Origin of the sequence: Paracoccus yeei ATCC BAA-599 (genome assembly GCF_000622145.1) — a bacterium.
Taxonomy (GTDB): Bacteria; Pseudomonadota; Alphaproteobacteria; order Rhodobacterales; family Rhodobacteraceae; genus Paracoccus; species Paracoccus yeei.
On the sequence record NZ_JHWH01000022.1, the window covers coordinates 1 to 55,232 of the forward strand.

At 67.6% G+C, this 55,232-nt stretch carries 57 protein-coding genes; 12 read left to right on the forward strand and 45 right to left on the reverse strand.

The window, feature by feature from the left end:
• Positions 1–295: 295 nt before the first annotated feature.
• The 4 genes from BU28_RS0112890 to BU28_RS26350 all read right to left on the reverse strand — a co-directional run bounded on the left by BU28_RS0112890 (position 296) and on the right by BU28_RS26350 (position 3,778).
• Complete coding sequence (locus tag BU28_RS0112890) at positions 296–955, reverse strand: recombinase family protein (RefSeq protein ID WP_028719847.1); 660 nt, start codon at positions 953–955, stop codon at positions 296–298.
• A 1,231-nt stretch (positions 956–2,186) separates the two neighbouring features.
• On the reverse strand, positions 2,187–3,056 hold the full coding sequence (locus BU28_RS25490) for a hypothetical protein (protein WP_143809731.1): 870 nt from the start codon (positions 3,054–3,056) through the stop codon (positions 2,187–2,189).
• A 339-nt stretch (positions 3,057–3,395) separates the two neighbouring features.
• Positions 3,396–3,554, reverse strand: a complete 159-nt coding sequence (locus BU28_RS26345; RefSeq protein WP_233145023.1) for a hypothetical protein — start codon at positions 3,552–3,554, stop codon at positions 3,396–3,398.
• Positions 3,545–3,778 (reverse strand): putative periplasmic lipoprotein, encoded by a 234-nt coding sequence (locus BU28_RS26350; RefSeq protein WP_233145022.1) that lies wholly within the window; start codon positions 3,776–3,778, stop codon positions 3,545–3,547. Before BU28_RS26350 ends, BU28_RS26345 begins: the two co-directional genes overlap by 10 nt.
• Before the next feature lie 415 nt (positions 3,779–4,193).
• Here BU28_RS26350 and BU28_RS0112905 point away from each other — a divergent pair, with 415 nt between their 5' ends.
• Positions 4,194–4,544 carry a RidA family protein gene (locus BU28_RS0112905; protein ID WP_028719848.1) on the forward strand — a complete coding sequence of 117 codons (351 nt, stop codon included), beginning with the start codon at positions 4,194–4,196 and terminating at the stop codon, positions 4,542–4,544.
• On the opposite strand, the gene lpxB is transcribed toward BU28_RS0112905, so the two are convergent.
• The 9 genes from lpxB to BU28_RS0112945 all read right to left on the reverse strand — a co-directional run bounded on the left by lpxB (position 4,519) and on the right by BU28_RS0112945 (position 14,653).
• Positions 4,519–5,679 carry a lipid-A-disaccharide synthase gene (gene lpxB / locus BU28_RS0112910; protein WP_028719849.1) on the reverse strand — a complete coding sequence of 387 codons (1,161 nt, stop codon included), beginning with the start codon at positions 5,677–5,679 and terminating at the stop codon, positions 4,519–4,521. The genes BU28_RS0112905 and lpxB overlap by 26 nt on opposite strands.
• An 85-nt stretch (positions 5,680–5,764) precedes the next feature.
• Positions 5,765–6,562: an LpxI family protein gene (locus BU28_RS0112915; protein ID WP_028719850.1), complete on the reverse strand. Its 798-nt coding sequence runs from the start codon at positions 6,560–6,562 to the stop codon at positions 5,765–5,767.
• Positions 6,563–6,572: 10 nt separating this feature from the next.
• Positions 6,573–7,358, reverse strand: coding sequence for an acyl-ACP--UDP-N-acetylglucosamine O-acyltransferase (gene lpxA, locus BU28_RS0112920; RefSeq protein WP_028719851.1), 786 nt, complete (start codon positions 7,356–7,358; stop codon positions 6,573–6,575).
• Positions 7,351–7,842, reverse strand: a complete 492-nt coding sequence (fabZ, locus tag BU28_RS0112925; RefSeq protein WP_051578186.1) for a 3-hydroxyacyl-ACP dehydratase FabZ — start codon at positions 7,840–7,842, stop codon at positions 7,351–7,353. The genes lpxA and fabZ overlap by 8 nt, the downstream gene beginning before the upstream one ends.
• Positions 7,843–7,904: 62 nt before the next feature.
• Positions 7,905–10,013: a membrane protein gene (locus tag BU28_RS0112930; RefSeq protein WP_028719853.1), complete on the reverse strand. Its 2,109-nt coding sequence runs from the start codon at positions 10,011–10,013 to the stop codon at positions 7,905–7,907.
• Positions 10,010–10,849, reverse strand: a complete 840-nt coding sequence (locus BU28_RS26720) for a DUF4159 domain-containing protein (RefSeq protein ID WP_314182347.1) — start codon at positions 10,847–10,849, stop codon at positions 10,010–10,012. The genes BU28_RS0112930 and BU28_RS26720 overlap by 4 nt, the downstream gene beginning before the upstream one ends.
• The gene (locus BU28_RS22955) at positions 10,846–12,786 is read right to left on the reverse strand and encodes a BatA domain-containing protein (protein ID WP_332908364.1); all 1,941 of its coding nucleotides are present in this window, start codon (positions 12,784–12,786) and stop codon (positions 10,846–10,848) included. Before BU28_RS22955 ends, BU28_RS26720 begins: the two co-directional genes overlap by 4 nt.
• Positions 12,786–13,655, reverse strand: a complete 870-nt coding sequence (locus BU28_RS0112940) for a DUF58 domain-containing protein (protein ID WP_028719854.1) — start codon at positions 13,653–13,655, stop codon at positions 12,786–12,788. The genes BU28_RS22955 and BU28_RS0112940 overlap by 1 nt, the downstream gene beginning before the upstream one ends.
• Positions 13,652–14,653: an AAA family ATPase gene (locus BU28_RS0112945; protein WP_028719855.1), complete on the reverse strand. Its 1,002-nt coding sequence runs from the start codon at positions 14,651–14,653 to the stop codon at positions 13,652–13,654. The genes BU28_RS0112940 and BU28_RS0112945 overlap by 4 nt, the downstream gene beginning before the upstream one ends.
• Before the next feature lie 62 nt (positions 14,654–14,715).
• Between BU28_RS0112945 and BU28_RS0112950 the strand changes: the two genes are divergently transcribed.
• A complete protein-coding gene (locus BU28_RS0112950; protein ID WP_028719856.1) occupies positions 14,716–15,261 on the forward strand; it encodes a DUF1285 domain-containing protein in 546 nt (181 codons plus the stop codon).
• A 1-nt stretch (position 15,262) separates the two neighbouring features.
• Positions 15,263–16,018 carry a hydroxypyruvate isomerase family protein gene (locus tag BU28_RS0112955; RefSeq protein WP_028719857.1) on the forward strand — a complete coding sequence of 252 codons (756 nt, stop codon included), beginning with the start codon at positions 15,263–15,265 and terminating at the stop codon, positions 16,016–16,018.
• Here BU28_RS0112955 and BU28_RS0112960 read toward each other — a convergent pair.
• The 4 genes from BU28_RS0112960 to BU28_RS0112975 are packed head-to-tail and all read right to left on the reverse strand — an operon-like array spanning position 16,015 to position 20,215.
• Positions 16,015–18,354: an aldehyde dehydrogenase family protein gene (locus tag BU28_RS0112960; protein ID WP_028719858.1), complete on the reverse strand. Its 2,340-nt coding sequence runs from the start codon at positions 18,352–18,354 to the stop codon at positions 16,015–16,017. The genes BU28_RS0112955 and BU28_RS0112960 overlap by 4 nt on opposite strands.
• 1 nt (position 18,355) lies before the next feature.
• A complete protein-coding gene (gene deoC, locus BU28_RS0112965) occupies positions 18,356–19,303 on the reverse strand; it encodes a deoxyribose-phosphate aldolase (RefSeq protein ID WP_028719859.1) in 948 nt (315 codons plus the stop codon).
• A gap of 2 nt (positions 19,304–19,305) precedes the next feature.
• Positions 19,306–19,923, reverse strand: a complete 618-nt coding sequence (locus BU28_RS0112970; protein WP_028719860.1) for a DUF1523 family protein — start codon at positions 19,921–19,923, stop codon at positions 19,306–19,308.
• A 10-nt stretch (positions 19,924–19,933) separates the two neighbouring features.
• Positions 19,934–20,215 carry a hypothetical protein gene (locus BU28_RS0112975; protein ID WP_028719861.1) on the reverse strand — a complete coding sequence of 94 codons (282 nt, stop codon included), beginning with the start codon at positions 20,213–20,215 and terminating at the stop codon, positions 19,934–19,936.
• Positions 20,216–20,344: 129 nt separating this feature from the next.
• Here BU28_RS0112975 and BU28_RS0112980 point away from each other — a divergent pair, with 129 nt between their 5' ends.
• From BU28_RS0112980 to BU28_RS0112995, 4 genes are all read left to right on the forward strand, one after another.
• Positions 20,345–20,638: an FtsB family cell division protein gene (locus tag BU28_RS0112980; protein ID WP_028719862.1), complete on the forward strand. Its 294-nt coding sequence runs from the start codon at positions 20,345–20,347 to the stop codon at positions 20,636–20,638.
• Positions 20,639–20,761: 123 nt separating this feature from the next.
• On the forward strand, positions 20,762–21,793 hold the full coding sequence (gene pdhA / locus BU28_RS0112985; protein ID WP_028719863.1) for a pyruvate dehydrogenase (acetyl-transferring) E1 component subunit alpha: 1,032 nt from the start codon (positions 20,762–20,764) through the stop codon (positions 21,791–21,793).
• A gap of 15 nt (positions 21,794–21,808) precedes the next feature.
• Positions 21,809–23,179, forward strand: a complete 1,371-nt coding sequence (locus tag BU28_RS0112990) for a pyruvate dehydrogenase complex E1 component subunit beta (protein WP_028719864.1) — start codon at positions 21,809–21,811, stop codon at positions 23,177–23,179.
• 12 nt (positions 23,180–23,191) lie between these two features.
• On the forward strand, positions 23,192–24,562 hold the full coding sequence (locus BU28_RS0112995) for a pyruvate dehydrogenase complex dihydrolipoamide acetyltransferase (RefSeq protein WP_028719865.1): 1,371 nt from the start codon (positions 23,192–23,194) through the stop codon (positions 24,560–24,562).
• A gap of 123 nt (positions 24,563–24,685) precedes the next feature.
• Here the strand turns inward: BU28_RS0112995 and BU28_RS0113000 are convergent, their stop codons facing one another.
• The 4 genes from BU28_RS0113000 to BU28_RS0113015 form a co-directional block, all read right to left on the reverse strand.
• Positions 24,686–25,204 (reverse strand): type 1 glutamine amidotransferase domain-containing protein, encoded by a 519-nt coding sequence (locus tag BU28_RS0113000; protein ID WP_028719866.1) that lies wholly within the window; start codon positions 25,202–25,204, stop codon positions 24,686–24,688.
• A gap of 63 nt (positions 25,205–25,267) precedes the next feature.
• Positions 25,268–28,324 carry an efflux RND transporter permease subunit gene (locus BU28_RS0113005; RefSeq protein WP_028719867.1) on the reverse strand — a complete coding sequence of 1,019 codons (3,057 nt, stop codon included), beginning with the start codon at positions 28,322–28,324 and terminating at the stop codon, positions 25,268–25,270.
• Positions 28,321–29,469, reverse strand: coding sequence for an efflux RND transporter periplasmic adaptor subunit (locus BU28_RS0113010; RefSeq protein WP_233145021.1), 1,149 nt, complete (start codon positions 29,467–29,469; stop codon positions 28,321–28,323). The genes BU28_RS0113005 and BU28_RS0113010 overlap by 4 nt, the downstream gene beginning before the upstream one ends.
• Before the next feature lie 86 nt (positions 29,470–29,555).
• The gene (locus BU28_RS0113015; protein WP_028719869.1) at positions 29,556–30,329 is read right to left on the reverse strand and encodes a division plane positioning ATPase MipZ; all 774 of its coding nucleotides are present in this window, start codon (positions 30,327–30,329) and stop codon (positions 29,556–29,558) included.
• A 198-nt stretch (positions 30,330–30,527) separates the two neighbouring features.
• Between BU28_RS0113015 and BU28_RS26355 the strand changes: the two genes are divergently transcribed.
• The 3 genes from BU28_RS26355 to BU28_RS0113025 are packed head-to-tail and all read left to right on the forward strand — an operon-like array spanning position 30,528 to position 31,053.
• Positions 30,528–30,671, forward strand: a complete 144-nt coding sequence (locus BU28_RS26355; RefSeq protein WP_233145020.1) for a hypothetical protein — start codon at positions 30,528–30,530, stop codon at positions 30,669–30,671.
• Positions 30,668–30,832, forward strand: coding sequence for a hypothetical protein (locus tag BU28_RS22960; protein WP_233145019.1), 165 nt, complete (start codon positions 30,668–30,670; stop codon positions 30,830–30,832). Before BU28_RS26355 ends, BU28_RS22960 begins: the two co-directional genes overlap by 4 nt.
• Positions 30,829–31,053: a hypothetical protein gene (locus tag BU28_RS0113025; protein ID WP_223251964.1), complete on the forward strand. Its 225-nt coding sequence runs from the start codon at positions 30,829–30,831 to the stop codon at positions 31,051–31,053. The genes BU28_RS22960 and BU28_RS0113025 overlap by 4 nt, the downstream gene beginning before the upstream one ends.
• Before the next feature lie 118 nt (positions 31,054–31,171).
• Here BU28_RS0113025 and rpmE read toward each other — a convergent pair whose 3' ends face one another.
• The 17 genes from rpmE to BU28_RS22965 form a co-directional block, all read right to left on the reverse strand.
• The gene (gene rpmE, locus BU28_RS0113030) at positions 31,172–31,393 is read right to left on the reverse strand and encodes a 50S ribosomal protein L31 (protein ID WP_028719871.1); all 222 of its coding nucleotides are present in this window, start codon (positions 31,391–31,393) and stop codon (positions 31,172–31,174) included.
• A gap of 11 nt (positions 31,394–31,404) precedes the next feature.
• Positions 31,405–31,785, reverse strand: coding sequence for a 50S ribosomal protein L19 (gene rplS, locus BU28_RS0113035; protein ID WP_028719872.1), 381 nt, complete (start codon positions 31,783–31,785; stop codon positions 31,405–31,407).
• A complete protein-coding gene (trmD, locus tag BU28_RS0113040) occupies positions 31,782–32,657 on the reverse strand; it encodes a tRNA (guanosine(37)-N1)-methyltransferase TrmD (RefSeq protein ID WP_028719873.1) in 876 nt (291 codons plus the stop codon). The genes rplS and trmD overlap by 4 nt, the downstream gene beginning before the upstream one ends.
• Positions 32,654–32,983 (reverse strand): hypothetical protein, encoded by a 330-nt coding sequence (locus BU28_RS0113045; RefSeq protein ID WP_028719874.1) that lies wholly within the window; start codon positions 32,981–32,983, stop codon positions 32,654–32,656. Before BU28_RS0113045 ends, trmD begins: the two co-directional genes overlap by 4 nt.
• A complete protein-coding gene (gene rimM / locus BU28_RS0113050; protein WP_028719875.1) occupies positions 32,976–33,485 on the reverse strand; it encodes a ribosome maturation factor RimM in 510 nt (169 codons plus the stop codon). The genes BU28_RS0113045 and rimM overlap by 8 nt, the downstream gene beginning before the upstream one ends.
• A gap of 3 nt (positions 33,486–33,488) precedes the next feature.
• Positions 33,489–33,851, reverse strand: a complete 363-nt coding sequence (gene rpsP, locus BU28_RS0113055) for a 30S ribosomal protein S16 (RefSeq protein WP_028719876.1) — start codon at positions 33,849–33,851, stop codon at positions 33,489–33,491.
• Between the two features lie 49 nt (positions 33,852–33,900).
• Positions 33,901–34,197, reverse strand: coding sequence for a chorismate mutase (locus BU28_RS0113060; RefSeq protein WP_028719877.1), 297 nt, complete (start codon positions 34,195–34,197; stop codon positions 33,901–33,903).
• Positions 34,198–34,285: 88 nt separating this feature from the next.
• A complete protein-coding gene (locus BU28_RS0113065; protein ID WP_028719878.1) occupies positions 34,286–34,816 on the reverse strand; it encodes a GNAT family N-acetyltransferase in 531 nt (176 codons plus the stop codon).
• On the reverse strand, positions 34,817–36,313 hold the full coding sequence (gene ffh, locus BU28_RS0113070) for a signal recognition particle protein (RefSeq protein ID WP_028719879.1): 1,497 nt from the start codon (positions 36,311–36,313) through the stop codon (positions 34,817–34,819).
• A gap of 292 nt (positions 36,314–36,605) precedes the next feature.
• Positions 36,606–38,564 carry a protein meaA gene (locus BU28_RS0113075; protein ID WP_028719880.1) on the reverse strand — a complete coding sequence of 653 codons (1,959 nt, stop codon included), beginning with the start codon at positions 38,562–38,564 and terminating at the stop codon, positions 36,606–36,608.
• 179 nt (positions 38,565–38,743) lie between these two features.
• Positions 38,744–40,159 carry an FAD-binding oxidoreductase gene (locus BU28_RS0113080; RefSeq protein WP_028719881.1) on the reverse strand — a complete coding sequence of 472 codons (1,416 nt, stop codon included), beginning with the start codon at positions 40,157–40,159 and terminating at the stop codon, positions 38,744–38,746.
• An 81-nt stretch (positions 40,160–40,240) separates the two neighbouring features.
• Positions 40,241–40,732, reverse strand: a complete 492-nt coding sequence (locus tag BU28_RS0113085; protein ID WP_028719882.1) for an Lrp/AsnC family transcriptional regulator — start codon at positions 40,730–40,732, stop codon at positions 40,241–40,243.
• A gap of 171 nt (positions 40,733–40,903) precedes the next feature.
• A complete protein-coding gene (locus tag BU28_RS0113090) occupies positions 40,904–41,242 on the reverse strand; it encodes a tRNA-binding protein (protein WP_028719883.1) in 339 nt (112 codons plus the stop codon).
• A 58-nt stretch (positions 41,243–41,300) separates the two neighbouring features.
• Positions 41,301–41,795, reverse strand: coding sequence for a winged helix-turn-helix transcriptional regulator (locus BU28_RS0113095; RefSeq protein WP_028719884.1), 495 nt, complete (start codon positions 41,793–41,795; stop codon positions 41,301–41,303).
• 32 nt (positions 41,796–41,827) lie between these two features.
• Positions 41,828–42,550: a haloacid dehalogenase type II gene (locus BU28_RS0113100; RefSeq protein WP_028719885.1), complete on the reverse strand. Its 723-nt coding sequence runs from the start codon at positions 42,548–42,550 to the stop codon at positions 41,828–41,830.
• 9 nt (positions 42,551–42,559) lie between these two features.
• On the reverse strand, positions 42,560–43,912 hold the full coding sequence (locus BU28_RS0113105) for an aminotransferase class III-fold pyridoxal phosphate-dependent enzyme (RefSeq protein WP_028719886.1): 1,353 nt from the start codon (positions 43,910–43,912) through the stop codon (positions 42,560–42,562).
• A gap of 123 nt (positions 43,913–44,035) precedes the next feature.
• Entirely contained in the window at positions 44,036–45,013 is a 978-nt protein-coding gene (locus tag BU28_RS22965) for a 2-hydroxyacid dehydrogenase (protein ID WP_081791377.1), read from the reverse strand.
• Positions 45,014–45,186: 173 nt separating this feature from the next.
• Here BU28_RS22965 and BU28_RS0113115 point away from each other — a divergent pair, with 173 nt between their 5' ends.
• Complete coding sequence (locus tag BU28_RS0113115; RefSeq protein ID WP_028719887.1) at positions 45,187–46,371, forward strand: NAD(P)/FAD-dependent oxidoreductase; 1,185 nt, start codon at positions 45,187–45,189, stop codon at positions 46,369–46,371.
• A 109-nt stretch (positions 46,372–46,480) separates the two neighbouring features.
• Here the strand turns inward: BU28_RS0113115 and BU28_RS0113120 are convergent, their stop codons facing one another.
• The 3 genes from BU28_RS0113120 to BU28_RS0113130 form a co-directional block, all read right to left on the reverse strand.
• Positions 46,481–47,785: an NAD(P)/FAD-dependent oxidoreductase gene (locus BU28_RS0113120; RefSeq protein ID WP_028719888.1), complete on the reverse strand. Its 1,305-nt coding sequence runs from the start codon at positions 47,783–47,785 to the stop codon at positions 46,481–46,483.
• A gap of 98 nt (positions 47,786–47,883) precedes the next feature.
• Entirely contained in the window at positions 47,884–48,237 is a 354-nt protein-coding gene (locus BU28_RS0113125; RefSeq protein ID WP_028719889.1) for a cupin domain-containing protein, read from the reverse strand.
• Positions 48,238–48,249: 12 nt separating this feature from the next.
• Positions 48,250–48,966: an HAD-IA family hydrolase gene (locus BU28_RS0113130; RefSeq protein ID WP_028719890.1), complete on the reverse strand. Its 717-nt coding sequence runs from the start codon at positions 48,964–48,966 to the stop codon at positions 48,250–48,252.
• A 197-nt stretch (positions 48,967–49,163) separates the two neighbouring features.
• Here BU28_RS0113130 and BU28_RS0113135 point away from each other — a divergent pair, with 197 nt between their 5' ends.
• Positions 49,164–50,027 carry a LysR family transcriptional regulator gene (locus BU28_RS0113135; RefSeq protein WP_198944970.1) on the forward strand — a complete coding sequence of 288 codons (864 nt, stop codon included), beginning with the start codon at positions 49,164–49,166 and terminating at the stop codon, positions 50,025–50,027.
• A gap of 41 nt (positions 50,028–50,068) precedes the next feature.
• On the opposite strand, the gene BU28_RS0113140 is transcribed toward BU28_RS0113135, so the two are convergent.
• The 4 genes from BU28_RS0113140 to BU28_RS22975 all read right to left on the reverse strand — a co-directional run bounded on the left by BU28_RS0113140 (position 50,069) and on the right by BU28_RS22975 (position 55,193).
• Complete coding sequence (locus BU28_RS0113140) at positions 50,069–51,376, reverse strand: MFS transporter (protein ID WP_028719892.1); 1,308 nt, start codon at positions 51,374–51,376, stop codon at positions 50,069–50,071.
• Positions 51,377–51,990: 614 nt separating this feature from the next.
• Entirely contained in the window at positions 51,991–53,463 is a 1,473-nt protein-coding gene (locus BU28_RS0113150) for an NAD-dependent succinate-semialdehyde dehydrogenase (protein WP_081791378.1), read from the reverse strand.
• Positions 53,460–54,512 carry a tartrate dehydrogenase gene (locus BU28_RS0113155; protein WP_028719894.1) on the reverse strand — a complete coding sequence of 351 codons (1,053 nt, stop codon included), beginning with the start codon at positions 54,510–54,512 and terminating at the stop codon, positions 53,460–53,462. Before BU28_RS0113155 ends, BU28_RS0113150 begins: the two co-directional genes overlap by 4 nt.
• 201 nt (positions 54,513–54,713) lie before the next feature.
• Positions 54,714–55,193, reverse strand: coding sequence for a helix-turn-helix domain-containing protein (locus BU28_RS22975; protein WP_051578187.1), 480 nt, complete (start codon positions 55,191–55,193; stop codon positions 54,714–54,716).
• Between the last annotated feature and the right edge of the window lie 39 nt (positions 55,194–55,232).

A 55,232-nucleotide genomic window follows, 5' to 3' on the forward strand; every position in this document is an offset into this window, starting at 1 on the left:
GGCCCCGTGAAGCTGAAACACATGCTTCGCAAGATCGAGCCCGATCGTGGTAATCTCCGACATGACCTCTCCCCTCTGTGGATCGTCCCAGACCCACCCTGGCACAGCGAAGCCGTCGGGGGGGCGGTCACATCATCAGAGCCCGTCCAAGGTAGAAAAAGATTGTTCGGTGTCCATGCTAGCCTCGCAGTCATCACGCCGCATCAGGGCATTACACACGCGAGGAGGCAATCTAGCTTTTCAGCACCCCTGCTGCGGCTCCATAGACCCCGAGTGAGTCAACCTGCGGAGAATGCTAGCCCAGCCTCTCAAGGACCCTGGCGACCTGCGCGGGGTGCCATTCTCCGCCCCTTGCAGTCCCCACGCCGGCCTTGTTCAGCGCCTCTGCAATGGCCCTCAGGGTCGCGCCTTGGGCCCGCATGGGTTCCACGATGTCCGCAACCTGCCTTGCCCGCTCCTGGGCGTTGCGCTGGATGGCTTTGTTCCGCTCGGCTGTCTTGTCCCGGAGCCCCCCAAGCTTCGTTCCCCGCGCCTTGGTGGCCTCTAGGGCGGCCTTGGTGCGAAGCGAGATGAACTCCCGCTCCTGCTCGGCCAGGGCTGCGTAGATGTGAAGCTGGAACTTGTCCGCGTAGGGCATGGACGCGACCCGCAGGCAGACCCTCTTGTCGTCCAGCAGGGAGGCGATGAAGGAGACCTTTCGGCTTAGCCTGTCGAGCTTCGAGACGAGGAGTTCAGAGCCGGGCATGGCGCGGACCAGGGCGAGAGCTGCGGCCAGTTGGGGGCGGTCATCGTCCTTGCCGGTCTGGACGTCTCGGTGCTCGGCAATGATCTCATAGGGTTCCTCTGAGAAGCGCTCTAGGAAGATCGCAATGTCGCGCTTCTGGCCTTCCAAGCCGAGGCCGCTTTTGCCCTGCTCGGCGGTGCTGACGCGGGTGTAGACCACATATCGTTTCATGAGACAGATAAGCTCTCGCTGGTGAACAGATAGCCTTAGCCGGGGTCTGCTGGACCCGCGCCGCCTCGGGGTCGGTAGGACGGTCTATGGATAGAAATCCAGGGGTACCGAGCCAACACATTAGTCAGCATTACTGACCTATTGAAAAAGGGGCCTGTCAGTAGGGCGGTCGCATCCAAAGGGCCAACATGCCCACGAGGAACCAGATAGCGACGATGCCCCAGCCGATCATTTGCGGAAGTTCCATGCTTCTTCTCCCCTCAAAAGCCCTTTGGTTACAGCCTGATAGACCGTTTCAAAGCCCTGCATACGCCATTCCGTTTCAAATGTCAACGTTGGTTGTGGATGTTACATGGCAATGCGGCCGGCTCTTCTGCGCCGGTGCATCCCAGGCGAAGCCCAGGCCAAAGGCAGCGGATGGTCGGGCGCGGTAGCCATTCTGTGGGCGCAGGGGCGATGCGCGGGAGCCATAACCGCGCGGGGGCACGGGGGGTGCGCGGGGTTCAATCCTGTCGAGGGTGGGACCTCGGATTTTTCCACCAAATATCCGCAAGACCCCTTGATGGCGACGAGGCGCAGCCGAGGAGCTGTCAAGGGGTGGACGAAGATCCTCATAACATTGAACAGCCTAATGAGGTTCCTGGGAGGGAGGGGGTCGGTGGGAGGGACCCCTTGAGGACCCTACCTCATGACATTGAACAGCCCTACTATACCCCTGTGTGTATCTTTCAGGGATCGTAGGGGCTATGGTAGGGGGTAATTAGATCTCCCCCTCCCCACCCCATGTGAACCCTGGTAGGAGCTATGGTAAGGAGTAACAGAAGCCTTTCCATCTCCCCCGCCCGTCCAGCCGGAACAACCACTCCCAACCAGCCACCCTCTTCACAGAGGCCGTAGAGACACCAGGAGCGCCTTCCTGCCATCCTCCGCCCCAGCCCACGACAACCACCAGACGCCCGCTCAGTGGCCCTCCTAGCGCCTCTCGGGCCATTCCCAAGCCTAACCAGAGGCCCTTATGGGCTCGCATGTGATTTTCTATCGGGACCCTAACGAGAGCCGGGGTGTGTTCCGAGTGCGTAACCAGCGGCAGAACGCGGACGGGAACCTCTAGGAGGCCCGAGAGGGGCACCCCTGCGCTTTCATGGGGGGAGAGCACTGGGAACGCTGAGAAGGCCGCTACAAGCCCCTGTCAGCGCGTCTGGAGAACCGTCCTTGTGACTACGCACAAAAATCAGCATCGGCCGATTATCTCTACGACTTGCACCCCTAAGCTGTTTTTCAGAGAGCATAGATTCTTCGGGAACGCTTTCCCCACAACCAATAACACTTCAATGGAATGCTGCGTCCCATTGAAGCCGCGTTCCGCCTCCATCACCGCACGATATTTCACGCATTGAAACAGTCCGCGCGTTAGGTCTACCTCATTGGAAATCTTTGACTTGACTTCTATTGCAACATGTCGCTTGTGGGTGCGAAATAGGATATCGAGCCTGTCTCCAGACGGTAGCGGAGCCTCTATCGCCCCTAGGCCAAAGCTGTGGGGCAGTCCAACAACACCAGGGTTTGTCGCCACATACTCCTTTAGTCTGCGGTGCTCCTCGCCTTCGCCACCGCCAGCGCTGTTACCAGTTTTGGCTCGTTCTATGATACTCGCTGCACCTATCGTGACGGGGGTAAGATCGCAGCTCTTCAGCACATCGAACCAGTAAGGATACGCATAGATCTCGTGCCAATAGGCATCAAGATATGCCCGCCTTTCAGCCAGAGATAACCGTTGATACTCCTTCATTCTCTTTGCCAAGAAACCGTCAAAGCCTTCCCCAGGAAGCCGACTGCGCTGGTTTATTACGAGTGATTGAATATGAGGAATTTCACCCCAATCGGAATCCTCAGACAGTTCATTTAGCGTGACACCGACACTACCCAAAACATGATTCAGGTTTCGCGGGTTTGACATTCCAAGTTCGTCGGCCAGCGCTTCGTAGAATATAGGCTCACGGGATCGGGCCTGACGCACAAGTATTGGCAAGGCTTTCCTCGCGCGAACCTGATATAATTTATTACCGAACATATTCTCGGTTTGCATCGCTGTCTCGGCCATTTTGCATCCTCGCGTTTGGTATTCTGTAATACCGCGCCACCTCTCAACGGTGACTGACAGTTCGCATAGGAAACAGCGGGGCCGCCCGCAATGGCGCAACTGAGATTCCGCCCCGCAGTTGCTCGCATGACCCGCTCAGGAGCCTACACACAACACTTACACACAGCCCTTGCAAAACGCCAAAAATTATTCAATAAAAACAAGATATAACAACGCCGTCCGTCGAGTTCAATCCTCTCTCACAGCACCATCCCTTCCCCATTCAGCCGTCCGGCCTTATAACGCTTCATCCCGCCGGTCCGGCCAGCGGGACGCATTGCGCTCGGACGTCAGGAAAACCTAGCGTCGGCACTCCAGCTGGACTTTTACCGAATTGGGGACCAGTTCCAGCATGGCGCCCGTACCGGCATCCACCCCGGCGCCGATGATGCCGCCGACCAGGACGTTGCCCGCCATTGCTGCCCCGCCGCCGCCCGACACGCGGTTCGTCACATGCACATTGACAGGCTTGCAACCTTCCTTGCTGACCACGAGATTCGCTCGGACTTTCGCGGCAGCTTGAAGCTGCAGGGTGTGCCGTCGCAGCTTTGCCCGTTGCTCAGCTTGACCTGAGCCGCCTGGGGCGTGGATTCCACCACGAGCACGTCATTCGTGCCGCGGGTAATGGTGGCGCAGCCAGCCAATGAAAGGGCCGCCATCACGACCGAAAAACGAAAGATCATCTCAATCACCTCCTGAATGCAGCCGTTATGGCACCGGCCCCAGCCGAGGAAAACTATTTAAGATGTTGAATTAAATGAAATATTATATAAAGTTCCAGCGTTAAGGATTAATGCGCACCGCCCGTCAGGAACTTCGCCCTGCTGCCGGGCGTTTGGCCGACAACACATGGATCAGGAAAGGGCGAACCCATGAAAGGCATCGTTGCCTGGCTGCTCGGCGTGCCGATCGTCGTCATCATTCTGTTTTATCTGACGGGTATTTTCTGACCTACGATGTCCCCCATCGGAATGCGACTGCGCCCGGCGACCTGTCGCCGGGCGTTTCGCATGTCGGGCAGGCCATTGAACGCGGCGGCCGGCTTTGGCATGACGGCCCTGCCCCGGCATCCGCCGGCCAAACCCCGAAAGGATTCCCATGTCCCAGATCGAACGCATCGGCACCGGCCCCCGCATGAGCGAGGCCGTCATCCACAACGGCACCATCTATCTGGCCGGCCAGATCGCCAATCCGGGCGCTTCGGTGACGGAACAGACCCGCGGCGCCCTGGCCGAAGTCGACCGGCTGCTGGCCGAATGCGGTTCGGACAAGACGCGCATCCTGTCGACCCAGATCTGGCTGGCCGACATGTCCACCTTTGCGGAAATGAATGCCGTCTGGGACGAATGGGTGCCCCAAGGCCATACGCCGGCACGCGCGACGGGCGAATCGAAGCTGGCGACGCCCGACTACAAGGTCGAAATCATCGTGGTCGCGGCGCAGAAGTAACCGCCGCCATGACCGAACGCGCGGCGCGCAGGCCAGGGGCCTCGCCGCCGCGCCCCAGGCGCTGCATGGTCAAGGCCATCGCCGCATGCTGCGCCTGCCTCGCCTCGGGATTTTCCAGCAGATCGAACAGCGCCTGCGACAGCAGGCCGGGAAGGCAGCGGCGGCCCAGATATTCCGGCACGGCGCGGGTTTCGCTGACCAGGTTCACCAGCGTCACCGTATCGGTCTTCAGCAACAACCCGATCAGCAGGCGGCTCAGCGGCGCCACGTCATAGCCGATCACCATCGGCACGTCGTTCGCCGCAAGATCCAGGCTGACCGTGCCCGAGGCCGCCAGCGCCAGGTCGGCTGCGGCAAAGGCCGCGCGCCGCGCCTCGCCCTCGACCACCACGGGGGCCGAGGGCCAGCGCCGGGCCATGTCCCGCACCAGTTGCGAAACGCCCCTGACGGTCGGCAGAACGACCCGCACCTCGGGCACGCGGTCGCGCAGTCGAATCAGCGCCTCGTCGAACCGGGGGCCCAGCCGGCCCACCTCGCCCCGGCGCGACCCGGGCAGGCACAGCAGCAAGGGCGCATCGGGGGCGATGCCATGGGCGTCGCGAAAGGCCGCCGCCTCGGCGGGGCCGGCCACGGGTTCGACCGCGATGGGATGACCGACGAAATCGCAGCTCATCCCAGCCGCCTGCATGTAAGGTGGCTCGAAGGGCAGGATGGCCAGCACATGGTCGATGACGCGGGCCATCTTCTTCGCCCGCCCGGCCCGCCAGGCCCAGACCGAGGGCGCGACGTAATGGATCGTGCGCAGATCCGGGCACAGGGCCCGCGCCTCGGCGACGACCCGCAGGCAGAAATCGGGGCTGTCGATGGTGATCAGCGCGTCGGGCCGCGCATCGGCCACGGCCTGCGCGGTCTGCCGAATGCGGGCCTTGAGCTGGCGGTATTTCGGCAGCACCTCGACGATGCCCATGACCGACAGTTCCTCCATCGGGAACAGGCTGGCGAGCCCTTGGGCCGCCATCGCCGGGCCGCCCACGCCCAGAAACTCTGCCATTGGATCAAGGCTTTTCAGCCCCGCCATCAAGGGACCGCCCAGATTGTCACCCGAAGGCTCGCCCGCGATCAGGAAGAATTTCATGACATGGCTCCGGACGCGCGGCCCGGAGATGGGTATTTGAAAAACGGTGAGACCATAGGGTTTTCACTGTTTTCCAAATACCCGCTCACGGCCGCGACCACAGGAACAGGCCCGCCTGTTCAGCGCGGGCGATGGCGTCTTCCCGATCCAGCAGGATGACGCTGCCGGCCTGCCAGGCGATGCCGCCCAGGCCCGCCTCGGCGGCTTGGCGCACGGTGTCGGGACCGATGGTCGGCAAGTCGATGCGGCGGTCCTGACCGGGCTTCGGCGCCTTGTAGAGCACCCCGCGCGGCCCCTTCGGATCGGGCTTGAGACCGGCGTGGAGCCGCACGAAGTCCAGCATCGCCTGGGTGCCCGGCAGCGCCTCGACCGCCAGGCACAAGCCTTGCGCCACCACCGCGCCCTGCCCGATGTCAAGCGCGCCAAGGCCCTGGACGATCTCGGCGGCGCGGGCGGCATCCTTCTGGTCGCGGGGCGTCGGTTCGCCTGCCAGAACGCCGGCACCGGGAACCAGCCCAGGCAGGATCTGGTCGACCGAGGCGATGGCGATCCCGGCCTCTTCGAAGACATCAAGCACCGCGCGCAGGGCGGCATCGTCGCCCGACTGCATGCCCATCAGGATGCGCGGGACGATGGCCATGGTGCGCGGGTCGAACAGGTCGGGCTCGATCCGGGGGCGGCGGATGGCCCCGGCGAAGACCGCCCGAGTCACGCCCTGTTCGGCCAGTTCGTCCAGAAAGGGCACCAGCCGCTCCAGCCGGAACGGCTTGGCCTCGACCTGGGGGTGCAGATGGTCCAGCGCATAGACCAGCGGCCGGTCCAGCGCAGCGGCGATGGCGGGGGCAAGGCTGCCCTCGCCCGCGATCAGGGCGGTGCGGCTCATGGACGGGCTCTCATGGATGGGGCGCCAGGAAGCTGCGGTCCGAGGGACCCAGGATGAAGTCCAGCACTTCCTGCACCATCGGCCCGTTCGGCCCCTCGGCCATGTGGCGGGCCGTGTCGCGGAAGCTGCCAGAGCCCAGCTTGCCCAGCATGTCGCGCAGCGCGTGGATTTCCTCCCGCGAGGCGCCGCGGCGCTTGAGGCCCACCAGGTTCAGCCCGTCCAGATGGCCGCGCGGGCCCTGCACCAGGCCAAAGGGAATCACGTCCGCCGTCACCATGCAGACCGCGCCGATCATCGCGCCGCGCCCGATGCGCACCCATTGGTGCACGCCCGAAAGCCCGCCCACGATCACGTCATCCTCGAGGTGGCAATGCCCGGCGACCGAAGCGTTGTTGACCAGGATCACGCGGTCGCCGATCTGGCAGTCATGGGCCACATGGCTGCCCGCCATGAAAAGGCCGTCGTTCCCGATGCGGGTGACGCCGCCGCCGCCCTCGGTCCCGGGGTTCATGGTGACATATTCGCGGATGCGGTTGCGGGCGCCGATCTCCAGCCGGACCTTTTCACCGCGGAACTTCAGGTCCTGCGGCACCTCGCCGACCGAGGCAAAGGGAAACACCACCGTCTCGTCGCCGATGCTGGTGTCGCCGGAGATCACGACGTGCGATTTCAACACCACGCCGCGGCCGAGCTTCACCTCGGGACCGACGACGCAGAACGGGCCGATCTCGCAATCCTCGCCGATCACGGCGGCGGGGTCGACCACGGCCGAGGGGTGGACCCGGGGGTCAGCCATTGTCGCCACGGTTCAGCATGGCCATGACCTCGGCCTCGGCGGCAAGCTGGCCATTGACCATGGCGCGCCCCTCGAACTTCCAGATCTTGCCGCCGCCGCGCAGCGTGGTCATGTGCAGTTCCAGGACGTCGCCCGGCACCACCTTCTGGCGGAAGCGGCACTTGTCGATGGACATGAAATAGGTGCCCATGCCCTTGCCGGCCAGATCCAGGCTGACGCCGACCAGGACGGCGGCGGCCTGGGCCATGGCCTCGATGATCAGCACGCCGGGCATGACGGGTTCCTGCGGGAAATGCCCCTCGAAATGCGGCTCGTTCGAGGTGACGTTCTTGACGCCCACGCAGCTTTTCATGGGCACGATGTCGCGGACCCGATCCACCAGCAGGAAGGGATAGCGATGCGGCAGGATCCGCTTGATCGCGGCCAGATCGACTTCGGTCGGCGGGATGTAGGCGGTCTCGGCGTCGTTCTGGGCGGCGGCCATGCGGTCCCTCGTGAAATGGTTTCCATTTGCCTAGCAACGGGGCGCGGGCTTGGCAAGTTTGCCTATGCCGCCCGGCCCCTGCCCCAGCCGCGCCCCTCGGCCAGCCAACCGACCAGCGCCAGCCCCGCCACGATGCAAAGCCAGGCCCAGCCGGGCAGCAGGGGCCGATGCGTCACCCCCGACACCGAGGCGGCGCCACGCGGCGTGATGCCGATCCAGTCGCCGCCCACGCCCTGGCCATGCGCGGACCGCCCCTCGCGGACGGTGCGCAGGGTCGGAATCCCATCCGACAGGCGCAGGACGGCGCCCTGCGTCGCCTGGACCAGGGGCGCCACCACCCGGTCCGAAGCGACGGTTTCCTCGAACTCGCGGGGCGCGGCGGGGCCAAGCGCCAGGATGCGGGTGATCTCGCCCTCGGCCAGGCGGTAAAGCCCGGGGCCGGGCGCGGTCCAGCGCGCGGCGAAGCGGCCGGGGCCGGTCTGGGCCAGGGCGATCTCCTCGGTCCGGCCGTCGGGATAGGTGATGCGGACCGGCCCGACCTGCTCGGCCATGGTGCGGCGGGTGATCGTCACGCCAAGGCCGGCCGAGACATCGGCCAGCAGCGCCTCTTCCTCAAGCTCGGGTTCCTTCATCGACCAATGGGCGATGCGGCGCAGCAGTTCCAGCTGCGGCCCGCCCCCTTCGAAGCCGCGCCCCCACAGCCAGACCTGGTCCGAAGTCAGCAGCGCCACCCGGCCCTTGCCCACCCGGTTCAGGATCAGCAGCGGCTGGTCCTCGGCCCCGGTCATCACCACCTGGGCGCGCGGGTCGGGGATCACCTGGGACATGCGCAGCCAGCGGCCCCAATGGCTGTCGCTGCCCTCGGCCGGCGCGCCGGTCAGGCCCGCCGTGACCGGATGGCGCCGGCCTTCGTCGGTCAGTTGCGGCAGGAACGGCTGATCATAGACCCGCCCGGTCGGCCGGCCCGGGATGATCGCCCCCATCGGCGACAGGTTCAGGCTTTCAACCGAGGACATCTCGGGCCCGGCCGAGACCAGGATGGCGCCGCCCTCTTCGACATAGCGGCGGATGTTGTCGTAGTATTGCGGCGTCAGGATGCCCCGCACCCGGTCCCGGTCGAAGATGATCAGGTCGAAATCGCGGATCCGCTCCATGAACAGTTCCTGCGTGGGGAAGGCAATCAGCGACAGCTCGTCGACCGGCACGCCGTCCATCTTGTCCGGCGGCCGCAGGATGGTGAAGTGGATCAGGTCCACGTTCGCGTCCGACTTCAGCAGGTTGCGCCAGGTCCGCTCGCCCGCGTGCGGCTCTCCCGAGACCAGCAGCACGCGCAGCCGGTCGTGCACCCCCTGGATCTGGACGGCGGCGGCATTGTTGCGGTCGGTCAGTTCCGGCACGGCGCCCCCGGGCGCGTCGAAGCCGATCGAGACGACGTTCTGCCCCGCGTGCTCGGGCACCACCGGCAGGTCCAGCGTCACGCCGGGCGGCAGCTCCAGGCTGCGGCTGTCCGCGCCGTCCAGCTGGATGCGCAGCCGGGCGGGGCTGGCGGCGACCTCGGGCGGGACAGCGCCCTGGTCCTCGACGCGCAGGCGGATGGTGACGGGCTGGCCGATCAGGCCAAAGGCCGGGGCTTCCTCGATCACCAGGCGGCGGTCCCAGTCGGCCGGCTGGCCGGTCGGCAGGACATGGACCGGCGCGGGCGCGGTGCCGGGCATCTGCGCCGCGTCATGGGCCAGCCCGTCCGTCACCGCGACGACGCCCGCCACGCGGGTCTGGGGTTCGGCCGCCAAGGCCTTGGCCAGCGCCGCGCCCAACAGGGTGCCGTCATCGTCGTCGCCCAGCGTGACGCGGCGGATCTCGGTGTTCGGCAGGGCCTCGATCTGGCGCGAAAGCGCCTGCACCGCCTGGTCGGACTGCTCGGCCCGGCCCGGCAGCGACTGGCTGGCGCTGCGGTCGTCCAGCAGGATGACGATGTCCGAAAGCGCCTGGCGCACCCCCGATTCCAGCGCGGGCCCAGCCAGCGCAAGCGCCGCAGCCAGCCCCGCGAGCCCGCGCCAGAACCAGCCGCGCAAGCCGCGCCACAGCGACCACAGCGCCACCAGCAGTCCCAGCGCAGCCACCGACGCAACCAGCGGCCAGGGCAGCAGCGGGTCAAAGCTCAGGCCCGTCATTGGGTCACTTCCTCGGCGCGCAGCCGGTCAAGCAGGGCTGGCACATGCACCTGGTCGGATTTGTAGTTCCCGGTCAGCACATACATGATCAGGTTGACGCCGAAGCGGTTCGCCATCTCGCGGTTCTCCTCGCCCTCGAACCCCGAGCCCATGCTGAACATCGGCAGGCCGTTCTGGTCGACGGCCCAGGCCTCGGCCCAGGCATTGCCGCCGATGATGACCGGAGAGACCCCGTCGTTGAGGTTGCGGAACGGCACGCCCTCGGCCGCCTCGGCGCCGGGGGGCGGGGCCTCGGCCCAGACGTCGCGCCCGCTGTAGCGGCCCGGGAAGTCCTGCAGCAGATAGAAGCTGCGGGTCAGCACATGGTCGGCCGGGATCGGCGCCAGCGGCGGGATGTCCAGGGGCGCCGCCAGCCGCTGCAGCGCGGCCGAACCGTCGGGCCCGCCCAGGCCAGCGATATCCCCGTCGCGGGTGTCGAACAGGATCACGCCGCCCGATTTCAGGAAATGGTTCAGCCGCACATAGGCCTGCGGCGTGGGCGAGGGCTGGCTGTCCGTCACCGGCCAATACAGGAAGGTCAGCAGCGACAGGTCGTCGCGGTCCAGGTCGATGCCGATGGGCTCGCCCGGTTCGACCGTGGTGCGCTGGGTCAGCACCTGCGAGACGCCGCGCAGCCCGGCTTCGGAGGCACGGTCCACATCGGCATCGCCCGTCACGACATAGGCCAGCGCGACCTCGTCCGCGGCGCGGATCAGGCGCGGGTCCGGGTCGTCCTGCGCAAGGGCAGGCCAGGACCAGGCCAGCAAGGCCACAAGGATCGGGATCAGGCGTTTCATGCCAAAGCCTTTCCTGGGCCGCGGCCCCGCGCAAGCCAGGCGCTGCCCAGCGCATCCAGAGCCAGCAGCAGCACCGCCAGCGCGATCAGCCAGCCGCGCAGATCGACGCCGGGGGCCTGGGCCTGCGCCTCGACCATGGCGCCGGGCCAGTCGGCCGGGCCCTGGGCTGCGACCAGCGGTCCGCCCGCGTTCAGTGCGGCTACCCGTTCGCCCGCCCGGTACAGACCGGCGGGCGCGCCGGGCGCCGGGCCGCGCGCGAAATCGGCGCCCGCCACCGGCACCGGGTCCTGCGGGTCCCGCACCTGGCCGAAGCCATCCAGCACCTGCACCGGCGTCCAATAGGTGTCCGCCGAGGGATCGGGAGCGGCCGTCGCCCCCGACCCGGCACGGGCGCTTTGGACCAGGCGCTGCAGCATCTCGACGAACAGGCCCGACAGGGCGAGGTTCGACCATTCCGCGTTGGCCGTGGTGTGAAACAGCACCACCTGCCCTTCGCCCAGGGGCGCGCGCGTGACCAGGGGCGTGCCGTCGGTCAGCGCGGCCAGCGTGCGCGGGGCCAGGTCGGGCGAGGGTTCGGGCAGAAGCTGCGCACGGACCAGCGCGTCGGCCGGAATCGCAAGACCCGCGAACGGCCCTTCGGGGGCGAAGGGGGCAAGGCCGCGCGGATCGCCCCAGCTCAGCGCGCCGCCGATGTCGCGCCCGCCCGCCCGCAGCCGGACGGGCAGCAGCGGCTCCTCGGCCAGCCGGTCGGACGCGGCCATGCGCGGTCCGGCAAAGCGGATCAGCAGCCCGCCCTGGTCCACCCAGCCCTGCAGGGCCTCGGCCTCGGGCAGGCCGATCTGGTCGGCCAGCACGATCACGTCGGGCGCGGCCTGTAGCACATCCGCCGCGCCCCCTTCGATCAGGTCGGTCGAGGGGGCCAGCGCCCGGCGCAGGTAATGCATGGGCGACAGCAACTGCTGGCCCTCGCGCGCGGCGCTGTCGCCGACCAGCGCGACCTTGCGCCGGCGCAGGGAATCGTCGGCCAGCACCACCGCCCCGGCCGCGCTCTGCCCGTCGATCTGAAAGCGGGTGATGCGGTTGCGCAGTTCGGAGGGCAGGTCGATGGGCACCAGCCGCTCTCCCGCCGCCGCCGCGACCGGGGCGGCCAGCGGCTTCAGCCGCGCCAACTCACGCGGCGCCCCCTGCGGGTCGACGCCATAGGCGATGACATCGGGTGCCGCGGTTCCGGTCGTACGCAGCCGCAGCGCGGGCCGGTCCCCCGGCACCGATTGCAGGGACAGGCGGGGGCCGTCGGGCGGTGCCACGGTGACCGCGCCCCGCGCCGCCAGGGCCGACAGCAGGGCGGCGCGGCCGGGATGGTCCAGACCGTCCGACAGCCACAGCACCGACAGGCCCGACGGCGCCTGCGACAGCAGCGCGTCAAGGTCCGAGGGATAGCGCGTCTCCCATGGGGCGGGCTGGACGGCGCGCAGTTGCGCGGCCAGCTCGGATGCCGGCAGGAACGGCAGCGTGGCGCTGGCCCGGCCATCCGCGACCAGCAGCGCGGCCGGCTGGCCGTCGCGCGCGGCCCGGTCCACCGCCTGCAAGGCGCGTGTCTGGCGCTGCGGCCAGTCGGGCGCGGCGGCCCAGCCCGCGTCCAGGACGATCAGCAAAGGGCCCTGCCCCGCCGGATCGGGCGCCGGTTTCCAGACCGGGCCGGCAAAGCCCAGGATCAGCGCCGCGATCGCCAGCATGCGGATCAAGAGCAGCCACCAGGGGGTATGCCGTGCCACCGGGCGGGCATCGCGCAGGCCCAGCAGCAGCCGCGTGCCGGGAAAGCGCACCAGCCGGGGCGAGGGCGGCATCGCGCGCAGGATCAGCCACAGCACCGGCAGCGCGGCCAGCGCCGCCAGCAGCCAGGGCGTTGCGAAGCCAAGAGGACCCAGGACCAGCATCAGCCCTCCAGCACCGACCAGAGCCACAGAAGCGCCTGCGCGGGCGGCGCGGCGGTGTCATGTGTGCCGAAATGCCAGCCGGCGGTCCCGGCGGCGCGGGTCAGCGCGGCGCGCCGCTCGGCCAGTCGGGCCAGATAGGCGGCGCGCAGCCCCCCCGCATCGCGGGTGTCGTGCCTGAGCGCCCCCGAGGCCGAACGGAACAGCACCGCCCCGCCATAGGGAAAGGTCTCCTCGTCGGGGTCCAGCACCTGCAGCAGTGCGCCCCGGACGCCAAGACCGGCGGCCCGGTCCAGATAGGCCAGGATCGGCGCCGGGTCGCCCAGGAAATCGTCGATCAGCACGATGCGCTGGCCGGGGCGCAGCGCCTTGGCCGGGGGCGTGTCCTCGTCCGCGGGCAGGGGCGCGCGGGCGACCAATGCCTCGGCGATCCGGTCGGCCTGCATCCGGCCCGGGCGCGGCGGCTGGCCGGCCAGGGCCACGCGCTCGCCCCCCGCCAGCAGCCCCAAGGCCAGGGCAAGCGCCAGCAGGGCGGCGCGGTCGCGCTTGGCCGGCCGGTCGGCGCCGCCCGAGAAATCCATGCCGGCAGCGGCCGAAACCCACAACACCGCCGATTGCGCCACCTGTGCCTCGCGGTCGCGGACGAACTGGCCGTCCGAGCGCGCCGACCGGCGCCAGTCGATGCTGCGCGCGGTGTCGCCCTGGGTCGCGGGCCGGTATTGCCAGAAATCCTCGCCCGCGCCGGCGCGGCGCTGGCCATGCGCGCCGGCGGTTAGGCTGGCCGCCAGCCGTTCGGCCGACAGCATCAGCGCCGGCAGGGCGGCCGAGGCGGCCTCCGCCCCCGCGCGCAGCTGATCGGCCGAGGGGCTCACGCTGCGGCCTGCATCCGGTCGCCCAGCAGCCGGGCGATGACGCCCTCGACCGTCTCGCCCCGGGCGCGGGCGGCAAAGCTCAGCGCCATGCGATGGCGCAGGACGGGGGCGGCCATCGCCTCGACATCGTCGAGCGTCGGGGCAAAGCGGCCGTTCAGCGCGGCGCGCGCGCGGGCGACCAGCGTCAGTGCCTGCGCGGCGCGCGGACCCGGCCCCCAGACCAGCGTCTCGGCAACCCATGCGGGGGCCTCGGGCGCGCCGGGGCGGGCGGCGCGCACCAGATCGAGGATGGCGTTCAGGACCGATTCGCCCACCGGCATCCGCCGGATCAGCGCCTGCGCCTGGATCAGCCCCGCCGCGTCGAAGACGGCATGGGCCGCGCCCTGTTCCGTCCCGGTGGTCGCCAGCAGGATCGCGCGTTCCGTGTCGCGGTCGGGATAATCCACGTCGATCTGCAGCAGGAAGCGGTCAAGCTGCGCCTCGGGCAGGGGATAGGTGCCTTCCTGCTCGATGGGGTTCTGGGTCGCCAGCACATGGAACGGGCGACCGAGCGGGCGATGCTCGCCCCCGATCGTCACCTCGGCCTCCTGCATCGCCTGCAGCAGCGCGGACTGGGTGCGGGGGCTGGCGCGGTTGATCTCGTCGGCCATCAGAAGCTGGGTAAAGACCGGCCCCTGGATGAAGCGAAAGGCGCGGCTGCCGTCGGGGCGCACGTCCAGCACCTCGGACCCCAGGATGTCGGCCGGCATCAGGTCGGGGGTGAACTGCACCCGCGCGCTGTCGAGCCCCAGCACCGTCGAAAGCGTATCGACCAGCATGGTCTTGCCCAGGCCCGGCTGGCCCACCAGCAGCGCGTGCCCCCCCGACAGGATCGCCGACAGAACCTGTTCGACGACGGCATGCTGCCCGACGAAGCGCCGCTCGACGCTGGCCCTTGCATCGCCAAGCCGGTTGGTCAGCGACTGGATTTCAACGACGAGTTTATCATCCTCGGCCATGACAACGCCTCTTTTCTGATCTAGGACAGCATAGGATGGGCGGCAACGGGGCTCCACTGATAATGGTTCGCAAGACTGACAATCCTGTGAGCGATGCGGCAGGGATCGCCGCGGCGGCCGGCCGTGCCTCGAAAAAGGGCCCGCCGCCGGTGCACCTGTGGGACCCGCCGTTCTGCGGGGATCTGGACATGGAGATCCGCGCCGACGGGACCTGGTTCTATCAGGGCAGCCCCATCGGGCGGCCGGCGATGGTGCGGCTGTTCGCCTCGATCCTGAAACGCGAGGGGGACGAGTATTTCCTGGTGACGCCCGTCGAAAAGGTGCGCATCCGCGTCGTGGACGCGCCCTTCGTAGCGGTGGATGCCGAGATCGGCCCGACGATCATATTCACCACCAATGTGGGCGACCAGGTGACCGCGGGTCCCGACAACGCCATCCAGATGCGTGGCACCCCCGAGGCGCCGCGTCCCTATGTCCACGTCCGGCGCGGGCTGTGGGCGCTGATTGATCGAAAGACATTTTATCGACTGGCCGATGTGGCCGCGCCCGATTCCCATGGGCGCATGATTCTGCACTCGGGTGGGGAAACCTTTCCGCTGGAGCCCTGACATGGCGCATTTTGCCGCAAACCTGACCTATCTGTTCACCGAACTGCCGATGCAGCAGCGTTTCGCCGCTGCCCGCCGCGCCGGGTTCCAGGGGGTCGAGATCCTGTTTCCCTATGACCTGGCCGTCAAGGAACTGGTGCGGTGCGCCGAAGCCACGGGGCTGGAGTTCGTGCTGCTGAACTCGCCGCCGCCGAACTGGGCGGGGGGCCCGCGCGGCTTTGCGGCCGAGCCGGGCAACGAGGCGCGCTTTCGCAGCGACTTCGACCGCGCGATCCGCTATGCCCAGGCGCTGGACGTGCAGCACGTCCACATCATGGCCGGACGCGCCGAGGGCCCGCAGGCGCGCCGCACCATGATCGAGAACCTGAAATGGGCCGCCCGCCGCGCCCCCCGCGCCAGCCTGACGATCGAGCCGACCAACACCCAGGACATGCCCGGCTATTTCCTGAACGACTTCGACCTTGCCGCCGAGATCATCGCCGAGGTCGGCGCGCCGAACCTCGGGCTGCAATTCGACGCTTATCAGGCCCAGATGATCCATGGCGATGTGCTGGACCTTTGGCGCCGGCTGGCGCCGATCACGCGCCATGTGCAGGTTGCGGGCTTTCCCGGCCGGCACGAGCCGCGCACCGGCGACATCGACTTTGCCCGATTCTATCGGGCGCTGGACGAGGCCGGCTACGACGGCTGGATCGGCGCCGAATACACGCCCCTGACCTCGACCGAGGCCGGGCTGCGCTGGCTGCGCTCGGCCTAATAGGCGGCGCTGCCGGTGCCCGCGGGAAGCGCGCCATGGGGCAGCCAGATGGTCCTGCTTCGGGTGGCGCGGCGCAGGAATTCGCGGCCCTGCGCCTCGGGCGCGGCCCAGTCGCGCGGCTCGGGCGCCCAGACGGGGATCAGGGTTTGCGCGGCGGCGCGCTCGGTCGCGGCCAGCCCCTCGCCCTGCCCCACATGCCAGATCGCGCCGACACCGTCATGGCCGGCCAGCGTCCGGGACAGATCCTCGCGCGGGCCGGTGACGATGTTGACGACACCCCCCGGCACGTCCGAACAGGCCAGCACCTGCGCCAGCGTCAGCGCCGCCATCGGCCGGTCCTGCGAGGGCACGGCAACCACCGCATTGCCCATCGCGATGGCAGGCAGGACCAGCGACAGAAGGCCCGCCAGCGGCGCGGCATTGGGCGCGATCACGCCCATCACGCCATGCGGATCGTGCTGGACGTGGCACAGATGGCCGGGCTTGGCCGAAACCGTAGCGCCGTCGAACTTGTCGGCGAACCCGGCATAGAAAAAGCAGCGCCGGATCGCGGCCTCGGTTTCCTCGAGCGTGGCGAAGCCCGCGAATTCGGACCGCCGCAGGGCCAGGTTCTCGGCCAGGAAATACAGCACCTGCGCCCGGCCGTGCCCGCCCAGGCCCTGCCATTTGCCCAATGCGCCCTGCGCCGCCTCGACGGCGTTGCGGATGTCCTTGCGCCCGCCCAGCGGGACCAGCTCGTCCTGCGCCAGATAGCTCGCGCCGCCGTCGGGTCGCTTTTGCGCGCCGCCGATATACAGCTTCACGGTGCGGTCGATGCCCCTTTCGTCATGCGCCAGCCCATCGGGCAGGGCCGACACCGGGGCAGGCGCGGGTTCCCGGGCGGGGCGAACCGGAGGGGCGGCCAGATAGTCCAGCATCCCTTCGCGCCCGCCTTCGCGGCCATAGCCGCTGTCGCGGATGCCGCCAAAGGGCGCGGCGGCGTCAAAGACGTTGGCGCAGTTCACCCAGACCACGCCGGCCTTGATCCGCGCGGCGATGTCGGTCGCGACCGTCGCGCTTTCCGACCAGACCGAGGCGGCCAGGCCATAGCGCGTGTTGTTGGCCAGATCGACCGCCTCGTCCGGTGTCCGAAAGGTCGAAAGCGTGGCGATGGGGCCAAAAATTTCCTCGACCATGCCGGGGTTGGCGGGGGCGATGTTGCGCAGATAGCCCGGCGCGATGACGCAGCCCTGCCCCGCCGCGCCGCCGACCAGCTCCGCGCCCTCGGCCCGGGCGCGGGCCAGGATGGCAAGGATGCGGTCCCGCTGCACCGGATGGACGATGGCGCCGACATCGGTGGACTTGTCCAGCGGCGGGCCGACCCGCAGCCTGTCCATGCGGGCGCGAAGCAGCGCCTCGAACCGTTCGGCCACGCTTTCGGCGACCAGGATGCGCGAACCGGCGCAGCAGACCTGGCCCTGGTTGAACCAGACCCCGTCCACGACGCCCTCGACCGCCGCATCCAGGTCGGCGTCCTCCAGCACCACGAAGGGCGATTTGCCGCCCAGTTCCAGCGTCAGCCGCTTGCCCGAGCCGGCGACGTCTGCGGCGATGGCGCGGCCGACCTCGGTCGAGCCGGTGAAGGCGATCTTGTCCACCGCCGCCCTGACCAGCGCCTGGCCGGTGCCGCCGTCGCCGATGACGATGTTCACGACGCCGGCGGGCAGGCCGACATGGGCGCAGATCTCGGCAAAGGCCAGCGCGGTCAGGGGCGTATATTCGGCGGGCTTCAAGACCACGGTATTGCCGGCGGCCAGCGCGGGCGCGACCTTCCAGGCCAGCATCAGCAGCGGAAAGTTCCACGGGATGATCTGGCCGCAGACACCGAGCGCGCGGTGGCCGGGAAACTCGGTCTCGGCGATCTCGGCCCAGCCGGCGTGATGATAAAAATGGCGCACGACCAAGGGCAGGTCGATGTCGCGGCTTTCCCGGATCGGCTTGCCGTTGTCCAGCGTTTCCAGCACCGCCAGAAACCGCTCGCGCTTCTGGATGGTGCGGGCGATGGCATACAGGAACCGCGCCCGGTCATGGCCCGGCATGGCGCCCCAACCCCGCTGCGCCCGGCGCGCGGCGCGCACGGCCTTGGCGACGTCGCGGCCCGTTCCCTGCGTGACGCGGGCCAGTTCCTCCCCCGTCGCGGGATCGCTTGTGACGAAGGCCTCGCCCGGGCGGGTGAAGCGGCCAGCGATGAAATGGCCAAAGGTGCCGCGCTCGCGCAGCCAGTCGCGGACGGCCGAGGCATCCTCGGGGGCGGGGCCGTATTCCATGCTTTCCATGATGTCAGAGACTTTCGGCATCTTATCCTGCGGCCAGGCGATGGGACGCGGCATAGCGCCCGGTGACGTGATGGGAAATCTGGCGCTCGATATCGGCCAGAAGCGAGGATGCGCCGATGCGGAACAGATCGGGGCGCAACCAGTCGCGGCCCAGTTCCTCGGCCATCAGCACCTGCCAGTTCAACGCGTCCCTGGCCGTCCGCAACCCGCCGGCGGGCTTGAAGCCCACGGCAACGCCGGTCGCGTCGCGATAGTCGCGGATCGCGCGCAGCATGACCAGGCTGACCGGCAGCGTGGCGTTCACCGGCTCTTTCCCGGTCGAGGTCTTGATGAAATCGGCGCCCGCCTGCATGGCGACATGGCTGGCGCGGGCCACCGTGGTCAGGGACTTGAGTTCCCCGGTCGCTAGGATCGCCTTCATCAGCGCGGGCCCGCAGGCTTCGCGCATGGCGCAAAGCTCGTCGTAAAGCGCCGACCATTCGCCGCGCAGGGCAAGGCCGCGCGAAATGACGATGTCGATTTCGTCGGCGCCCATGTCCAGCGCATAACGGATCTCGGCCAGGCGCAGGTCCAGCGGCATCAGCCCGGCCGGAAAGCCGGTCGCGACCGACGCCACCGGGATGGCCGCGCCCTGCAGCGCGCGCTTTGCCGCCGCGACCATGGTGGGATAGACGCAGACCGCGCCGGTCGTCAGCCTGCCGACGCCAAGCGCCTTAAGCTGCCCCGCGTCGACGGGCTGGCGCGCCTTGGCGCAAAGCCGCGCCACGCGGTCGGGGGTGTCGTCGCCCGACAGCGTCGTCAGGTCGATGCAGCGCACCGCATTCAACAGCCAGGCCGCCTGCCAGTCGCCCTTGAGACTGCGCCGCGCGGTCAGGGTCGCGGCACGACGCTCGGCCGCCGGGGTGTTGACGGCGATCCGGGCAAAGGCCTCGGGACGGAACGGGGTGCCGGGGTTGCGTCCTTCGGCCATGCCTAGCGCCTGTTCCACCAGCGCGACAGCCGCCCCCGCGCCCTGTCCCCCGCCGCGTCGGCCGAGGCCAGCGCCGGATCGATGCTGCGTTCGCGGAACTGGTTCCACATCCGCCAGATCAGCGCCAGCAGCGCCCCCAGCACCAGCAGGATCAGCACCGCGGGCCAGTTGAAGGGCCGCACGTCGGGCCCCGCGACCGGCCGGATCGAGATCGCATTGGGATAGATCGACAGCCACGACACCCGCCAGCCGTACGAGGTGACGCTGACCCATTGCGGATCGGCCGAGGTCGACCGCAGGTCCGTCGCCCGCGCATGCAGGTTCGAACTGTCGTATTTGAAATAGGGCGGCCAGATCCAGCCAGTGTCCTCGTTGCGATAGACATAGGGCCGTCCGCTGGGGCGCACCGTGTCGATGAAGCGCACGTCGCGCTGGCCCTGGGCGTTCTGCACGGTGCCGGTGTCGGGCGAGGCATAGAAGATGCGGTTCGCGCCGATGTCGGTCAGCCGGTTGTAGGTGTTGGTGATGCGCACCGTCTGCCGCGACGGCAGGGCATAATCCAGAAACAGGAATACGGCGATGCCGAACAGCACCCCCAGGACGGTCAGGAACCAGCGCATCGGCGCCCCCTCAGTTGTAGTTCACAAGGACGATGATCGCCGCAATCGCGACCACCGGCAACACCAGCACCAGAAGCGCAAGCCGGGCGCGCAGCGTTCGGCGAAAGCCGATCATGGAACGCCGCACGAATTCGCGCCGTTCCGGGGAATCGCCCGCGCGATCCGGGTGGCGGCGGTCCCATTCCTCTTCCAGCGCCTCGCCCCGCGTGCTGCGCAGATAGGCCGTCAGCAGCGCATAGAAGATCAGCTCGATGACCAGCACCATGCCGATCAGGCGCAAAAAGGCAAACATTTCCGCGGTGCTCCCCGGTGGTTCTGGCGCATGGAAGGCCGGACGCGCGCCGCTGTCAATCGCTGCCGTCGGGGATTTTCCCGGCCCGGCGGCTGTGGCATGATCGCCCGAAACCAAGCGAGCCGCCCCATGTCCGAACGCCTTTCCATCAGCGCCCTGGTGTTTTTCGTCATCATGGCGCTGCTGGGCGCCTATTTCGCCTTTGCGGCCGTGCAGGGGCCCTCGGGGGTGCTGCGGCGCGAACAGCTGCGCGCCGACACCCGCGAACTGGTCGCCCAACGCGACAAGCTGCAGGCCGAGGTGGACCGCATGCGCAACCTGACGCGCCGGCTGTCGGACGAATACCTGGACCTGGACCTGCTGGACGAACGCGCCCGCGACGTGCTGGGCTATATCCGGCCCGACGAAATCATCGTCCGCTAGGGGCCTCGGGCGGCGCCCTGCCCAATTTCCGCGCGCCCGCAGATCGCAGGTTTACATTTCCGCGAACTCCGTCCTAGAAGTAGTTTAACGCTGAACTATTCCTGTGCCAAGGAGGGGGCCCGCATGGTCAGAAAGCCAGCAGCCAAGGAAAGCACGTCCAACGTCTCGCGCGACGAGCTTTTGAAATACTACCGCGACATGCTTCTGATCCGTCGATTCGAGGAAAAGGCCGGCCAGCTTTACGGCATGGGCCTGATCGGCGGCTTCTGCCACCTGTACATCGGCCAGGAAGCCGTGGTCGTGGGCCTGGAGGCCTGCGCCAAGGACGGCGACAAGCGCATCACCAGCTATCGCGACCATGGCCACATGCTGGCCTGCGGCATGGACGCCAAGGGCGTCATGGCCGAACTGACCGGCCGCGAGGGCGGATATTCCAAGGGCAAGGGCGGCAGCATGCACATGTTCAGCCGCGAAAAGCATTTCTACGGCGGTCACGGCATCGTCGCGGCGCAGGTGCCGCTGGGCGCGGGCCTGGCCTTCGCCGACAAGTACCTTGGCAACGACAACGTCACCTTCACCTATTTCGGCGACGGCGCGGCCAACCAGGGCCAAGTCTACGAGACCTACAACATGGCCGAGCTGTGGTCCCTGCCGGTGGTTTTCGTGATCGAGAACAACCAGTACGCCATGGGCACCTCGATGTCGCGCTCGACCAAGTCGACGACGCTTTACGGCCGGGGCGAAGCCTTCGGCATCGCGGGCGAACGGGTGGACGGCATGGACGTGCTGGCCGTCAAGGCCGCCGGCGAAAAGGCCGTGGCCCACTGCCGCGCGGGCAAGGGCCCCTATATCCTGGAAGTGATGACCTATCGCTATCGCGGGCATTCGATGTCGGACCCGGCGAAATACCGCACCCGCGAGGAAGTCCAGAAGATGCGCGACGAACGCGACGCCATCGAACACGTGCGCGACCTGCTGCTGACCGGCAGCCACGCCTCCGAGGACGACCTGAAGGCGATCGACAAGGAAATCAAGGATATCGTCAACGAATCCGCCGAGTTCGCCAAGGAAAGCCCGGAACCCGCGCTGGATCAGCTGTGGACCGACATCTATGCCGAAGACCTGCCGCAAGGCTCGGCCACCGAGAACGCCTGAGGGAGGGGAACAACAATGGCAACCGAAATCCTGATGCCCGCCCTGTCGCCGACCATGGAGGAAGGCACGCTGGCGAAATGGCTGAAGAAGGAAGGCGATGCGGTCAAGGCCGGCGACATCATCGCCGAGATCGAGACCGACAAGGCCACGATGGAGTTCGAGGCCGTGGATGAAGGCATCCTGGGCAAGATCCTGATCGGCGAAGGCAGCCAGGGGGTCAAGGTGAACACCCCCATCGCGGTTCTGGTCGAGGAAGGCGAATCCGTAAGCGACGTGCAGGCCGAGGCGCCCAAAGCCGAAGCCGCCCCCGCCGAGGCGAAGTCCGAAGCCCCCGCGCAATCCGCCGTCGAAACCGTCAAGACGCCTGAGCCCGACCGCAGCCCCGACTGGCCGGAAGGCACCAGGATGAAGTCCATGACGGTGCGGGAAGCCCTGCGCGAGGCCATGGCCGAGGAGATGGAACGCGACGACACCGTGTTCCTGATGGGCGAGGAGGTCGGCGAATACCAGGGCGCCTACAAGATCAGCCAGGGCCTTCTGGACAAGTTCGGCCCGCGCCGCGTCGTCGACACCCCGATCAGCGAGATCGGCTTTGCCGGCATCGGCACCGGCGCCGCGCTGGCCGGGCTGCGCCCCATCGTCGAGTTCATGACCTTCAACTTCGCGATGCAGGCCATCGACCACATCATCAACTCGGCCGCCAAGACGCTGTACATGTCCGGCGGCCAGATGGGCTGTCCCATCGTGTTCCGCGGCCCGAACGGCGCCGCCGCCCGCGTGGGCGCCCAGCACAGCCAGGATTACGCCGCCTGGTATGCCCAGATCCCCGGCCTCAAGGTGGTGATGCCCTATTCGGCGGCCGATGCCAAAGGCCTGCTGAAACAGGCGATCCGAGACCCGAACCCGGTGATCTTCCTGGAAAACGAGATCCTCTACGGCCGCTCGTTCGAGGTGCCGGACCTGCCGGACTTCACCATCCCCTTCGGCAAGGCGCGCATCGCGCGGACCGGCAAGGACGTGACCATCGTCAGCTTCGGCATCGGCATGGCCCATGCGCTGGAAGCCGCCGACAAGCTGGCCGAGGACGGGATCGAGGCCGAGGTGATCGACCTGCGGACCCTGCGCCCGCTGGACTATGGCACCATCCTTGAATCGGTCAAGAAGACCAACCGCTGCGTGACGGTCGAGGAAGGCTTCCCCGTGGGCGCCATCGGCAACCACCTGTCGGCCTATATCATGGAAAACGCCTTCGATTATCTCGACGCGCCGGTCATCAACTGCACCGGCAAGGACGTGCCCATGCCCTATGCCGCGAACCTGGAAAAGCTTGCGCTGGTCACCGCCGACGAGGTGGTGCAGGCCGTCAAAAAAGTCACCTACAAGTAAGGGGTTATCAAGATGCCGACAGAAATCCTGATGCCCGCCCTGTCCCCGACGATGGAGGAGGGCACGCTGGCCAAATGGCTGGTCAAGGAAGGGGACGAGGTCAAGTCCGGCGACATCCTGGCCGAGATCGAGACCGACAAGGCCACGATGGAGTTCGAGGCCGTCGACGAGGGCAGGATCGGCAAGCTGCTGGTCGCCGAGGGCTCGGCCGGGGTCAAGGTGAACACCCCCATCGCGGTCCTGCTGGAAGAGGGCGAGGACGCCTCGGCGGTGTCGTCCGCCTCCACCGCATCGTCCGATGCTTCCGCGCCCAAGCCCCAGGCCGACGCCGAACGCTCTGCCGCCGAAAAGGGCTATGGCGGTCCGATCGGCGCGCCGGTCGCGGGCGATCTGGCCACCGGCAAGGCCGGCGCCGCCCAGCCGGCCCCTGCTGCCGGCGGCCGCGTCTTTGCCTCGCCGCTGGCACGTCGCATCGCGGCGGAAAAGGGCATCGACCTGGGCGCGATCACGGGTTCCGGCCCGCACGGCCGCATCGTCAAGGCCGACGTGGAAGGCGCCAAGCCCGGCGCCGCCAAGCCCACTGCTGCCAGCGCAGCCCCGGCAGCCCCGGCCGCGCCCGCCCCGGCCAAGGCCCCCGCGGCCGCCGCCCCGACCGGCCCTTCGGCCGAAACCATCCTGAAAATGTATGCCGACCGCGAAACGACCGAGGTTGCGCTCGACGGCATGCGCCGCACCATTGCCGCGCGTCTGTCGGAAGCCAAGCAGACCATCCCGCATTTCTACCTGCGCCGGTCTGCCAAGCTCGACGAGCTGATGAAGTTCCGCGCCATGCTGAACAAGCAGCTGGAAGCGCGCGGCGTGAAGCTGTCGGTCAACGACTTCATCATCAAGGCCTGTGCGCTCGCCTTGCAAGAGGTGCCCGATGCCAATGCCGTCTGGGCCGGCGACCGCATCCTGAAGCTGAAGCCCTCTGACGTGGCCGTGGCCGTCGCGATCGAAGGCGGCCTCTTCACCCCGGTCCTCAAGGACGCGCAGCAAAAGACGCTGTCCGCCCTCTCGACCGAGATGAAGGACCTGGCCAACCGCGCCAAGACGAAAAAGCTCGCCCCCCACGAATACCAGGGCGGCAGCTTCGCGATCTCGAACCTCGGCATGTTCGGGATCGAGAATTTCGACGCGGTGATCAACCCGCCGCATGGCGCGATCCTTGCCGTCGGTGCCGGCATCCAGACGCCGGTGGTCGAGAATGGCGAGGTGGTGATCCGCAACGTCATGTCCATGACGCTTTCGGTCGATCACCGCGTGATCGACGGCGCGCTCGGGGCGCAACTCCTGCAAGCCATCGTGAACCATCTGGAAAACCCGATGGGCATGCTGGTCTGAACGGGCGGAAACCCGGACCAATCGAAAGGGGCGCCGCGGCGCCCCTTTTTGGTTTCCTTGTTGTCGAAATACCCCGCAGGGGGTCCGGGGGACGCGAAGTCCCCCGGGGCCGCGAGACGCAATTCAGCCCAGGGCCTCCTCGATGGCGCCGACAAAGGCATCCAGGTCGTCCGGGTTGCGGCTGGTGATGATGCCGCCGTCCACCACGACCTTCTCGTCGACCACCTCGGCGCCGGCGTTCTTCATGTCGGTACGGATCGAGCCATAGCTGGTCAACCGTCGGCCCTTGGCAAGCCCGGCCTCGGCCAGCAGCCAGGGGGCGTGGCAGATTGCGGCCACGGGCTTGCCGGCCGCGGCAAAGTCGCGGATCAGCGCGATGGCCTTGTCGTCCTGGCGCAGCGTATCGGGGTTGATGACGCCGCCCGGCAGGACCAGCACGTCGTAATCCCCCGCGCGCGCGTCCGCGATGGCAAGCCCGGCCTCGACCGTCTTGCCCCAGTCCTTCTTGTCCCAGGCCTTGATCGGTCCCGCCTCGGGCGCGGCGATATCGACGCGGTGGCCGGCCTCGCGCAGCTTTTCCAGGGGCACGAACAGTTCCGACTGCTCGAACCCGTCCGACGCCATGATAAGAACATCTGCCATGAGGCATCTCCGTTCAGGTGATAGGGATGGCCTACCAATGTTTCGCCCCGCGCGCGGGTTCCGCTATTCCGCCGGGTCGGACGCGGCGTTCAGGCCGATGCGGCGCGCCAGCCAGCGCCCGGCCCGCACCTGTCCCCCATGGATCAGCGAGAACAGCGAGGGCACGAACAGCAGAGACAGCAGCGTCGACAGCAAAAGCCCGCCGATCACCGCGATGGCCATGGGGGCACTGAACTCGGCCCCCTCGCCCCGCCCCAGCGCCGAGGGCACCATGCCCGCCGTCATGGCGATGGTCGTCATCACGATGGGACGCGCCCGCTTGTGGACCGCGTCCAGGATCGCGGCGCGCTTCTCGACGCCCCGGTCGATGCCGCTCAGCGCGAATTCGACCAGCATGATCGCGTTCTTGGTCACGATCCCCATCAGCATCAGGAACCCGATCACCACCGCCATGCTGATCGAATTGCCGGTCAGGAACAGCGCCAGGATCGCCCCCCCGATCGCCAGCGGCAGCGACATCAGGATCGAGACCGGAACGACAAAGCTGTGGAACAGCAGCACCAGCACCACATAGGTCAGCATCACCCCCGATATCATGGCGACGGCAAAGGCCTCGAACACCTCGGCCATGATCTCGGCGTCGCCCGAGGGCTGGATGCGGGTGCCGGGCGGCAGGTCCACCGTCTTCTGCAACTCGGCCACCTGGGCGTTCACCGGCCCCAGCAGGGCGCCGTCCACCAGGTTCGCCGACACTTTGGTCTGGTAACGCCGGTCATAGCGTTCGATCTGGGTGGCCCCGGCCGACAGGGACACGTCGGCCACCGCCTCCAGCGGGACCGGCCCGGCGGAGCTGGGCACCCGCAGGTCGCGCAGGCTCATCAGGTCGCGCCGCGCCGCATGGTTCAGGCGGACCATGATGGGGATCTGCTCGGTGCCCGTATTGAACTTGGCCAGGTTCGATTCCGTATCGCCCAGGGTCGCCACGCGCAGCGTGGTCGCAAGCGCGCTGGCCGTCACGCCCAGTTCCGCCGCCACGCCGTCGCGCGGATGGATGCGGATCTCGGGGCGCTGCAGCGCGGCCGAGGATGTGACTCCCTCCAGGCTCGGCAGGGTCTTCATCGCGGCCATCAGCCGCTCGGCGGCCTCCGTCGCCGCCGCCTCGGTCTCGCCCAGGACCGAGATTTCCAGGTCGCTCGCCCCGGCCTCGTTCTGGAAGTTGATCCGCAGGTCGGGCATCTCGGCCAGGTCGTGCTTCAGCGCATCCTCGATCTGGAAGCTCGAGCGTTCGCGGCTGTCCTTGGGGCCATAGTTCACCATGATCTTGGCGTCGGTCACGTCGCCGTCGCCGCCGTTCACGAAGACCGCCCGCACCTCGGGCTCCTGGGCGATCCGGGCCGAGACGCGGCGCGCGGCATCCTCGGTCTCGGCGATGGTGGAACCGGGCGGCGTCTCGACCGTGATCTGGCTGCGGCCCACGTCCTGGGCCGGGATGAATTCGGTCGGCAGCAGGGTCGCCGACCAGATCGAGGCGGCAAAGACCCCCAGGCCCAGGACCAGCGTCACCCCGCGATGCGCCAGGGTCCAGTCCAGCACCCGCATCAGGGCGCGCAGAAGCAGGCCGTCGCGCTCCTCCGCCGCGTGATGGCCGGTGCGGCGCAGCAGATAGGCCGCCATCATCGGCGTGACCAGCCGCGCCACCAGCAGCGAGAACAGGACCGACACCGCGACCGTCAACCCGAACTGCTTGAAATACTGCCCCGGGATCCCGCCCATGAAGCTGACCGGCGCAAAGACCGCGACGATGGAAAAGCTGATCGCGATGACGGTCAGGCCGATCTCGTTCGCGGCCTCCATGCTGGCCTCGTAGGGGGGTGTGCCCATGGTGATGTGGCGCACGATGTTCTCGATCTCGACGATGGCGTCGTCGACCAGGATGCCGGTGACCAGGGTGATCGCCAGCAGGCTGATGCCGTTCAGCGTGAAGCCCAGCCAGTGCATGACAAAGAAGGTCGGTATGATCGACAGGGGCAGCGCCACCGCCGCGATGACGGTCGCGCGCCAGTTCCGCAGGAACAGGAAAACGACGATCACGGCCAGCGCCGCGCCTTCGTACAGCGTCTCCATCGCGCGGTGATAGCTGGCGGCGGTGTGGGTGGTGGCGTCGTCGATCAGCTCGATCCGTGTGCCGGGGTGGCGGGCCTCGATCTCGGCCACGCGGGCCTTGGTGCCGTCCCCGGCCACCAGGTCGGATTCGCCCGTGCCGCGAAAGACGCCGAAGGCCACGACCGGACGCCCGTCCAGCAGGGCAAAGCTGCGCTCTTCGCTGGGGCCTTCGCTGACCTGGCCCAGCTGGTCCAGCCGCACCGTGCGGCCGCCACCGATCAGGATGGGCGTGGCGGCAAGCCGCGCCACGTCCTCTGCCCCGCCAAGCGCGCGGATGGAATATTCGGTGCCGGCCAGGTCGCCGCGCCCGCCGCCCATGTCGATGTTCTTGGCCCGCAACTGGTCCGAGACCTCGGCCGCGGTCAGCCCCATGGCCTGCACCCGGCCTGGGTCCAGCTCGACATTGACCTGCCGGTCGGCGCCGCCGATGCGGGTGATGCTGGCGACCCCCGGCACGGTGGTCAGGTCGCGCGCCACCACGTCGTCGACGAATTGCGACAGCTGCTCCATCGACTGGCCGGGGTTGCTGACGGCATAGGTCAGGATCGCCATGCCGCTGACGTCGATGCGCTTGACCAGCGGCTCCACGATGGATTCGGGCAGGTCGGCGCGGACATTGGCCACCGCGTCCTTGACGTCGTTCACCGCGCGGTCGGTGTTCGTCTCAAGCTCGAACTCGACATAGAGATGCGCCGCGCTGTCGGTCGCGGCCGAGGTGATGTGCCGCACCCCGGTGATCGAGGCCAGCGAATCCTCGATCGGCTGGATGACCTGCCGCACCAGTTCCGAAGGCGCCGCACCGGGCTGGCTGACCGTGACCTGCACCAGCGGCAGGTCGATGTTCGGCATCGCCGTGACCGCCAGCCTGTTGAAGCTGTAAAGCCCCACCAGCAGCAGCACCAGAAAGATCGCGATGGGCGGCACCGGGTGGCGGATCGACAGGGCGGAAAAGTTCATGGCTGCGACCCCGGCGCCGCGCGGACCGGATCGCCCGTGCGAAAGAACGCGCCGGCGCGGGCGATGACCTGCTCGCCCGCCTCGAGCCCCTCCAGGATCTCGCGCCGGTCCTGCCAGACAAGGCCCGCGCGGACCGGGCGGGTTTCCACGACGCCGTTCCGCACGACCTGCACCCGCTCGCCCCTCTCGTCGGCGAGCACCGCCGACAGCGGCACGGTCAGCGCCTCGCGCCGGTCGGTGACGATCCAGCCGCTGGCGAACAGGCCCAGCCGCAGGCCCGGCGCAGGGTCGAGCGCAATGCGCGCCTGCCCCAGCCGCGTCGCGGGATCGACCCGCGCCGGCACCAGCCGCACCCGGCCCGCCACATCGCCCAGGCCCGAGACCCGGATCTCGGCCGGATCGCCGGGCTTGACCTGCCCCAGCGCGGTTTCGATCACATCGGCCGCCAACTCGATCTCGCCCCGCGCGACCAGCTGGAACATGGGTTCGCCAGCCGAGCCGGACAGCGCGCCGATCTCGGCATTGCGGGCGACGACGATGCCATCCACCGGGGCGGTGATCCGGGCGTGGCCCAGGTTCAACGCCGCGATCCTTTGGGCCGCCCTGGCCTGGGCCACGGCGGCGCGCGCCACCCCCAGCCCTTCGCGGGCCGAGGCCAGCGCCGCGGCGGCCGAGGCCTCGGTCGCAATGGCCTGGTCCAGCACCGCCTGGCTGGCGCTGCCGCTTTCGCGCAGGCTGCGGGTGCGCTGCAGGATGGCGGCGGCTTCGGTCAGCGCCGCCTCGGCGCTGGCGATCTGGCTTTCGGCCTGGCGCTCGGCCGCGGTGGCGCGGGCATGTTCGGCATCGGCCTGGGCAAGCTGCGCGCTCAGCGCCGCATCGTCCAGACGCGCCAGCACATCGCCCGCCTTGACGCGGTCCCCGACCTCGGCCCGCAGTTCCCGGATCTCGTAGCCCGCGACATTGGCATGGACCTGCACCGGGTCGCGCGCGACAAGCGAGCCCGTGACCGGCACCCGGACCTCGATGGTGCTTCGCGCGACCGGGGCGAGGGAGACGACCGGCGCCTCCTGCCGCAGGACGGCGGCATCGGCCTCTTGCGCCCGAACCGGACCCGGCGGGGCGGCCAGCATCAGGGCCAGCAGCATTCCAATCCTGCCGAACCCGGCCATCCCGCTCTCCCCTTCTGCGACTGCCCTTAGATAGGCTGGCAGGGCGGCAGCAACAATCCCGGCTAGAAGGCCACGCTGACCCCCGGCAAACGCAATTCCGCGATCAGTTCGCGCAATTCCTGCCGGGCGGCGATATTGGACATGGAAAGCTGCTCGGTCCCGATGTCGCGCAGGTCCAGCAGGGTCAGGCCGCGCGGGAACAGTTCGCGAAAGATCACCCGCTCCGAAAAGCCCGGCGCCACACGAAAGCCGATGCGTTTCGACAGCGTCTCCAGCGCGCCGCCGACCTTGCGCTTGTTGTGCATGGCCTGGGTGCCCAGCCGGTTCCTCAGCACCAGCCAGTCGATCGGCCCCGCCCCGGCCTGTCCGCGCAGCTGCCGCGCGCCCCAGACCATCTCGGCATAGATCGAGGGGCCCAGTACCTTGCCTTCGGGCGACATGCGCGCCAGCAGGTCGAAGTCGATGAAGCTGTCGTTCATCGGCGTGATCAGCGTATCGGCCAGGCTGTGCGCCATCTGGCTAAGCCGCGTGTGCGAACCGGGGCAGTCCAGCAGGATGAAATCGCAATCGGGCTCAAGCGCGGCGACGGCGTGGGACAGCGGGTCCGGGCCCTCGGGCTCCAGCGCGCCCAGCCGCGGCGTCGGCAGGTCCAGCCCTGCGTCCTTCAGGAAATGCAGGCGGTTTTCCAGATAGCGGGCAAAGCTGCGCTGGCGCACGTCCAGGTCCAAGGCACCCACCCGATGCCCCATCCGCGCCAGCGCCGTCGCCACATGCATCGAGGTGGTGGACTTGCCCGAGCCGCCCTTTTCGTTCCCGACGACGATGATATGCGCCATGAATCCCCCCGTGTCCTGCGGTTTGCCCGGGCAGGACCATAGGGCCGGGCACCGCGCTTGAAAAGCGCGGGATTCGCCGCTGCATGACCCGCGCGCTTCCCGCCAACAAGCGGCCTTCCGATGTCAAGCTGATGATTTTCAACGTGATTATATCACGACAATCGCAATAGATTTTTCTCTTGAAAAAGACGATCAACCATGTCGTTATATAGCTGTCAGGACCGTCCCACGGTCATCGCTGGAAAGGAGCCAAGGATGTCCATGCTGAACCATCTGTCGGCCTTGGCCGACCGCGCCATCCGGGCCACGACGCCCTTTTCGCCGCGCTACAGCGTGGCGTGATCGACCGACGCACGGGCAGGCCCCATACCATCTCGGGGATTCCGCTGGTGGTGATGACAGCCGAGCCCGTCACCGCGTCCCACGAATTGATGCGCAACCGCGACCCGGGGGTGTGGGACATCTTCATCGAACGCATGGACCGCAACGGAGCCATCCAGTGATCCGCTTTCCCCTGATCCCTCGCAGCCAGCCCGCCGCGCCCGTCTATGCCACCATCGCGCTGTCGGCCCATCGCAGCGCCCAGGGGCCGGTCCTGCGCAGCTATCGCGACGGTCGCGTCGTGATCGATACCGGTCGGGGCCACCTGACCGGCAGGCCCCTGGCCAGTGAAGCGCCCGAGCTTCCGGTCTGGACGCCCCTTCTGTTCGTCGGCATGGTCTGATCCCCGGCCAGCCGGGGGCCTGCACCCCTGCCCCGCCCGCAGCGCCCACCCTGCGGAGCAGCCAAAGAAAAACGCCGCCCGGATCGGGGCGGCGTTCGCATTTTCGCGGGGGCGGTGCTTAGAAGCCCAGGCCCGCGTATTTGTTCTTGAACTTCGACACGCGGCCGCCGGTGTCCATCAGCTTGGCCGAGCCGCCGGTCCAGGCGGGGTGCACGGTCGGGTCGATGTCCAGCGTCATGGTGTCGCCTTCCTTGCCCCAGGTCGAACGCACCTGATAGGTCGTGCCGTCGGTCATCTTCACGGTGATGAAGTGATAGTCGGGATGGGTATCTGCTTTCATGGCGCGTCTCCTCAGGCCTTGGCTTCGGCTTTGGGCTTGTAGTTGGTGACTTCGGCGATACGGGCCGATTTGCCGCGGCGGTCGCGCAGGTAGTACAGCTTGGCGCGGCGGACACGGCCGCGGCGCACCACGGTGATCGAGTCGATGTTGGTCGAATACAGCGGGAAGACGCGCTCGACACCCTCGCCGAACGAGATCTTGCGCACGGTGAACGACGCACCGATGCCGCCGCCCTTGCGCGAGATGACCACGCCTTCGTAGTTCTGCACGCGGGTGCGGGTGCCTTCGGTCACTTTATAGCCGACGCGCACGGTGTCGCCGGCCTTGAAATCCGGGATTTCCTTGCCGAGCGAGGCGATCTGCTCGGCTTCCAGTTGGGCGATCAGGTTCATCGCTTTGGTTCCTTCGGTTGCTCGCGGTAGTCCCGCGATTGGTCTGATGCGCCCGAGAGCTGTCGGTCCTTTGCCGGGTCCACGCGGGTTTCCCCGTATGCCCGCCACAGGTCGGGGCGGCGTTCCTTGGTCAGCCTTTCGGCCATGTCGCGCCGCCATGTGGCAATAGCCGCGTGATTGCCCGAGAGAAGCACTTCCGGGATCGCGCGGCCTTCCCAAAGGGCGGGCTTCGTATACTGGGGATGTTCAAGCAGGCCGTCGGAAAAGGATTCCTCGGCCAGCGATTCCTGATTCCCCAGCACGCGCGGTATAAGGCGAACCGTCGCGTCGATCAAGACCTGAGCGGCGAGTTCGCCCCCGGTCAGGACATAATCGCCGATGCTGATCTCCTCGACCGCATGGGCGTCCAGCACGCGCTGGTCCACACCCTCGAACCGGCCGCAGATCAGCGTCATGCCCGGGCCGTTCGCCAGGGCACGGGCGCGCGCCTGGGTAAAGGGCTTGCCGCGCGGCGACAGGTAGATCACCGGCAGGCCGGGCCCCGCCTCGCGCAGGGCGGCGTCCATCACGTCGGGGCGGATCACCATGCCCGCGCCGCCGCCGGCGGGGGTGCCGTCGACGTTGCGGTGCCTGCCGATGCCGAAGGGGCGCAGGTCGGTGGTGCGCAGGTTCCACAGCCCCTCGGCCAGCGCCCGGCCGGTCAGGGACAGGCCCAGGACGCCCGGAAAAGCCTCGGGAAACAAGGTGATGACCTGGGCCGTCCAGGCGCCGCGCACCTGCGGCTCGGCCATCAGGTCGCGCGGTTGCAGACTGGCGCGGATCGACAGCCGGCCATGCGACTTGCCGCCGCCGGCGTTCGGCTGATCGGTCATGCCTGCCGCCGCAAGAGGTTCGCGCCGGTCGAGACCAGCGCCCCCAAGATCGCGCAGCCCACCGGCAGCGCCGCGTGCAGCGGACGCGGCGGCAGCAGCCCGCCCAGGTACCACGCACCCAGGCAAAGCGCGCCGCAGACCAGCAGCGCCCCGACCATCAGCCGGGGTTCGGGCGACAGGTTGCGGCCGGCCAGCAGCGGGATCAGCCCTGCCAACATGACCGGGGCAAAGACATAGGCGTTCGGATTGTCGCTGCCGGCCAGCCCCTGCAACAGGGGACCGGCCAGCATCAGCAGAAAGCCAAGCGCGAACAGGGCATTACGCATCGCCTTCCTCCTCGGGCGGGTCGGCGATGATGCGTCCGGCGGACAGGTCCACCGTCGGCACGAAGGCCCGGGTAAAGGGCAGCAGCAGCGGCTGCCGACGACCGGGACCCAGGATTTCCAGGATGTCGCCAGCCCCATGGTCATAGATCGCATGGACCTTGCCGATCGGCGCACCGCCGGTGTCGTAGACGGAAAGGCCAATCAGATCCGTATGATAGAACTCATCATCCGGCAGCGACGGCAGCCGGTCGCGATCCGCCCACAGGGTCACGCCCTTGAGCGCGTCGGCCGCCTCGCGCGTGTCGACGCCCGACAGCCGGGCGCCCAGCCCGCCCGTCACCGGCCGCGTCAGCCGCACGGTGAACGAACGTGTCCCGTCCTCGGACCAGAGCGGACCATAGGCAGCAATATCATTGGGTTGCGAGGTAAAGCTTTTCAGCCGCACCTCGCCCCGGACGCCAAAGGCGCCCGCGATCGCGCCGACACAGATCCGCTCGGGCATGGATTATTCCGACGCGGCCTCGGTGCCGGCGGCCTCACGCGCGGCGCGCTTTTCGGCACGCTCTTTCGCAGCCTTGCCCGGCTCGCCTTTCTTGAGGTTCTTGCGCTCGGTTTTCTCTTTCACGCCAGCGGCTTCCAGGAAGCGGGCGACGCGGTCCGTGGGCTGCGCGCCCTGACCCAGCCAGTACTGGACGCGTTCCACGTCCATCTTGATGCGGTCTTCGGAATCCTTGGCCAGCAGCGGGTTGTAGGTGCCCAGCTTTTCCAGGAAGCGGCCGTCGCGCGGCATGCGCGAATCGGTCGCGACGATGGCGTAATGCGGGCGCTTCTTGCTGCCGCCGCGGGCCAGACGGATTTTCATTGCCATTGGGTTTTCTCCTTTGAAATGGCGGTGTTAGCCGGGCTTGGCCCGGCTGTCAGGCTTGGAAGGTCTCGTGATGCCGGATCACTTCGGCAATCACGAAATTCAGGAATTTGCGCGCGAATTCCGGGTCGAGATCGGCCTCGCGCGCGAGGCGTTCCAGCCGCTCGATCTGGCTCGCCTCGCGGGCGGGATCGGACGGAGGAAGGTCGTGTTCGGCCTTGAGGCGGCCGACGTTCTGGGTGTGCTTGAAGCGCTCGGCCAGCGTATAGACCAGGATCGCGTCCAGACGGTCGATGCTGGCGCGGTGCTCTTTCAGAAGCTGCGCGGCGCGGGCGGCGTCATCCTTCACGCGGAAAACTCCAAGCAGTTGATTTTCAAGAAAGCGGCTGTGCACCGCCCGTACACCGGGCGTACACCGGCCATGCACCGGGCGTCGCTCATGCGAAGGCCTCCGCCGGGTGGCGCCAGACGTCGCAGGGCTCGGCGCCGGGATGCGCGGCGGCGGCATCGCGCTCGGCCCCCAGCCGCCGGGCCAGCGCGGCCGAGCGGTCGTTGGCGGGCAGGATATAGCTGACGGCGGTGGTCCAGCCGAGGCTGCGGGCGGCAAAGTCGCGGGCGGCCAGCGCCGCCTCATGCGCGATGCCCCTGCCCTCGGCGGCGGCGTCCCACAGCGTCCAGCCGATCTCGGGCTCGGGCCAGCCGTCGGGAAACCAGGGCCCGATCCCGCCCAGCGCGGCACCGCTCGCGCGGTCGGTCACGGTGAACAGCCCATAGCCGCGCAGCACCCAATGGCCGATGATATGGCCGAAGGCGCGCCAGGCCAGGCCCGGCGCCAAGAGCGGCCCGCCGACCCAGACCGAGCGTTCGGATGCGGCAAAGTCACGCCAGACCGGCCAGTCGCCAGCCTGCGGCGCGCGCAGGACCAGACGCTCGGTCGTCAGCACAGGCGTGTCGGAAAGCGTGATCACCTATTTCTTCCCGAACAGCCCGGAAAGCCCGCCGGGCAGGTTCATGCCGCCCAGCTGCCCGCCCAGGCCCTTGGGGTCCTGCAGCATCTTGGTCGCCTCGGCCATCTGGGCCGGATCGACATTGGCCATGTCGGGCAGGCCGCCACCCTTGCCGGCCATGGCGCGCATGGCCTGCTTCAGCATGCCGCCCTTGCCCATCTTGCCCAGCTTCTTCATCGTGTCGGCCATCTGCTTCTGCATCTTCAGAAGCTTGTTCAGCTCGGCCACGTCCATGCCGGCGCCGGCGGCGATCCGCTTCTTGCGGCTGGCCTGCAGCATGTCCGGGTTGGCGCGTTCCTTTTTCGTCATCGAGTTGATCAGCGCGATCTGGCGCTTCAGCGCCTTGTCGTCGAGCCCGGCCGATTCGGCCTGCTTGGCCATCTTGCCCATGCCGGGCATCATGCCCATGATCGACTGCATGCCGCCCATCTTGATCATCTGCTCAAGCTGGTTCTTCAGGTCGTTCATGTTGAACAGACCCTTCTGGAAGCGCTTCATCATGCGCTCGGCCTGCTCGACCTCCAGCACCTCCTGCGCCTTCTCGACCAGGGCGACGATGTCGCCCATGCCGAGGATGCGGCCGGCGATGCGCTGCGCATCGAAGACCTCGAGGGCGTCCATCTTTTCGCCCAGGCCGACAAAGCGGATCGGCTTGCCGGTGACGGCCCGCATCGAGAGCGCCGCGCCCCCGCGCCCGTCGCCGTCCATCCGCGTCAGCACGACGCCTGTGACACCGACCTTGGCGTCGAATTCGCTGGCGACATTGACGGCGTCCTGGCCGGTCAGACCGTCGACGACCAGCAGCGTCTCGCGCGGGCTGGCCACGTCGCGGACCGCCTGGACCTCGTCCATCAGGACTTCGTCGATGTGCAGCCGACCGGCGGTGTCGAGCATGTAGACGTCATAGCCGCCCAGGGACGCCTGCTGCTTGGCGCGTTTCGCGATCTGGACCGCATTCTCGCCCGGCACGATCGGCAGGGTGTCGACGCCAATCTGGCTGCCCAGGATCGCCAGCTGCTCCATCGCGGCCGGGCGGTTGGTGTCCAGGGACGCCATCAGCACGCGCTTCTTCTCGCGGTCCTTCAGGCGCTTGGCGAGCTTTGCCGTGGTGGTGGTCTTGCCCGAGCCCTGCAGCCCGACCATCAGGATCGGCGCCGGCGGGCTGTCGATGCGCAGCGCGTCGGGCGCGCCCTCGCCCTGCAGGACCTTGATCAGCTCGTCATGGACGATCTTGACGACCTGCTGGCCCGGCGTCACCGATTTCGTGACGGCCGCGCCGGTGGCCTTGGCGGTGACCGACTTCACGAAGCTGCGCGCCACGGGCAGGGACACGTCGGCCTCCAGCAGGGCGACGCGCACCTCGCGCATGGCGGCGGCGACGTCGTCCTCGGACAGCGCGCCCTGCTTGGTCAGCCGGTCGAAGACGCCTCCAAGGCGGTCGGACAGGTTTTCAAACATCGGCGGCCCTCCAGTGGTTTGCCGTTTGCCCCGGAAGCGGGACGCGATAGGCAGAGACGCCCCCGTGGGCGCAACGCGCTGACGGGGGGCGATCCCCGGCCGAGCCAGGGACCGGAAGGGCAGACCTTCCGGGAATCCGGGGATGCATAGTCCAGATGGCGGCGCGAGTCAACCGGACGCGCCCCGCCCCGACGTCCCGCCTGGCCAGCGGTCGCGACCGGGTATTTCAGCAACAAGGAAACGCCAGGGTCTTCCTTGTTGCCCAAATACCCATGCGGCGCCCGCCACGGGCTCAGGCGGCTGCCTCCTTGGGCGCGACCAGGGCCACGATGTCCATCATGATGCGGTTCAGTTCGAAGTCCTTGGGGGTATAGACGCGGGCCACGCCCATGGCGCGCAGCCGGGCGGCGTCGTCGTCGGGGATGATGCCGCCGACGACCACCGGCACCTGCGCCAGCCCCGCCGCGCGCATCCGCTCCATCAGGTCCTCGATCAGCGGCAGGTGGCTGCCCGAGAGGATGGAGAGGCCGACGATATGGGCGTCCTCCTCGGCCGCGCGGGCGACGATCTGCTCGGGCGTCAGGCGGATGCCTTCATAGGTGATGTCCATGCCGCAATCGCGGGCGCGGAAGGCGATCTGCTCGGCGCCGTTCGAATGGCCGTCGAGGCCCGGCTTGCCGACCAGGAACTTGAGCCGCCGGCCCAGGCGATGGCTGACCGCATCCACCGCCTCGCGGATCGGCTCGAGCCCCTCGGTGCGGTTCGAGGGCGATTGCGACACGCCCGTGGGCCCGCGGTATTCGCCGTGGACCTCGCGCATGACCTGGGCCCATTCGCCGGTCGTGGCCCCGGCCTTGGCGGCGGCGATGGAAAAGGGCATCACGTTCTGGCCCCTCTGCGCGGCATCGCGCAGCGCGGCGAGGGCGGCACGGGCGGCCGTCTCGTCGCGGGCTTGCCGCCAGGCCTGCAGCCGGGCGATCTGGTCCTGTTCCACCGCCGGATCGACGACCATGATGCCGCCGTCGCCCGCGGTCAGCGGCGAGGGCTCGCCCTGCTGCCAGCGGTTGACGCCCACGACCACCGTCTCGTTCGCCTCGATCCGGTTCAGCCGCGCGGCGTTCGATTCGACCAGCCGCGACTTCATGTATTCGATGGCGGCGATGGCGCCGCCCATCTGGTCCAGCGTCGCCAGCTCTGACCGCGCACCCTCCTTCAGCTCCTCGACCTTGGCGGCGATGGCCGGATTGCCGTCGAAAAGATCGCCGTATTCCAGCAGGTCGGTCTCATAGGCGACGATCTGCTGCATCCGCAGCGACCATTGCTGGTCCCAGGGCCGAGGCAGGCCCAGCGCCTCGTTCCAGGCCGGCAGCTGCACGGCGCGGGCGCGGGCGTTCTTGGACAGCACCACGGCCAGCATTTCCAAGAGGATGCGATAGACGTTGTTTTCCGGCTGCTGCTCGGTCAGGCCGAGGCTGTTCACCTGCACGCCGTAGCGGAAGCGGCGGAATTTCTCGTCCTCGATGGCGTAGCGGTCGCGGCAGATCTCGTCCCAGAGTTCGGTAAAGGCGCGCATCTTGCACAGTTCGGTCACGAAGCGGATGCCGGCGTTCACGAAGAAGCTGATGCGGCCGACCATAGCCGGGAAATCCTGCGCCTCGACCTTGGTTTTCAGATCGTCCAGCACGGCGATGCCGGTCGCCAGCGCATAGGCCAGTTCCTGTTCGGGCGTCGCGCCGGCTTCCTGCAGGTGATAGGAGCAGACGTTCATCGGGTTCCATTTGGGCAGGTTCCGTGCCGTATAGGCCGCGACGTCGGTAATCATCTTCAGCGAGGGCTTCGGCGGGCAGATATAGGTGCCGCGCGACAGGTATTCCTTGATGATGTCGTTCTGCACCGTGCCTTGCAGCTTGGTCACATCGGCGCCCTGCTCTTCGGCCACCGCGATGTAAAGCGACAGGAGCCACGGCGCGGTGGCGTTGATCGTCATCGAGGTGTTCATCTGCTCGAGCGGGATCTGGTCGAACAGCGCCCGCATGTCGCCCAGGTGGCAGACCGGCACGCCGACCTTGCCGACCTCGCCCCGCGCCAGGACGTGGTCGCTGTCATAGCCGGTCTGGGTCGGCAGGTCGAAGGCCACCGACAGGCCCGTCTGCCCCTTGGCCAGGTTGGTGCGGTAGAGCGCGTTCGATTTCTCGGCCGTCGAGTGCCCCGCATAGGTGCGGAACAGCCAGGGTTTGTCCTTCTGCGCCACGACATTGCCTCGCAACTTTATTACCACAGAGGAATGGGTAGCGTAACATTGCTGCGGCGTCAATTCGCCGCAACGCAGAAAATGGGCGGCGACCTCGGCTCCTGCAGGACGCGCTGTTCATGCGGCGGAGGCGAAAGGGCGCCCTGGCTGTCGGCGCCGCTCTCCCTCCGGGGCCCGCGTCATCCGTGGGGAATGACCTTGCCCGGGTTCATCAGGTCCTTGGGGTCCAGGGCCTGCTTCAGCGCGCGCATCAGGGCGAGCTTGCCGGCGGGGGCATGGCGGGCCAGCAGGTCGCGCTTGACCTGGCCGATACCGTATTCGGCGCTGAACGTGCCCTCCATCAGCGCGGCCAGGTCGTAGATCAGCGGCGAGACGCTTGCCTCGAGGGACCGCTTGAAGCCAGGCTGGTCCGACCCTGCCGGCGCCAGGATGTTGAAGTGGACATTGCCGTCGCCGACATGGCCATAGACCGAGAGAATCGCGTCCGGTGCCTCGCGCGCGACGATGGCCGAGGCCGCCTGGATGAATTCGGCCAGGCGCGAGCTTCGCACGGCGACATCGTGCTTGACCGAGCCGCCGTGATGCACCTCGGCCTCGGGGATGCTTTCGCGCAGGGTCCAGAACGCGGCGCGCTGCTGGCCGCTGGCGGCGATGGCGCCGTCGCTGACCAGCCCCTCCTCGAACAGCTGTTCAAGGAGTGCGCTTGCCGTATCTTCGAGGTTCAGGACCGGAGAGGCGGTCGCCGCCTCGAGCAGGACGTAATGCGGGCCTGGCGCCGACAGCGGGTGGCGCAGTTCCGGCCGGGCCGAGAGCAGCAGTTGCAGGGATCTGTCCGAGAGATACTCGAACGAGGTCACCATCTCGCCCGTCTGTTCCTGCGCCATGCCCAGGATGGTCGCCAGGCTGGCGATGTCCTGGATGGCCAGGAAGGCCGTCACCGTCTGGCGCGGCTTGCGGGCCAGTTTCAGCGACACCGCGGTGATGATGCCCAGCGTGCCCTCGGCCCCCAGGAACAGCTGCTTCACGTCATAGCCCGCGTTGTTCTTGCGCAGGGGCGAAAGGTCGCTGAACAGGCTGCCGTCGGGCAGGACCACCTCGAGCCCCAGCACCAGGTCGCGCGCCATGCCGTATCGCAGCACCGACAGCCCGCCCGCATTGGTCGAGAGATTGCCGCCGATGCGGCAGGATTGCTGCGAGCCGAGCCCCAGCGGCATCAGCAGCCCGGCGTCGTCTGCGGCGTGCTGGATCTCGGCCAGAATCATGCCGGCCTCGGCGGTCAGCGACAGGTTGCCCGGATCCAGGTCGCGCAGGCGGTTCATCCGCTCGAGGCTGACGAGCAGGTCCTGGCCGCTGTCCGAGGGGGTGGCCGCCGCGCAATAGCCGGTGTTGCCGCCCTGCGGGACCAGGGCCACGCCCGCAGCCGCGCAGGCGCGGACGATGCGCTGGACCTCGGCCGTGTCGCGGGGGCGCAGCAGCGCGGGCGTGCGTCCGGTATGCTGGCGGCGGAAATCGGTGGCATAGCCGGCGATGATGTCGGGATCGCGGGTGACGATCTCGGCCGGCAGCTGGGCCAGCACCTGTTCAATGGGTTGCACGATCTGGTTTCCTCGACTTGTCTTGCCACGACCGCGAAGGGCCGCCGCTGGGGGAAGGGTTCGCAGCGCCGTCGCCTTGGGTCAGGCGTCCTCGATCAGCGATGCGAGCGGCACCGATTCCAGGTCGATCACCGTTTTCAGGACCACATAGCTGAAGTATTTCTCGATGCCGATATCGCTCTCGAGCATGGCCTCCATCGTCGCCTGATAGCGGTCGATATTGCGCACCACGAATTTCAGAAGGTAATCATAGCCGCCGCTGACCAGGTGACATTCCTTCAGCGCGCTGCATCGGCGGATGCTGGATTCGAATTTCAGGAAATCCTCGCGCCGATGGTCGAGCAGGGTGACTTCGGTAAAGACGGTGATGTGTTCGACCAGCCTGGAAAGCTGGAGCCGGGCGTTATAGCCGACGATGTAACCCGCCTTTTCCAGCCGCTTGACGCGGGACAGGCAGGGGCTGGGCGATAGGCCGACCGCCTCCGCAAGGCGAAGGTTCGTCAGCCGGCCATTCCGTTGCAGCTGCGCCAGAATGTTGATGTCGATCCTGTCGAGTTTCGGCGTCGCGGCCATGCGTGCGGGTTTTCCAATGCTTGAACCTGTCCCCGCGGCTGGTCGCCCGGGGACCCGGCAAGGGTCGGAGAAAACATAGCCCTGTTTCGGAGCGATCAAACCGACATGTTTTCATCGTGTCCATGACAGGATGTCATGGACCTTCGATGCCGGTCGGCGCGCCGCTCCGGGCTAGAAGATTTCCGATCCGACAACGGCCCCGGCGTCGGGCTGAAGCAGCATGGTCCGGCCTTCGGCGTCGGGGGCGCCCATCACCAGGATTTCGGATTTGAAGCCTGCGATGTTTCTTGGCGGCATGTTGACCACGCAGACGACCAGCCGGCCCAGAAGCTCGGCTTCGGAATAGTTCGTGATCTGCGCGCTTGACCAGCGTTCCCCGCCATCCCCGAAATCGACCCTGACCTTGTAGGAGGGATTGCGCGCGCGGGGAAAGGGCTGGACCTCGACGATCTTGCCCACGCGCATCTCGACCTTGGAAAGGTCGTCATAGGTGATTTCCGGTTTCAACACTGTCGTCCTCCGTCCGGGCGCCCTGCGCCCCTGTTCCGTTTCCAGGCCCGAAGTCACATCAGATATCCTTGCGCGTCAATGTCTTGATCGGGACATAGCCGCGGTCCAGCAGGGTCTGGATGACGATATAGCTGAAGTATTTCGAGACGCCGATGTTCTTTTCAAGAACGTCGGAAATGATGTCCTGATAGTGCAGCATGTTGCGCACCGTGAACTTGAGCAGATAATCGTACCCGCCGGAAATGAGGTGCATTTCCTGCAGATTGTCGATCTTGCGGATTTCCCGCTCGAACTTCTGGAAGTCGTCCTTGCGGTGGTCGGCCAGCGTCACCTCGGTAAAGATGATCACGCTTTCCGTCAGCTTGCCGATGTTGATCCGCGCGCGATAGCATTCGATGAAGCCGGCCTTCTCGAGCCGCTTCACCCGTTGCAGGCAGGGCGATGGCGACAGGCCGACCGCTTCGGCCAGCCTGACGTTGGTCATGCCGCTGTCGGCCTGGAGCTGCGCAAGAATGTTGATGTCGATCCGGTCCAGCTTTGGATTGTCAGCCATGCAAATCTTTCACCTCTTGCGCAGCGGCAGCATCAGCCGCGCAGTTCCGCCTGGTGTGCTTTTACCAGATCGGCCATCGAGTTGAACTGGAAGTCATACTTGGGCATTTCGCCCGGGTTCATGGTGGCGCCGAAGCCCTTCTGGTCGTGGCGGCGATAGATCCAGCAATTCGCAAGGCCGTATGCGTTGGCCGGTCCGTGGTCGTGGAACATGCTTTCGGCGGTGTGCAGCACATCGGATTTCTGCAGGCCCAGAGAAGCCAGCTTTTCCAGCATGTAGTCGAAGTTGCGCGGGGCGGGCTTGTAGCTGCCCACGTCCTCGGCCGTATAGCTGCCGTCGAAATCGACGCCGAGCTTCCTGTTCGAGGCGGCGAAGCTGTCGTTGTCGGTGTTGGTCAGCACGATCAGCTTGTAGTGCTTTTTCAGGTATTGCAGCGCGCCTTCGCTGTCGGGGAAGGCCGGCCATTTCTTGACCGACTCGCCGTATTCGACGCATTCCTCGCGGGTGAAGGGAACGCCCCATTCCTCGGCCAGGCGCTTGTAGACGATCTGCAGAAGCTCGCTGTATTTCTTGGCGGGCGTGTATTTCTGCTGGCTGGATTCGTGGCGGGCATGCGCCTCCAGGATCTCGTCGCGCGACAGGTCGCGGTCGACGCGGGCGGTCAGGCCCTTCAGGCCTTCGACCATGCCGCTTTCCCAGTCGATCAGCGTGCCGTAGACGTCGAAGGTCAGGGCCTTGAAATCGGTCAGTTTCATGAGGTTTCCTTACAGGTTGGTGACTTCGGCAAGGGTGGCGCCGACACGGGCGATCAGCAGGTCGATCTCGTCCTGCGAGATGCAGATCGGCGGGGCAAAGCCCAGGGTGCCGTCGTTGAAGGCGCGGAAGATGATGCCGTGGCGATAGCCGGCCTCGGCCAGGCGGGGGCCGATGCGGGCCTCGGCAGGGAATTTCGCCTTGGTCGCCTTGTCGCTGACCAGTTCGATCGCGCCCAGCAGGCCCTGGCTGCGGACATCCCCGACCAGCGGGTGATCCCGGAATTCGCGCAGCCGCTGGCCGAAATAGGCCCCGGCGCGGTGGGCGTTGTCGATCATGCCGCCGCGATAGAGCTTCAGCACCTCGAGCGCGACGGCGGCGCTGACCGGGTGGCCGGAATAGGTCAGCCCGTGGCCAAGCGCCGTGCCCTCGGGCGCCGCGTCGGCAATGACCTGATAGACGCGATCCGCCATCAGCACCGCGCCCATCGGCGCATAGCCCGAGGTCAGGCCCTTGGCGATGGTGATGAAATCCGGGGTCAGCCCCTCGTGTTCGCAGGCCAGCATCGGGCCGGTGCGGCCAAAGCCGGTGATGACCTCGTCGACGATGAACAGGATGTCCAGTTCGCGGCAGGCCTCCTGCATGGCGCGGGCGAAGCCGGCAGGCGGCACGATCACGCCGCCCGAGCCCTGCACCGGCTCCATGATGAAGGCGGCGACGTTCTCGGCGCCCAGTTCGGCGACCTTGTCCCGAAGCGACTGCACGCAGGCCCGGATGATCGCATTGCCGTCGGGGCCGGCCGGGTGGCGATAGGGGTTGGGGGACGGGATATGGTGCTGCCAGGGGCCGGGCACGTCGAAGCCCGTGTGGAACAGCGGCAGCGCGGTCAGCCCCGAGCCGGTGGTGGACGAGCCGTGATAGCCCGATTCCAGGGCGATGAAATGCTTTTTCGTCTGGCGGCCGCGCGCGTTCCAGAAATAGCGCACCAGACGGATCACCGAATCGACCGCGTCCGAGCCGCCCAGCGTGAAGAACACATGGTCCACCCCTTCGGGCGCCAGTTCGGCCAGTTCGGCGGCCAGCCGGATCGCCGGTTCGCTGCCGAAATGGAAATAGCCCGTGGCATAGGGCAGGCGCATCATCTGTTCGGCGGCCGCATCGACAATGCTTTTGTGCCCATAGCCCGCATTGACGCACCACAGCCCGGCGAACCCGTCAAGCAGTTGCCGCCCCTCGCTGTCGGTCAGGTAGCAGCCCTTCGCGGATTGAAGGACGGTGACGCCTTTCCGCTCGTGCTCTCGCAGCGAAACAACGGGGTGGATCAGATGGGCCCGGTCGAGGGCCTGGAGCGAATTGGCGAGCATCGGATGTCCCTTCTTGCGCTGCGGATGTCCCGAGAAATAGCGGGGCGTCGGGGATGTTTTTCCCTTAATCGCCCCAAGTCCCGACATCGCATGACAATTACGCCCGCAATGCGGCAGGAAATGTCAGGGCAGCCGTGGACTTGCGCCCTGCGGGACCGACTCGCCGGAACGGGTGGGCGCCGCCCTGCCCTGCGCTGAACCGTCCCGCGCCGCCTGGACCTGAGCGCAGGTGCGTTTCCAGAGTTCCAGATAGGCGTCGCGGGTCATGTAGGCGGCGTGCGCGGTCAGGGTCACGTCGTCGCGGGCCAGCAGCGGGTCGTCGGGGGCCACCGGCTCGGCGTCGAACACGTCGGTCGCCAGATGGCCGACCTGGCCGCTGTCCAGGGCGGCGGTCAGCGCGGCGGGGTCGATCAGCTGCGACCGGGCGGTGTTGACCAGCAGAAAGCCCGGCGCAGGCAGGGCCAGCCGGGCCGCGTCCAGAAAGCCGCGCGTCGCCTGGTTCAGGGCCAGGTGCAGGGACACGACATCGGCGCCGCGCAGCGCCTCCTCCGGGTCCGGGCAATAATGCGGATGGTCCAGCGCGCTGCGGTTCCAGCCCGCGACCGTCATGCCGAAGGCGGCGCAGCGTTCGGCGAAGGCCCGCCCGATGCCGCCCAGACCCAGCACCGCCACCTTGCGGCCCGCCAGCTGCAGCCCGCCGCGCGGCTGCCAGAGGCCGGCGCGGATCTCGCGGTCCATCCGCGCGATGCGGCGCGCGCCCGCCATCATCAGGGCGAAGGCATGTTCCGCCACCGCGACCGAGCCGTAGCCCGGCGTGGTCAGCACCGCGACCCCGTGCCGGGCGGCCAGCGCGGCATCGACATAGGTCCCGGCCCCGGTGCCCATGAAGACGATGGCCCGCAGGCCCGGCGCCCGGGCAAAGACCGCATCCGGGATCACCGTATGTTCGACCATCAGCACCTGGGCGTCCTGCGCCATGGCCAGGATCGCGGCCGCGTCCGGGTCGCCGCGATGGATGCGCACGCCCGGCGGGACAGGGGCCGCGCCCGCGTCGAACAGCGCGGCCAGTTCCGGGGTGCAGTCGATGAACCAGGCCTTCATGCGTGATCTCCCCGCGCGTTTTCCCTTGTCCGTCCAGACTAGGCCAGTCCTGCGACAGATTCCGTCGACCTGATCCCCGCGCGCGACAGCATGCGTCGCAAGTGCGGGAATGTTTGCTACAAAAACCCGCCGCCTTCGGCGTAAACCGGGCTGGCAACGGACAGGGGAACGACATGCCCAATACTGCGGATTTCATCGTGATCGGCGGCGGGATCGCCGGCGCTTCGGTGGCCTATGAGCTGCTGCCGCATGGCAGCGTGATCGTGCTGGAGCAGGAAAGCGCGCTCGGCTATCACTCGACCGGCCGTTCCGCCGCCGTCATGTCCGAGAACTACGGCCCCCGGCTGTGGAGCCGCCTGGTCAGCGCCACCCGCGGCTTTCTGGAAAACCCGCCCGAAGGCTTTGCCACCGCGCCGCTGGTCACCGACCGGGGCGCGCTGTTCCTGGCCCAGGCGCATGAGACGGAGCAGCTTCAGGCGCAATACGACGACCTGATCGCGCGCGGCGCCAGGGTCGAGCTGGTCGCGGCCGCCGATGCGCTGCGCTGGTGCGAGGTGCTGCGGGCCGAGAAATACGCCACCGCCATGTACGAGCCCGACTGCAAGGACGTGGACACGAACGAGCTGATGATGGGCTATCAGCGCGGCATCCGCGCGGCGGGCGGCGCGGTCGTGACCGGCGCGCGGGTGACCGCGATCCGCCGCGACGCGGGGGGCTGGCAGGTCGAGACGACCGCCGGCGCCTTCCAGGGCGGCGTGGTGGTGAACGCCGCCGGCGGCTGGGTGCAGCAGGTGGCCGAGATGGCGGGCCTGGGCTATCGCAACGTGGTGCCGTTCCGCCGCACCGCCGTCACCTTCGACGCGCCGGCGGGCAGCAACCTGCACCATTGGCCGATGACCTTCGACGTGGCCGAGACCTTCTATTTCAAGCCCGAGGCGGGCAAGGTCATGGTCTCGCCCGTGGACATGGCCCGGTCCGAGCCCTGCGACGCCCAGGCCGACGAGATGGAGGTCGCCATCGCCATCGACCGGATCGAGACCTTCACCACCATGACCGTGCCGCGCCTTTCGCACAAATGGGGCGGCCTGCGCACCTTCGCCCCCGACCACGAGCCGGTGATCGGCCCCGATCCGCAGGACGCGGGCTTCGTCTGGCTGGCCGGCCAGGGCGGCAACGGGGTCATGGCCAGCGCCGCCGCGGCGCGGCTTGCGGCCGCGCTGGCGGTGGGCGCCGGCATCCCCGCCGACATCGCCGCCCTGGGGATCACCGAAGACGCGATCTCGCCCGGCCGCGACTGCGTGCTGGCCAAAGACGACGTGCACGTCGGATCGGCCGAAGCAATCTACGGCGCAGAGTGAAGCAGCGCAGGGGGTTCGTCCCCGGCGGTGTCTTCCGTCTGCAACAAGAAAGGCGGCGCTTGCGGCGCCGCCCTTTTTTGCTGTGCGGATTTCTGCTGTGCGGCGCGGCCTACCGGCCGATCGCGTCCAGGAACTGATACCATCCGGCGACCATGCGCACGGCGGGTTCGCGGACCCCGTACATCGGCACCTGCTTCAGCGGGGTCGCGGTAATCAGGCCCAGGTCCGGCTTTTCCCCGGCAACCACCGCCGCCACGTATTTCCCGATGGCCGAGGACATGGCGACGCCGGTGCCGTTGTAGCCCATGGCGTAGACCGTCTTGTCGTCCAGCCGGCCCAGATGCGGGATGCTGTCCAGCGTCAGCGCCACCAGCCCCGACCAGCGATGCGTGATCCGCTTGCCCTCAAGCTGCGGGAACTGCCGGAACATCGCGCGGCGCAGCGCCTCGAAGGCGGATTCCGAATCCTCCTTGCCGAAGGCGCCGCGGCCGCCATACATCAGCCGGTTGTCGACCTTGCGGAACCAGCGCATCATGCGGCGCGTCTCGGCATAGCTGCGGCCTTCGGTGAACAGGCTGTCGGCCACCGACTGCTCCAGCGGCTCGCTGACGATCATGGCCGACCGGAACGGCACGATGGCCTTGCGCACGCCCCCGGTCGCCGGGGTCAGTTCGTTATAGCCGTCGGTGCCGATGACCATCTGGCCCGCGTTGATGGTGCGTTTCGGCGTTTCCAGGATCACGCGGCCGCCCGACTGATGCGTCTTGAGCACCGGCGAGTTCTGATAGATCGAGACCCCGTCCCGCATCACCCCGTTCGCCATGCCGAAGACCAGGTTCAGCGGGTGCAGCGTGCCCCCGAACGAGGTCAGCATGCCGCCCACGAAATCGCGCGAGCTGGTTTCGGCATGGACCTCCTCGGCACTGACCAGCCGGTTGGTGGTGTCGCCCAGGTTGATGCGCATCCACTCGATCTCTTTTTCGATCTTGCGCATGTAGCTGTGCGTATGCGCGCACAAGAGCCAGCCGCCCTGGCGGTAATCGGCGGCCTCGATGCCGTAATCCTCGACCAGTTCGTTCAGATGCTCGACCGTCTCGCGGCCCAGGGCGTGCATCCGGCGCGCGGCCTCCAGCCCGTGGATGCGGGCGATCTCGGGATAGGTGATGCGGTATTTGGCGGAAACGACGCCGCCGTTGCGGCCGCTGCATCCCCAGCCGATGGCGTTGGCCTCCAGGATGGCGCAGGACAGCCCGCGTTTCGCCAGGTAGCGGGCGGTGGAGAGGCCCGTGAAGCCGCCGCCGATGATGGCGACATCGTACTGCCTGGACCCGCGCAGTTCGGGCGCCTGGGGCCGGTTGACGGCCGTGGCCTGCCAGAACGAGCGGACATCGGCAATCGGCAGGGATTGGGACATGATCTGTCTTTCGTTTCCAGGGTTGAAATGACCGGCGCGGGCAAAGGGCAGATGCCCCTGCCCGCGCGGCTGGACTTGTCCGGGTCGGACCCAAGGCCCTAGGACACGATGACCCACAGCTTGCGCACCGTCTCGATGGTGCGCCAGGTGCCGACGAAGCCGGGGCGCATGATGAAGGTGTCGCCCGCCGTCAGGCGCCGCGTCTCGCCGCCGTCCTCGGTCAGTTCGACCACGCCCGACAGGACGTGGCAGAACTCCCAGGTCTCGCCCTTGATCGAGCGGGTGGCGCCGGGGCTCGCTTCCCAGACGCCGCTGCGGATGCGGCCGCCGTCGACCACGTCCTGTTCCCAGGTCTTGTAGCGGGGATCGCCCTCGACCAACCGGTCGGGCGCGGCTTGCGACAGTTCGGGCGTGCCGAGGTTTTCCAGGTCGAACACGATCATCTGCGACATGGCGAGGGCCTCTTACTTGCCGGCTTCGACGGCTTCGACCAGTTCGGCGATCGAGGCGAAGTGATAGTCCGGCACCGCCGCGTCAGCGACCGCGGGCGAGCCGCCATAGCCTTCCAGACCCTTGCGCCGCTCGATCCAGGCGACCTGGATGCCCAGTTTCTTGGCCACGCGGATGTCGTGGAACTGGCTTTGCGCGACGTGTAGATAGTCCTTCAGGCGGAAGCCCAGGTGGCTGTTGCGGCCGCGGACATAGGAGAACACCTGCGGATCGGGCTTGCAGACCTCGACATCCTCGGCCGTCACCTTGTCGTCGAAGGGGTGATCCAGCGTGGCCGAGAACTGCTCATAGGCCCAGTTGTCGGCATTGGTCAGCGCGACCAGGCGGAAGCGCTTGCGCAGCGCCTTCATGCCCTCGACCGCATCCGGGAAGGCCGGCCAGTCGGTCATCGACCGGCGCAGGCCGTCCAGGTGGTCGTCGTCGATCGGCAGGCCGTATTTGGTGGCGATGGTGCGATAGACCTCGGGCAGCATCCAGGTGAAGGGGATGCCGGGGGTCAGGTGGTGCTGTTCGTCCTCGGCATCAGCGAATTCGGTCAGGATCCTGGCGTCCTCGATCTCGACGCCGGCCTTGTCGAAGATCGGGCGGAAGAAGTTGATGACGCCGGCTTCGAAGTCGACAAGCGTGCCGACGACGTCGAAGGTCAGGATTTTGCGGTCGGTCAGGGCCATGGTGTCTCTCCCCCTAGGGCAACTGGATGGCGTCGGTTTAGCCCGGATCGCCCGATCTCCGAACTGACATGATTTCATCGACCGCATGACAATTTGGCATGGCACTTTGCACGGCAGGCGGGTTATATGCGGCCGTCCCGACATGACGAAGGTGCCGAGCGTCCCGGCGACCACGCATTCCTGTCACAGGAGGCCGAATGATGCGGTTGGACATCGAATCCCTGCGCGCCTTCAAGGCGGTGCTGGACCATGGCGGCGTGACCCGCGCGGCCAAGGCGCTGAACCTGACGCAGTCGGCGGTCAGCCACAAGATCACCCGGCTGGAAAGCCGGCTTGGCCGACCGATCCTGATGAAGGGCGAACACGGCATGGTGCCGACCTCGGACGGCCAGGGGCTGCTGCATTACGCCGAACGCCTGATCTCGCTGCATGACGAGGCGGCGGCGCATTTCCAGTCTTCGGACCTGACCGGGCAGATCCGGCTGGGCGCGACCGAGGACGCCACCAGCGCGGAACTGGCCAAGGTGCTGGGCCGGTTCGGCCGCGTGCATCCCAACGTCTCGTTGTATGCGCGGGTGGCGCAAAGCCTGATGCTGAACTTCTGGCTGAGCACGGGCGAGATCGACATGGCGATCCTGCAGACCTTCACCAAGGACATGGAGCCGGACGACATCGAGCTGTGGCGCGAGGACCTGATCTGGGTGCGCAGCGTCGATCACCCGCCGCAGCTGGGAGAAATCATTCCCTTCGTGTCCTTCGACAGCAATTCCTTCTACAAGCTGGCGGCGATGCGGCACCTGTCGGCGGTCGGGCGCACGTTGCGGGTGGTGCTGGAATGTCCGGGCAAGGAGGGCGTGCGCGCCGGCATCAAAAGCGGCTTCGGCATCGGCCTGCTGGGGCGCAGCAACCTTGAGGAGGGGCTGACCGAACTGCATTCCGACCTGCCGGCGATGCCCTCGGTCTCGCATGTGCTGCGCAGTCGGGCGGCGCTGCCCTCGCGGCTGGAACGCAATTTCGCCGATGCCGTGCTTCTGGAAATGAAGCAGGACATCGGCAATTAGGATGGTTCGGCCGCGCCATGATGGCGCGGCGCGGCCGGTTTTTATTGCAGTTGCGCGCGCTTGGTTTCCGGCGCCCAGACCAGAGACACCACCAGCCCCAGCAGCGGGAAGGCCGCCATGATAAGCAGCGTGGCGGAAACGCCATAGGCCTGCATCGTCACCGGCAGAAGATAGGTCGCGGCCGCTGCCGAAATGCGCGAGAATGCCGCGGCAAAGCCGACGCCGGTGGACCGAATGCGGGTCTCGAAAATCTCGGAGGGATAGACGAACTGCATGTTGTTCGCGGCCGGGGCGATGAACATGTAGCCGGCAAACAGCGTCACGATCAGCCAGGTCGGCGCATCGGGCAGCAGGCCCAGCAAAAGCAGCACGGCAAACATGATGGCGAAGGTCCAGATCACGAAATGCCGGCGCGTCAGCCAATGCAGCAGCCAAAGCCCGAATACCGCGCCCACTATCTGCAAGCCGTTCAGGAGGATGTCGACGGTCACGCCGCTGTCGATGCCCAGCGACCGGAAAACCGGCATGGCGAAGGTGAAGATCGCAAAGAACGGACCGATCTGGCAGAACCAGAACAGGCCGGCATAAAGATGCGCGCGCCAGTTCTTGTGCCGGAACAGTTCCGCAGGCGAGGGATGGGATTGTTCGAGCGTCAGCGCCGGGATGGTATGGCCGGGGCCGAAATGGCGGCGCACGATCGCTTCGGCCTCGGCCTCGCGGCCGCGCGCCTTCAGCCACATCGGGCTTTCGGGCAGGCCCAGCCGCAACAGGAAGGTGATGCCGGCCGGAATGGCGCTGCTGGCCAGAAGCATCCGCCAATCGCTGCCATCGTACAAAATCCCCACGATAAAGGCGACGCTGAACCCGGCCTGCCAGGCCAGCGCGAAGCTGCCCAGCAGCACACCGCGCCCACGCCGGCGCGAGAATTCCGCCAGCACCGCCGTGCCCACGGCATATTCGACACCGATCGCCAGACCCAGCGCCAGGCGCAGCGCCACCAGCTGCCACATCTCCTGCACGAAATACTGCAGCACCGACAGGATGACGAATGCGGCCAGGTTCCAGGCAAAGACCGGGCGGCGTCCATAGCGGTCGGCGAGATTGCCGAAGATCATCCCGCCGATAAAGACACCGATCAGGGCGCTGGCGGCGATCAGCCCCTGGTTCAGCCCCGACAGATGCAATTCAGCGCTGGCAAGCGTCAGCGAGGGGCCGATGATGCCCAGAACATATCCGTCCAGAACCGCGCCGCCCATGATGGCGGCCGCGGCCATGACATGGATCTTCTTCAGCGGCGCCAGATCCAATGCAGATGGATCGGCGCCGTTCTGGCTTTCAGTCAGAATCATGAATCTCCTCCCAGAGATTGACAGGAATGCAGCCCATGGCTGGAAGCAGCCGTCGTTGCCGGGCAACCTCATCGCGGACGTGAGGGCGAAGGTGTGCAACCTGCTGCGTATCTTTCGAAGGATGCTGCGCCGGAGCGTTCCGGGCGCGCTGTCCCACGCGATGCGCAAGCCCTATCATTCCGGGAAGGCCCCGGCGAATGACAATTGGTCATCGAAACCATCGGGAATTTCGATCCCCCGGCCGCTTCGCGATACCTGTGAAAAAGCGGGCTCTGTCCATGCCGGGACGAGCCGCTGTTGTATCCAGTCGTGGTCCTGATTTTCGGCTTCAGTCAGCCGTGAAAATCGCCTGCGCGCCGCCGGTCGATCCGCGCGGAAAAGACGCCGGGCCAAGGGCCTTGGCTCAATCGCTCTGAAGACGCTCGTCCGGGATCGGCGGGGGGATTGATCCAGTCCGGCGCAAGGATGCCGTCGAAGGCATCGAGATCGGCACGGGCGAAGCCCTCGTAGAAGGCGATGACGATGGCCGTGTTGGTCGGATCTCGGTCATGGAACGACCCGGCTTTGGTCCGGCCCCGCAACCCGGCAGGCGGCGGGGCAGGATACAGGGTGGCTTACAGCCCGCCGAAATGGAACGCCTTGGTTTCCAGGTATTCCTCGATCCCCTCCTGCGCGCCCTCGCGGCCCAGGCCTGAGGCCTTGACGCCGCCGAAGGGCGCCTCGGCATGGCTGACCGCGCCGGTGTTCAGGCCGACCAGCCCGGCCTCCAGCGCCTCGCCGAAGCGGAAGGCGCGGGCCATGTCGCGGGTGAAGAAATAGGCGGCCAGGCCGAAGGGCGTGCCATTGGCGATGGCCAGCGCCTCGTCCTCGGTCTCGAAGCGGAAGATCGGCGCGACCGGGCCGAAGGTCTCCTCCGAGGCCAGCTGCATCTCGGTCGTGGCGCCCACCAGCACGGTCGGGTCGGCGAACTGCTGCCCCAGCTCGCGTGTCGCGGTGGCGCGGGTTGCGCCCTTGGACAGCGCGTCGTCGATATGGGCGCCGATCTTGGCGATGGCGGCGGGGTTGATCATCGGGCCGATCTGGACCCCCGGTTCGGTGCCGGGGCCGACCTTCAGCGCATCGACGCGGGCGGCCAGCGCCGCGACGAAGGCGTCGTGGATGCCCGATTGCACCAGGATGCGGTTCGCACAGACGCAGGTCTGCCCGCCGTTGCGGAACTTGCTGACCATCGCGCCTTCGACTGCGGCATCCAGATCCGCGTCGTCGAAGACGATGAAGGGCGCGTTGCCGCCCAGTTCCAGCGACATCTTCTTCAGCGTCGGCGCGCATTGTTCCGCCAGCAGGGCGCCCACGCGGGTCGATCCGGTGAAGGACAGCTTGCGCACCACCGGGCTTGCGGTCAGCGCGCCGCCGATCGCCTCGGGCCGGCCGGTCAGGATGTTCAGCACGCCCGCCGGGATCCCCGCGCGTTCCGCCAGCACGCCAAGCGCCAGCGCCGAATAGGGGGTGAAGTCCGAGGGCTTGATGACCATCGTGCAGCCGGCGGCCAGCCCCGGCGCGACCTTGCGGGTGATCATCGCATTGGGAAAGTTCCACGGCGTGACGATGGCGCAGACGCCGACCGGCTCTTTCATCGCAAAGATCTTCTTCCCCGGCACGGGCGAGGGGATGATCTTGCCGTTGATCCGCCGCGCCTCCTCGGCGAACCAGCGCACGAAGCTGGCGCCATACAGGATCTCGCCCCGCGCCTCGGCCAAGGGCTTGCCCTGTTCGCGGGTCAGGATCAGCGCCAGATCGTCGGCATGGTCCAGGATCAGCTGGTGCCAGGCCATCAGCAGGTCGGCGCGGTCGGCATGGGTGCGCGCCTTCCAGGCCTTCATCGCCGTTTCGGCGGCGGCGATGGCCCGCTGCGTCTCGGCCGCGGTGCAATCCGGCATCCGGCCCAGCACCGCGCCGGTGGCGGGGTCGAGCACCTCCATGTCGGCCCGCGCCAGCCATTCGCCGTCGATCAGCGCGGCTTCGCGGAACAGGTCGGGGTCCTTCAGCGCGGCCCGGATGTCGCGTGCGTTCGGGCTCATCTGGTTCATGCTTGCTCCTCCAGCGCGGCCAGGACTGCCGCCGTGATTTGATCGGTGCCGTGCGTGCCGGGGCGGATGCCGATGCCCCTGGCGGTCGCGGATTGCACGGCGGCCAGCACCGCCTCGGCGGCGGCCTTCTCGCCCAGGTGCTCCAGCATCATCGCGCCCGACCAGATCGCGGCGATGGGGTTGGCGATGTTCTTGCCGGCGATGTCCGGGGCCGAGCCGTGCACCGGCTCGAACATCGAGGGACCGCTGCGGTCGGGACAGATATTGGCCGAGGCCGCAAAGCCCAAGCCCCCCTGGATCGCCGCGCCGAGGTCGGTCAGGATGTCGCCGAACAGGTTCGACGCCACCACCACGTCCAGATCCTGCGGCGCCATCACCATCTTGGCGGCCATCGCGTCGATATGCATGGGGCTGACGGTCACGTCGGGATATTCGGCGGCCAGTTCGCGCGTCACCTCGTCCCAGAACACCATCGAATATTTCTGCGCATTCGATTTCGTGACCGAGGTCAGGTGCTTCCTGCGCGCCCGCGCCTGCTCGAACCCGAAGCGCAGGATGCGCTCGACCCCCTTGCGGGTGAAGATCGCGGTTTCCACGGCGACCTCGTTGTCGCGGCCTTGGTGGACGCGGCCGCCGGCGCCGGAATATTCGCCCTCGGTGTTCTCGCGGATGCAGAGGATGTCGAAGCCTTCCGCCTTCAGCGGCCCCTCGACCCCCGGCAGCAGCCGGTGCGGGCGGATGTTGGCATATTGGTCGAAGGCCTTGCGGATCGGCAGCAGCAGACCGTGCAGCGACACCGAATCCGGCACCGTGGCCGGCCAGCCGACCGCACCCAGAAAGATCGCGTCAAAGGGCCGCAGCTGCTCGATCCCGTCCTCGGGCATCATCCGGCCGGTCGCGAGATAGGTCTCGCAGGACCAGCCGAAGCGGGTGGGCTCCAGCGTGAAGCCGAAGCGGGTGCCTGCGGCCGCCAGCACCTGCATCGTGGCCTCGGTCACATCGACGCCGATACCGTCGCCAGGGATCAGCGCAATCTTGTGGGCGGTCATCGGGTCTCCTGATGTCGTCGTGATTCTGGTATGCGGCCAGTCATGCCACCGCGCGGGTGGATTTAGGTTCCGAAGATGCGGCACCTCCGGCAGTTTTGAGCGGATAAGGCGCATCGGGCGGGATTTTGTGTCGCGGCACCGTCCGCGCCCAGGCGCAAACGCCCCTTTCCGACCCGCCATCGGCACCGTCAAGCCGATCCTTCAGGACGACAACCCCGGATCGGTACGCGCGCCTTGCGCCTTGGACCTGAACTGGCCGGGGGGCACACCGTAGATCCTTTTGAACAGGCGGGCAAAATGCGAAACGTTGTCGAAGCCCAGATCAAAGGCGATTTCCGTCAGCGGGAACCGCGACAGCGCCAGCAGCTGGCGCGCGCGGTCCAGCCTGAGCCGCTTGTGGATGGCGGCCGGGGTGTCGTGCAGCTGCGCCACGAACAGCCGTTCCAGCTGTCGCCGGGACAGGCCGACGCGGCGGGCCGGTTCGGCGATCTGCAGGCTGCCGTCGCTGCTGTTCTCCATCGCGATCAGGGCCGCCTTCAGCCGGGGGTCGTCGCAGGCGATGGACAGGGGTTTGCGCACCTGCGTGCCCGAAGCGCGGCGCGCCTTGTCGATCTGAAGGATGTCCAGGGCCTTGCGTTCGGCGTGATGGCTGATGTGGCGGCGCACGATCTCGGCCGCCATGTCGGCCGCGCCGCTGCCGCCCGCGCAGGACCCGCGCCG

Bases quoted from the DNA above. Each gene is read 5' to 3' on its own strand.
- BU28_RS0112890 (WP_028719847.1), bottom strand. From the start codon at position 955: ATGAAACGATATGTGGTCTACACCCGCGTCAGCACCGCCGAGCAGGGC.
- BU28_RS25490 (WP_143809731.1), bottom strand. From the start codon at position 3,056: ATGGCCGAGACAGCGATGCAAACCGAGAATATGTTCGGTAATAAATTA.
- BU28_RS26350 (WP_233145022.1), bottom strand. From the start codon at position 3,778: ATGATCTTTCGTTTTTCGGTCGTGATGGCGGCCCTTTCATTGGCTGGC.
- BU28_RS0112905 (WP_028719848.1), top strand. From the start codon at position 4,194: ATGTCCCAGATCGAACGCATCGGCACCGGCCCCCGCATGAGCGAGGCC.
- lpxB (WP_028719849.1), bottom strand. From the start codon at position 5,679: ATGAAATTCTTCCTGATCGCGGGCGAGCCTTCGGGTGACAATCTGGGC.
- BU28_RS0112915 (WP_028719850.1), bottom strand. From the start codon at position 6,562: ATGAGCCGCACCGCCCTGATCGCGGGCGAGGGCAGCCTTGCCCCCGCC.
- lpxA (WP_028719851.1), bottom strand. From the start codon at position 7,358: ATGGCTGACCCCCGGGTCCACCCCTCGGCCGTGGTCGACCCCGCCGCC.
- fabZ (WP_051578186.1), bottom strand. From the start codon at position 7,842: ATGGCCGCCGCCCAGAACGACGCCGAGACCGCCTACATCCCGCCGACC.
- BU28_RS0112930 (WP_028719853.1), bottom strand. From the start codon at position 10,013: ATGACGGGCCTGAGCTTTGACCCGCTGCTGCCCTGGCCGCTGGTTGCG.
- BU28_RS26720 (WP_314182347.1), bottom strand. From the start codon at position 10,849: ATGAAACGCCTGATCCCGATCCTTGTGGCCTTGCTGGCCTGGTCCTGG.
- BU28_RS22955 (WP_332908364.1), bottom strand. From the start codon at position 12,786: ATGCTGGTCCTGGGTCCTCTTGGCTTCGCAACGCCCTGGCTGCTGGCG.
- BU28_RS0112945 (WP_028719855.1), bottom strand. From the start codon at position 14,653: ATGGCCGAGGATGATAAACTCGTCGTTGAAATCCAGTCGCTGACCAAC.
- BU28_RS0112950 (WP_028719856.1), top strand. From the start codon at position 14,716: ATGGTTCGCAAGACTGACAATCCTGTGAGCGATGCGGCAGGGATCGCC.
- BU28_RS0112955 (WP_028719857.1), top strand. From the start codon at position 15,263: ATGGCGCATTTTGCCGCAAACCTGACCTATCTGTTCACCGAACTGCCG.
- BU28_RS0112960 (WP_028719858.1), bottom strand. From the start codon at position 18,354: ATGCCGAAAGTCTCTGACATCATGGAAAGCATGGAATACGGCCCCGCC.
- deoC (WP_028719859.1), bottom strand. From the start codon at position 19,303: ATGGCCGAAGGACGCAACCCCGGCACCCCGTTCCGTCCCGAGGCCTTT.
- BU28_RS0112970 (WP_028719860.1), bottom strand. From the start codon at position 19,923: ATGCGCTGGTTCCTGACCGTCCTGGGGGTGCTGTTCGGCATCGCCGTA.
- BU28_RS0112975 (WP_028719861.1), bottom strand. From the start codon at position 20,215: ATGTTTGCCTTTTTGCGCCTGATCGGCATGGTGCTGGTCATCGAGCTG.
- BU28_RS0112980 (WP_028719862.1), top strand. From the start codon at position 20,345: ATGTCCGAACGCCTTTCCATCAGCGCCCTGGTGTTTTTCGTCATCATG.
- pdhA (WP_028719863.1), top strand. From the start codon at position 20,762: ATGGTCAGAAAGCCAGCAGCCAAGGAAAGCACGTCCAACGTCTCGCGC.
- BU28_RS0112990 (WP_028719864.1), top strand. From the start codon at position 21,809: ATGGCAACCGAAATCCTGATGCCCGCCCTGTCGCCGACCATGGAGGAA.
- BU28_RS0112995 (WP_028719865.1), top strand. From the start codon at position 23,192: ATGCCGACAGAAATCCTGATGCCCGCCCTGTCCCCGACGATGGAGGAG.
- BU28_RS0113000 (WP_028719866.1), bottom strand. From the start codon at position 25,204: ATGGCAGATGTTCTTATCATGGCGTCGGACGGGTTCGAGCAGTCGGAA.
- BU28_RS0113005 (WP_028719867.1), bottom strand. From the start codon at position 28,324: ATGAACTTTTCCGCCCTGTCGATCCGCCACCCGGTGCCGCCCATCGCG.
- BU28_RS0113010 (WP_233145021.1), bottom strand. From the start codon at position 29,469: ATGCTGCTGGCCCTGATGCTGGCCGCCCCGCCGGGTCCGGTTCGGGCG.
- BU28_RS0113015 (WP_028719869.1), bottom strand. From the start codon at position 30,329: ATGGCGCATATCATCGTCGTCGGGAACGAAAAGGGCGGCTCGGGCAAG.
- BU28_RS26355 (WP_233145020.1), top strand. From the start codon at position 30,528: ATGTCGTTATATAGCTGTCAGGACCGTCCCACGGTCATCGCTGGAAAG.
- rpmE (WP_028719871.1), bottom strand. From the start codon at position 31,393: ATGAAAGCAGATACCCATCCCGACTATCACTTCATCACCGTGAAGATG.
- rplS (WP_028719872.1), bottom strand. From the start codon at position 31,785: ATGAACCTGATCGCCCAACTGGAAGCCGAGCAGATCGCCTCGCTCGGC.
- trmD (WP_028719873.1), bottom strand. From the start codon at position 32,657: ATGACCGATCAGCCGAACGCCGGCGGCGGCAAGTCGCATGGCCGGCTG.
- BU28_RS0113045 (WP_028719874.1), bottom strand. From the start codon at position 32,983: ATGCGTAATGCCCTGTTCGCGCTTGGCTTTCTGCTGATGCTGGCCGGT.
- rimM (WP_028719875.1), bottom strand. From the start codon at position 33,485: ATGCCCGAGCGGATCTGTGTCGGCGCGATCGCGGGCGCCTTTGGCGTC.
- rpsP (WP_028719876.1), bottom strand. From the start codon at position 33,851: ATGGCAATGAAAATCCGTCTGGCCCGCGGCGGCAGCAAGAAGCGCCCG.
- ffh (WP_028719879.1), bottom strand. From the start codon at position 36,313: ATGTTTGAAAACCTGTCCGACCGCCTTGGAGGCGTCTTCGACCGGCTG.
- BU28_RS0113085 (WP_028719882.1), bottom strand. From the start codon at position 40,732: ATGGCCGCGACGCCGAAACTCGACAGGATCGACATCAACATTCTGGCG.
- BU28_RS0113095 (WP_028719884.1), bottom strand. From the start codon at position 41,795: ATGGCTGACAATCCAAAGCTGGACCGGATCGACATCAACATTCTTGCG.
- BU28_RS0113100 (WP_028719885.1), bottom strand. From the start codon at position 42,550: ATGAAACTGACCGATTTCAAGGCCCTGACCTTCGACGTCTACGGCACG.
- BU28_RS0113105 (WP_028719886.1), bottom strand. From the start codon at position 43,912: ATGCTCGCCAATTCGCTCCAGGCCCTCGACCGGGCCCATCTGATCCAC.
- BU28_RS22965 (WP_081791377.1), bottom strand. From the start codon at position 45,013: ATGAAGGCCTGGTTCATCGACTGCACCCCGGAACTGGCCGCGCTGTTC.
- BU28_RS0113115 (WP_028719887.1), top strand. From the start codon at position 45,187: ATGCCCAATACTGCGGATTTCATCGTGATCGGCGGCGGGATCGCCGGC.
- BU28_RS0113120 (WP_028719888.1), bottom strand. From the start codon at position 47,785: ATGTCCCAATCCCTGCCGATTGCCGATGTCCGCTCGTTCTGGCAGGCC.
- BU28_RS0113125 (WP_028719889.1), bottom strand. From the start codon at position 48,237: ATGTCGCAGATGATCGTGTTCGACCTGGAAAACCTCGGCACGCCCGAA.
- BU28_RS0113130 (WP_028719890.1), bottom strand. From the start codon at position 48,966: ATGGCCCTGACCGACCGCAAAATCCTGACCTTCGACGTCGTCGGCACG.
- BU28_RS0113135 (WP_198944970.1), top strand. From the start codon at position 49,164: ATGATGCGGTTGGACATCGAATCCCTGCGCGCCTTCAAGGCGGTGCTG.
- BU28_RS0113140 (WP_028719892.1), bottom strand. From the start codon at position 51,376: ATGATTCTGACTGAAAGCCAGAACGGCGCCGATCCATCTGCATTGGAT.
- BU28_RS0113150 (WP_081791378.1), bottom strand. From the start codon at position 53,463: ATGAACCAGATGAGCCCGAACGCACGCGACATCCGGGCCGCGCTGAAG.
- BU28_RS0113155 (WP_028719894.1), bottom strand. From the start codon at position 54,512: ATGACCGCCCACAAGATTGCGCTGATCCCTGGCGACGGTATCGGCGTC.
- BU28_RS22975 (WP_051578187.1), bottom strand. From the start codon at position 55,193: ATGGCGGCCGAGATCGTGCGCCGCCACATCAGCCATCACGCCGAACGC.